Source organism: Lactobacillus sp. X-49 (assembly GCF_057063645.1).
On record NZ_JBXSQM010000011.1, the window covers coordinates 1 to 57,671 of the forward strand.

Below are 57,671 nucleotides of genomic sequence, written 5' to 3' on the forward strand. Positions count from 1 at the left end.
CTGATCATGTGATCAGCGGAACGGTTCTTAATTTAATGGCGCCACCGCTAGCTGTGTTCCTAGTTAAAGCAATTTATGATAAAGGACAAACTGAAAATATTTCACAAAGTTTTGGTTATTTTAATTTTCCTGGTTTAGCTGATATTCCGGTTATTGGACAGATTCTGTTTCAAAATACTTTTGCACCAGCATGGGTGGCAATTATTGTAACTATTATTTTATGGTGGATATTATATAAAACCCGTTTTGGATTGCGGTTGCGATCATGTGGCGAAAATCCGCAAGCTGCCGATACGGTTGGCGTTAATGTTTATGGGATGCGCTATGTTGGCGTTTTAACTTCTGGACTTTTAGGGGGAATCGGCGGTGCTGTCTTTGCCGAAGCTATTTCTGGTAATTTTTCGATTTCCACCATTGTTGGGCAGGGCTTTATGGCCTTGGCTGCGATGATTTTTGGTAAATGGAATCCACTTGGAGCAATGTTAGCTTCCTTATTTTTTGGGTTTGCCCAAAGTATCAGTATTATTGGCAATCAATTACCTTTGTTCAATCATATCCCATCGGTCTACATGCAGATTGCACCGTATGCAATCACTATAATTATTTTAGTGCTTTTCTTTGGAAAATCAGTTGCACCAGCAGCTGATGGACAAAATTATATTAAATCGAAATAGGAAGAAAAATAAAGCAAATTTATTTTAATCATGATAGTAATATTGATGATCTAGTATCATATTTATTGCTATTACAAGCGCCAAATATTAAGTTGCTTGGCGTTAGCGCGGATTGATGCTGATGGTTACATTGATCCGGCGGTAGAAGTTTGCCGAAAGATGACCGATCGTTTTAATTTACGTGGCGATGAGCTGAAAGTAGCTAAGTCAACTTCTCGCGCTGTCAACCAGTTTCCAGAAGTATGGTGGACAGCATCATATTCCTTTAACTACTTACCAATGTTGAATGATACTATAGGATGGATACACAAGAAGCGATTGAACCGGCTCATTTAGATATGATCACTAAGATTAAGTAATCTAGCGTGTGCTATTGAAATTGCACCAGATATTGAGAATAAAATTGCTCAGCTCTATTAGAAGCGAGGTTCACTGGACGGTCACAGCAATGTGGTTCAGGTTAATGCCGATGGAACACAAGAGTGGAATGCTTTTTGGGATCCATTTGTGGTTGCACGTGTTTTGAAATCGAAAATTTCAATGCAAATAGTTGGTCTATGACAGAGAGTGTAATTGTGGGTCGAATAAAAAATTCCTAATGGTAGAGAGATTACTTTAGCACTTAAGGCTAACCCAAAATTGTTTTTTAAAAATTTTGATGAATTATTAATGCAGGCAAGTAATGAAAAGTGTTAAAATAATTTCTCTTTGTTTTTAAATGTTTTAGATAGAATTAATTACTAGTTGATTATTAATAATATACGTTATCAAATAATAAATACGGATATTATCTAATTTGTGTCTATTTATTTATTAACTTAAATACGTTAATTAAATATTTGATATGCCTTAATAATACTGGGATATAGGCTTAGGCTATATTAGCCTTTTTAACTTGGCAATAAAAAGTTATTTCGATAATTATATATTCTTTTTTTTTTTTTTAATATATAATCTTTACGTTTTCGCTGGTAGGTATATTATAAACTTAAGCGCATTTAGTAATAGCTTTTAATAGCTATTTATGACCATTTTTTAATTATATATTTTTTGTTTCATATTTTTATAATCAAAATTTTCTATCATAAACAAATAACTATAGGCATTCTACTAACTGCGTTATTCAAAATGCCAGTGCAATGTTGATACCACTATTTTAATATAGATAAATGGTTTGTTAACTTTTACAGCAGTGATACTTTTTGCTTGTTCATTTTACTACTGCGAATTTAGCGATTAATTTGGTGAAAACAAAGCATGGCTTTTGAAGTTTTCCCTCAGAATTAAAGTTAATTTTGGGGGTTTAATTGCCAATATTTGAAATGTTGGATAAGAAGAATAACTTTTGTAAGATAAGAAGTGCTGGTGGAGGGTGGTGTCATGGTATTGTTGCTCTTGCATACCCATTGTAACATTGTTAAGTCGAGAGTAAAGACTTTGAAGTTATTCCTGAAGAGCAAGGTAATACCATACTAAACTACTTTGATTTAGCTTATCGGAAAAATTCAACCCATATCATTAAGATAACCTTGCAAAACTGTTCGAAAAACGATCACGGAAAGCTTAGTTTAGCATCTTTTTATTTTAAATAACCAAAAGTTAGAAATCTTTCCAATTTCAGCAAGATCTAGTTTTAACTAGATCTTTTTAATTGGCATACTTAAATAAAAATGGAAATATATCTTTAAGTATCTAGAAAACTATAAAAATTTTTTAATTAAATGACTATCTATAATTTAATCATACAAATACTCCATAACTAGATAATCTAATTATGGAGTATTTAATTTAAATCTTATCTGGTGTCTGTAGAAAATTAGGCGAGTGCATCCCAAGCGGGAAGATCGGTTGCAGGACCTTCTGTCAAAGCTAATTGCTCAGGAGTTAAATATTTTTTATGAACAGCTACCTCATAAACATATTCTTTAAACCATTCATTATTCATGACAAAAAATCCTTTATCACCATTTTTTTCACCCCATGAATTTTCAACTTTCCATTGACGAATCTGTCCTTGCTCTTCATCTACACCTACAAAAGCCATTGCATGAGTAAATGCACCAGCACCGGTACGTAGCCGATCTGCTTTTGACATTTTAAGGTTAACTCCAAATAAATCGCTCAGTTGATATAATTCGCTATCTAAAATTCCTTGTTTACGGTCGCTTTGTTCACCAACGTCATTGCCAAACCAGACTGCTTCGCCATCTTTTAATTGTTTGACTGTGGCTGTTTCAAGGTATTCAATGGGTACATTCAATAAACGAATTTGACATGTTTCCTCAATATTGCGTTCATCAGGTATACTATAAAGTTTATTGTACTCATGGTTGGGAGCATTAGTTAATACGACATAATCATCGAAGTTAACTTCTGCTAAATATTTATGTAAAAATTCTAATGGAGTTAGGTCCTTATCTAAATGATAATTTTGGTTATCATCACGGTATTCTAAATCAAATTTCTTTGGTGGTTCACCAATTGCAACTGCAGTCATATGATAGACTTCGTTTAAAAATTGTTCACGGACTTGATTAATTTCCTCAACCGTACCGGTTTGTTTTAATTTACGTAAGACAAGAGCATCCTTTTTAAGTTTATCACCCAATGCTTTTCCTAAACCAGCAGTGTTATTGGCATTGAAACTTTCTGGCATAGCATAAGAAGGCACAACGCCATATTTTTCTATTAGTGCAGTTGCCATGTGAAAGTGTCCGCCATCCTGACCGGCACTATCTAGATATGCTCTAACAATGCGTGAATCAAGCGGCTGATCAGCAGTAGCGAGGATATTATTATAAAAAATATTAGCTCTTTCGATTTTATCCCAGAAAAAATTATAACTTTGTGAAAAAGTAAAATTTTTACAATGATGCTTTTTACCAAATGCGTGCCGTAAAATGTTTAATGTGGCAAACTCCCAGCAACGTCCTGATTGACGCTGGTTAGTTACGTTGTCGGTATCTAGCTCGGTGGAAAAGACCCGAGTCAAATTCCTTGATACTTGATTGTTATATGCTGCTGCCAAAACACCACTTTTTTGAACAGCGCGAGCAATAACTTGATTATGTTCGTCGTTATTAAAATTGTGTGTAAATTGTTCTAATTCGTGCACTGTAACTTGATGTCGCATAAATAAAACTCCTTTTAATTAATTTTTAAATTAATTAATATTTTAATCTAAAATAAAAGTGAGTTCAACACTTGAACTCACTTCAGAGAATTATTTGTATTGACAACTTCGCTAGAACTTCTTGCATTAATTCATAAGTTAATCAATTTGAATTGAATTATCACTCTTGTCGGCGCTTTGCTTAGGTAAGGTGATAGTCAATACACCATTATCATACTTTGCATGAATCTCATTTGCAACTACGTTTGGTAATCTGAAACTACGTGAAATGTGCCCCTCACTTCTCTCGCGGTGGATGATGCTACCGTTTTTATCAGTTGAGTCATTGAATGACTTTCTTGTTCCCGATACGCTTAAAACACCATTAGAGTAATTTAGATTAATATCATTTTTATTCATTCCTGGCATGTCAATTTTAATTACATAGTCATGGTTATTTTCAACCACGTCTGATTGCATTAACTTTGCCACTTCGCTACCATCAAAAAATTTTCTTGGAAGATCAAACCAATCGTTCATTGCATCGAATAAATCATTGTGCCGATTCATCATTTCGTTTGCCATAGTAAAAACTTCCTTTCAAAAATTAGTTTAAACTGTAAGAAGTACTTTCTTTTCTTCCTTACAATGATTATTATAGTATGCAGTTTGATAAAATGGAAATATTTAGCACTCTTAATTTGCGAGTGCTAATTTAAAAAGCTAACTGGACTGAGTTTTTCCAAAAACGGAGAGGGAATATTTTGGTTTATTATCAAAAAATGACGCCTGAAGGATATCATCAAATTGAAGCTGAAATCAACCGGTTAAAGAAAGAACGGCCACGACGGATTAAAATTTTGCAAGAAGCGCGATCACTTGGCGATTTATCAGAAAACACTGAGTATACAGAAGCCAAGCGTGAACTTGGACATTTACAAGGCAGATTACGTTACCTTGATAAACAACTCAAGTATGCGGAAGTTGTTGAAAAAAAAGATGACGGCAAGGTTGATTTGGGTAAAACAGTTCTTTTAAAATTTGATGACGGTGAAACAGAAGAGTATCAAATTGTTGGTCGCATGCAAGCAGATATTGAAAAAGGCAAACTAGCTTATGATTCTCCCTTAGGTCAGGCAATTATGAAAAAAGGGGTTCAAACTAAGGTAAGAGTAGCTGCCCCAGATGGTGAATATCAAGTAATCATTACTAAAATTGATTAAATTTTTTCTTGCTTAATCGAACTTACGTTTGTATAATTGTTTCAAAAGCAAACTTACGTTCGCGAAAAGGAGCAGAATCAATGTATGATTATCGTTATGAACCACACCACGTGATTTTTATGATTGATAATAAATCATTTTTCGCAAGTTGCGAAGCACTTGCATTAGGATTAAATCCAATGCGAGCAGTATTAGCGGTTGTATCACATCGTCCCAATCTTAACTATGGCTCAGGACTGATTATGGCGGCTTCTCCCTTAGCTAAGAAAAAATATGGATTGACGAATGTTATGCGAGTACGTGACCTTCCTTCAAAAAAAGTGGCTCCCGATTTAATATTGGTTGAACCACATATGAATCTTTATATTAAACGTAGCATGCAGATACTAGATATTTTTCGGAAATATGCGGCCGACGAAGATATTCATGTATATTCAATTGATGAAAGCATGGTCGATATGACCAAGTCATGGCAATTATTTGGTGATGATCCTTACCTGGTAGCGCGAAAAATACAAGTAGAAATTAAGAATAGTTTAGGTCTTTATACTACCTGCGGTATAGGAGAAAATCCATTACTGGCTAAATTAGCTATGGATATTTCAGCTAAACACCGATATTCAATGATTGACTATTGGCACTATATTGATGTTCCTGATACTATTTGGAAAATTTCTAATTTAGAAGATGTTTGGGGAATTGGTAAAAAAACCGCTCAGCATTTGCAACGAATGGGGATTAAGAACATGTATGATCTAGCACATACTAATCCAACGATTTTAACAAATGAATTTGGCATAATTGGTGCTCAATTGTTTGCTACGAGTTGGGGTGTTGATCGCAGTATTATTAGTGAAAAGTCTTCTCCAGAATCCCCAAGTTATGGTAATTCTCAAATTTTAAATTATGATTATACGATTCAACGAGAAATAGAAATTGTTTTGCGTGAAATCGTTGAACAGGTGGCAGCAAGATTACGTGCGTATAATTTTCAAGCAAAATGTTTAAGTTTATATGTAGGCTTTTCCCGTTCTTATCATGGTAAAAGCAAGGGATTTAATGTTCAGCAAAAGATAACTCCAACTAACGATGATCAGTTTTTAAATTGTGCACTGATAAATCTTTTTCGAAAAAATTGGCATGGTGAACCTGTCAGGCTTTTAAGCGTGAGTTGCAGCCATTTAACCTCAGCTAATTATGAGCAGATGACATTCTTACTGACGCCAAGTCAGCAGATTAAGAAAAGTATGATAAATAAAACTATTGATTCAATTCATCAAAAATACGGATTTACAAGTCTAGTTAAGGCCTCAAGTTTATTACATGGTGCAACGGCAATTAAGCGTAGCAATTTAGTTGGTGGACATAATGGTGGCGATTTATATGAGTGATTTTGACAAAATAGTTTTGGATTTTTTTGCCAATTATCATGATCGCAAAATGAAAAAGTGGCAAGGTTTCTTTTTAAGTGATCATACTCAGGCGATAATGTGCAATCAGAGTAAGCGTAAAGTACGGTATACATTGAGAAAAGAAATGACTCAAGAAGAAATTGGTATGCAGTTATTGCGAGCGTATAGCAATCATCGCCGAGTTCATATTCAAGTAAAAATAATTGATAGTAACGATCAATTGTCGGCAGATATTACAGGGGTAGTTGAAGGTTATAATGCAGAAGTAATCATTGTAGACGGTCAACAAGTTAAATTAGATGATATTAATAATATTAAAGTGGAATAGAAAAACTAACTGCCAATTCATAAACTCTGTGTTTTTTGCTATAATATAGGACTTAGAAGGCATAAAACTAGATAGGAGTAATTTTTGTGAATACACCAGCTTCAAGAGAAGGGAATTTGATTCGCTATATATTTTATATCATTGGCTACCTAATGGTTGCTGGTGTTATTAAACTAGTGGCTATGAATTCGCCACTTCATCTTTGGGATCTGATTTTATTTGGCTTAGTATCATTAATGATTTTGTTGTTTTTTACTTATCGATTTAATCGTGAACAGCGGTACTTCGATCGGGAATTTTCGGGAAGCTGGCTTAATAATTTTAGCTTGACCATTATCTTAACAATCGTTGTGACCGCTCTAAGAATCTTTGTTTCGTGGCTACAATCATATGCAAGACTTAGGCTATACGGTTTTCAAACGATTTATTTACGGCATGAATCGGTATCAAATTATTGGTTTATGTTAGTTGCTCTAGGAGTTGTTTTGCCAATTTTGCAAGAGTTTTTAATCACTGGCTTTTTATTTAATTATACTTTTCGACGTAATACATTAATGACAGCCCTTGAAGGAATTCTAACATCCGGAATTTTATATAGTGTGCTTAATTGGCAAGCTTCACCGCTACTTTTGCTTATTAATGCACTTTTTGGTGCGATTTTTGCTTGGTCATATCTTCACACACAAACTTTGTGGATGCCGATTTACTTGGCAATTTTAAATGGGATAATCTTAATTATTATGACTTAATCAAAAAAGACAACAGCTTTTAAACTGTTGTCTTTTTTAATTAAGCGGATAGCGTGAATCGAACCCGCATCTTCAGCTTGGGAAGCTAACATTTTACCATTAAACTATACCCGCGTTACTGAGATAGTTTACCATGTTTTTAGATTAAAGCCAAGCCTTGTTTTAAAATTAGTTGATTAGCGCATATCATGTGGTGTTTGTCTGACAACTAAGTCTATTTTATGGCGATCAACAAGTGAAGTGAAGTTTTGAAATAACCATTGGCGTAATTCGCTAGACTGAATAATGAGAGGCATGCGGTTATGAATAGGAGCCATTATACTATTAGGCTTAGTTGTAACCATTGAAAAATGATCATTTTGATAAATACCCGCTATCATTGTTAATGGTTCATTAGGGTTTAGGAACCTGAAGTTTTCATGGTATCTGTGACCATTTGGGGCAGTATAAGTTTGTCTACTTGATTCAAAAAATTGCTTAGTGATAATTAAACAGCGCGACTTAGCAAAAGATTGATCCCACATTGATGGCTTTTTTTCAAAAAAATGTTCAATACGAGCATTAAAAACTACTTTTTGATGGTTAAATGGACTAGGGTAGCCCCAGGATTTAGATTTAAGTAGAAGTTGTTCATTCTGATAAAGCAAAACTGGAACTTGATTTTTAGGAAAAACATTAATATTTTCAGGTAAAGAAGTTGTTGGCTCGACTAACGGTAATTTTAAGTCATTAATTAAGTATTTTTTAATTTTTGCTAAAGTAGGTATTTGAAATTGGTGACACATTTTATCCTCCATATTTATTCATTACTTGATTTTTGATAGAATTAACTATAATTATCTCATTAAAAAGAATTTTAATTTTTAAAGAAGGCAAATTATAATGAAAAAGAAAGTTATCCTTACTGGCGACCGTCCAACAGGAAAATTACATGTAGGTCACTATATTGGCTCGTTGAAAAATCGGGTAAAGTTGCAAAATTCTGGTAAGTATCATCCTTATATTATGATTGCTGATACGCAGGCGCTTACTGATAATGCTCGTAATCCTGAAAAAATTCGTAATAGTTTAATCCAAGTTGCGCTTGATTATCTTGCAGTTGGAATTGATCCTGAGATTTCAACAATTTTTATTCAATCACAGATTCCTGCTTTATTTGAGCTCACTGCCTACTACATGGACTTAGTGACAGTTAGCCGCTTGGAACGTAATCCAACTGTGAAAAGTGAGATTAAGCAGAAAGGTTTTAATGATTCTATTCCGGTTGGATTTTTGAATTATCCTGTATCTCAAGCTGCTGACATTACTGCTTTTAAGGCGACTATTATTCCCGTGGGTGATGATCAGGAGCCGATGCTTGAACAAACTCGCGAAATTGTACGGACTTTTAATCGGGTTTATGACTGCAATGTTTTGGTCGAGCCAGAAGGTTATTTCCCTAAAAAAGGACAGGGAAGACTGCCGGGCCTAGATGGCAATGCCAAAATGTCGAAATCTTTGGATAATGCAATTTATTTATCAGATGATTCTGCCACTGTTCAAAAGAAAATCATGTCAATGTTTACCGACCCCACTCATGTTCATGTGGAAGATCCTGGTAAGATTGAGGGTAATACTGTTTTTACTTATCTTGATATTTTCGATCCAGATAAAGATAAGGTGGCAGAATTAAAGGAAGAATATCAAATGGGCGGTTTAGGTGATGTTAGGATTAAACGTTATTTAAATCAGGTAATGGAAAGGGAATTGGCTCCAATTCGTGAACGGCGTGCTCAATATGAAAAAAATTTATCTGATGTTTATGAAATGCTTGAAATGGGATCCAAAAAAGCTAATGATGTTGCAGAGCAAACCTTATCTGAAGTGCGCGATGCAATTGGATTAAACTACTTTAATAAGAGGCAAAATGATGCGTAAACGAATTCCTTGGAAACAATACTTTATGATGCAAGCATTGGTGATCGCCCAGCGATCAACTTGTGATAGAGCTCTTGTGGGGAGTGTTCTGGTTAAAGCTAATCGAATTATTGGTACGGGGTATAATGGTTCGGTTTCAGGTGAAGCACACTGTGATGACGTGGGACACCAATTTGTTGATGGACACTGCGTACGGACAATTCACTCTGAAATGAATTCACTAATTCAGTGTGCTCGCAATGGTGTTTCAACTGATAATACAGAAATTTATGTAACGCATTTTCCTTGTTATAATTGCTCCAAAGCGTTAATGCAAGCTGGTATAAAAAAAGTCAATTACTACTTTGATTATCATGATAATCCACTAGTAATTGACCTTTTGAAAGATTGTGAGGTTCCTTATGAGCAAATTAAAATTAATCGCCAGTATGTGGAACAATTGGCGCATAAACTGGAAAATGCTGAAAACTAAGATAGCATTTTTAGTATTTTTAGCAGCGATATTTTTAAATTTAACGGCATTTTCAAGTCCTAATATAAAGGATAAGAGCAATCTTTTGGAAAGGGAAACAACAAAATTAATTACTGCAAAGAATAACCGCTATTTTCAAACAAGTGAACAACCTAAAATAATTGTTGAGACAGTTAACCGAATTGACCATCTAACGCCACAAAAGTTAACCAAATCTAAGCGTTCAGTATTTATTGTTGTTGGAAGCAAAAACAACAAGCGTAACGTCCAGATATACTCTAGTAAAGACCTTCATGGTGCATTTACTGCGGATGTTCGCAGTAACATTATCCGTTCACAGTCTGATGCTTTACGTTCTAGCAATCGCCGTAAATTTAATCAGGGATTAAGGTTTGTTTTTAGGGCATGCGCAACAACAATTGATCAAAAGTATCAATATTCACTTGATAAATACGATTTAACTAATCAAGAGCGTGATCAAATTGCACATCCACGAAGAGTGGCATTGCCAATTGCATTTGCCTTAGTAATCATAATTGGTTGTTTAGTTTATTTTTTTAAAAATAATTTGCATTTGAAAAATAAATAAAAGTTGACTTATGTATCTTGTTTTGATACACTCGCAATACTGATAAGAAAAACAAATAAACTGTTAGGTGAGACTCCTATGTGAACACATGCTATCGCCCAGAAACATCCAGAGATGCCAACGAGTTAAATAGTTACCGTCGATTTAAGGCGGTAACCAGGTAGCTAGCCTAAGCTTACGTCACGTAGTGTTAAAACTGAACGACGAGTACTTCAAAGATACCTTGTTTAAAAGAGGATCCCTAACGATGCACGTAGGATCCTTTTTTAGTTTGTTTGCATTTTTTAATAGAAAAGGAGTGAGATGATGCGTAGAAAAACTACTGACGCGGCTAGCAACAAAGATCTAGAACTTGTTAAAAAGATTGCACAAGAAAGTAGATCTGAAACCTTGGCCCGACTTCATGCTAGTAGTGATGGGCTAACTAGTGAACAGGTTGTTCGAAATCGTGAGGAATATGGTTCTAATACAATTGCTTCTAACAAGCACAATTCCAAACTGCATTTCTTAACGGAGGCGTTTATCACACCATTTACATTAGTCCTATTGGTTTTAGCAGCGTTATCCTTATGTACAGACTACATTTTTGTTCCAGCTGGTCAAAAAGACTTAACCACTGTTTTAATTATGGTAATAATGATAATTATATCAGGAGTTACTAATTTTATTCAAAATGTCAGATCTTCTAACGCAGTTGACTCGCTGCTTAAGATGGTTTCAATTACAACGGATATTGTGCGTGAGGGCAAAGATCAGGAAATTGATACTAGTGAAGTAGTTGTTGGCGATGTAATTAGATTAGCTGCAGGGGATATGGTACCGGCAGATATGAAGCTTCTTACAAGCAAAGACCTCTTTTGCTCATCCAGTTCTTTAAACGGTGAATCAAATCCTATTGAAAAAATTGCAACTCGGAAACCTAAAATTGGTTCAGAACGTGATTATTTAAATTATCCTAATATTCTTTATGAGGGTACGACGATAGTCTCTGGGTCTGGATTGGGAGTTGTTTTTGCAACAGGTGAGCGGACAATGTTTGGTAAGTTGGCTCACGATATTGCTCATCAGGATGTAAAGAATACTGCTTTTGACGTTGGAATAAAAAATGTTTCTAAACTATTAATTATTATGACAGCAATTATTGCACCGCTTGTTTTTATTATTAATGGTTTAACCAAGGGCGATTGGATCAACGCACTGATTTTTTCTATTGCGACAGCAGTAGGATTAACTCCAGAAATGTTACCAGTAATTGTTACTACCAACTTGGTAAAGGGTTCAATTGAGATGTCTAAAAAGGGAACAATCGTTAAAAAGATGAACTCGATTCAGAACTTTGGTTCGGCAGATATTTTATGTACTGATAAGACTGGAACTTTGACACAGGATAAAGTTGTTTTGGAACGCCACTATGACTTAAACCTGCATGAAAATTCGCATGTTTTAGAATTAGGATATCTTAATTCATATTATCAAACCGGAATGAAAAATCTGATTGATAAAGCAATTATTGAAGCTGCAGGTGATGAATTAGATATTAATGAGATGCAACGTGACTACAATAAAATTGATGAAATTCCATTTGACTTTTCCAGAAGAAGAATGAGCGTGGTTGTGGCAAATTCAGATCGCAAACATGGTGAACATTTACTTGTTACTAAAGGTGCATCTGAAGAAATGATTGCCGTTTCGACCAAGATTGAAGTTGATGGGCAAATTTTACCGTTAACCTCCGAACGTAAGCAAAAGGTAATGGCAAAAGTTAATGACATGAACGATGATGGTCTTCGGGTAATTATGATTGCATATAAGCGTAATCCTGCTCCCGTTGGAGAATTTTCTGTTGAAGATGAAAATGATTTAATTTTGTGTGGATTCTTAGCTTTTCTTGATCCGCCGAAAGAAAGTGCTAAGGATGCATTAGCTCGCTTGAAGAGTGATGGAATTACCGTTAAAATTTTGACAGGTGATAATGAAGCAGTTACCAGAACGATTGGCCTGCAAGTTGGTTTAAGTGTTAATACGATATATTCAGGAGCGGACTTAGAAAACAAGAGTCCGGAAGAGCTAGCCAAGATGGTTGAGGAATGCAACATTTTCGTTAAGCTATCGCCAGAAGATAAAACCAAAATAATTAATCTGTTAAAGCAGAATGGTCATACTGTTGGTTATATGGGTGATGGAATCAATGACGCGCCGGCAATGAAGGCGGCAGATGTTTCAATATCTGTGGATACAGCGGTAGATATTGCTAAGGAATCTGCAGATATTATCTTGTTACACAAGGATATGAACGTTTTAGAAACTGGAGTTAGGATTGGACGAAAGGTTTTTGGCAATACTACGAAGTACATTAAGATTACTTTATCGTCTAATTTTGGCAATATCTTATCGATTTTAGTTGCCTCGTCGTTTTTACCATTCTTACCTATGTTACCATTACAATTATTAGTTCTTGACTTGCTATATGGAACAAGTTGCTTGTCTCTGCCATTTGATGAGATGTCGAATGATTATTTGAAAGAACCAAGAATTTGGTCAACCAAAAAATTACCAAAGTTCATGTTTTACTTTGGCCCGACATCATCGGTTTTTGATATTGTAACTTTTAGCTTGTTATACTTTATCATTTGTCCTCATCTAGTAGGTGGAAATTTCAATGCAATTAGTCCAAGTAATCAGGTTGCATTTATAGCTCTGTTCCACACGGGATGGTTTATTGAATCACTGTGGACACAAGAGATGGTAATTCATGCTTTACGAGATCGACACCTACCTTTTATTGGGCAACACGCTACAACAACTGTCATCGTTGCAACGTTTGGTGCTGGAATCATTGGTACTTTAATTCCATTTTCATTTCTAGCTACCAAATTGGGATTTGGTCGTATGCCACTAAGTTTTATGTGGGTAGTTTTAGGAATTTTGGTGCTATATATTCTATTAACAACGTTGATTAAGCATTACTATTTGAAAAGTGAAAAATTCTTAATTTGAGAATTATCCAATTCGATAAGTACACAAGCAAAGGGAATTCTGAAGAGAATTCCCTTTTTTGGTGGTGTAGTATAATATAATAAATTAGATGAAACTTAAGGAGAAAATGAATATGGCTGATAAAAAAACTTTTTACATTACCACCCCAATCTACTATCCGTCTGGCCGTTTAACTATCGGTAACGCTTATACAACGATTGCTGCAGATGTGATGGCACGCTATAAGCGTACGCAGGGGTTTGATACTTTCTTTTTAACTGGAACGGATGAACATGGTTTAAAAATTGAACAAAAGGCTGAAGCAAAAGGCATCAAGCCACAGAAATTTGTAGATGATATGGCTGCTACCTACCAAAAGTTATGGAAAAGTTTGGATATTTCATATGACAAATTTATTCGTACAACTGACGAGCAACATGTTAAAGGAGTTCAAAAAATCTTTGAACAACTGCTAAATCAAGGTGACATTTATCTTGGAGAATATACCGGCTGGTATTCAGTTGAGGATGAAGAATATTTCACAGAATCTCAACTGGCCGAGGTTTATAAGGATGATGTCGGTAATGTAATTGGCGGTAAAGCGCCATCTGGTCATGAGGTGCAACTAGTTAAGGAACCATCTTATTTCTTCAAAATGAGTAAATATGCAGATCGACTCTATCAATACTATCAAGATCATCCTGAATTTATTTTGCCTCATTCTCGAGAAAAAGAAATGGTCAATAATTTTATCAAACCAGGACTAGAGGACTTATCAGTAACAAGGACAACTGTTTCTTGGGGAATTCCTGTGCCAAGTGATCCTAAACATGTTGTTTACGTTTGGATCGATGCTTTGTCTAACTATATTACGGCATTGGGATATGGTTCAGATGATGATTCGCTATTCAGAAAATATTGGCCTGCAGATATTCACTTAGTTGGTAAAGAAATAGTCCGGTTCCACACAATTTACTGGCCAATTATGTTGATGGCATTAGGCTTGCCACTACCTAAGCATATTATTGGTCATGGCTGGGTATTGATGAAGGATGGTAAAATGTCCAAGTCCAAGGGTAATGCCGTTTATCCTGAATCAATTACTAGTCGATACGGCGTTGACGCATTGCGTTACTATCTAATGCGGGCACTACCGTTTGGTTCAGATGGAATATTTACTCCGGAAGATTTTGTAGAACGTGTCAATTATGATTTAGCGAATGATTTAGGTAATTTATTAAATCGAACTGTTTCGATGATTAATCAATATCAAAATGGTCTTATTACTCAAGTTGCGGGTGAACAAGATCAATTTGGAGAAGATTTAGCACAAACTGCTGCTGAAATTATTATTAATTATCATCAAGAAATGGATACACTTCATTTTACTCAGGCAATTGACGATATTTGGAAACTAGTTAGTCGTGCCAACAAGTATATAGATGAAACCACGCCATGGACTTTAAACAAGGAAGGAAAAACTGCTGAACTTGCACGGGTAATGTCTAACTTAGCAGAGAGCTTACGTATAATTGCTTTGTTAATTGCACCAATTATGACCAGGACACCTATTGAGATGTTTAAGCAATTAGGTCTTGATTGGAACGATGAAAGTCAAAAACAGCTTAATTTTGGAGCATATGATTGGAACATCAAGGTAGTTGCTAAGCCAACACCAATTTATCCAAGACTGAAACCTGAAGAAGAAATTAAATATATTAAAGATGAGATGGCTAAAGCCAAGCCTAAGAAACAAAGTCGTAGTGAAAAAGGGCAAGACAAGGAAATTACAATTGATGATTTTGATAAGGTTAAAATACAAGTGGGTAAAATTCTTGCCGTTGCACCTGTTAAGGGTTCGGATAAATTGCTCCAATTCCAACTTGATTTTGGGAACGGTCAAGAACGACAGATTTTAAGTGGGATTCGTAAATTTTATCCGAATGCTAATGAGCTTTTAGGTAAGAAAGTACTGGCAGTAACAAATTTGAAACCACGTAAAATGTTGGGTCAATTAAGTCAAGGAATGCTTTTATCAAGTGAACAAGGCGGACAAGTAAAACTTGCGATAGTAGGCGATGAGCATGAACTTGGAGCAGAATTAGGCTAATGGAAATAATTGATAACCATACGCATTTACAAGATGAGCCATTTCGAGGTAGGGAAGAATTTTACCTTGATCGCGCCCAAAAGCTAGGTGTAACAAAAGTAATTTGCGTGGGGCAGGATCCTGAATTTAATAAAAGAGCAATAGAACTAAGTCAGCGTTTTGAAAAAGTATATGCCATGGTGGGTTATTGCCCAGATGTTGCTAAAGACTATGATCAAAAAGCTGAGGATACGATAATTGAACAGTTACAAATTCCTGGCGTGGTGGCAATGGGAGAAATTGGTCTTGACTATTATTGGGATGAATCACCACGATCAAAACAACGTGAGGTTTTTGCAAGACAGATTGAAGTTGCTCATGAGATGGAAAAGCCGGTAGATATCCACACTAGGGATGCCTTTGGCGATTGCTATGAAATTTTAAAGCATAGTGATTTGGAATACGGCGCAATTTTGCATAGTTTTAATGGGGATGTTAACTGGCTAAATAAGTTTTTGGACTTAAATGTATATTTTTCTTATTCTGGTGTAGCCTCATTTACTAAGGCAGTAGAAGTTCATGCAGCGGTTAAAAAGACACCTTTGAATAGGTTGCTGCTAGAAACAGACGCGCCCTTTTTAACTCCTAAACCGTATCGTGGTCATCAAAATGAACCGGGATACGTTTACTATGTTGGTCAAGCTATTGCTCAATTAAAAGGTATTTCGATAGAAGAAGTTGCACAAATAACATATAAAAATACGATGAGGGTTTATGGTCTTAACTAAAAAAAAATTTAATGCAGTTGTGGTTGTCGAAGGAAAAGACGATACAATTCGTCTAAAGCAATTTTTCCCTGGTATTGAAACAATTGAAACAAATGGTTCGGATGTTCCGGCATCTGTTTTAGAAGAGTTGAAAGAACTAAGTAAAAAACGAGAAATAATAATTTTAACTGATCCTGATTTAAATGGTGAACGCATTCGGCGTCTTGTGACTGAAGCAGTTCCTAAGGCTAAGCAGGCTTTTATTACTCGTAAGGAAGGCGAGCCGCATAATAGAGGCAATTCATTGGGGGTTGAACATGCTTCAAGACAAGCACTAGGCAAAGCTCTAAGTGATTTACGTGAGATTCAACCACCTGCTAGTGATTTAACGCTATATGCTTATCGAAAGCTTGGCTTATCTAGTGGTCAAGGTTCACGACAATTGCGTGAAAAAGTGGGAATAATTTTGCGAATTGGTTATGGAAATGCAAAGCAATTTTATAAGCGTTTGCGTACTTTCAATGTGCCTTTAGCTCAATTGAAAGCTGCAGTCAAGGAGGCTAATAATGAATAATGAAATGCCAATTGGCTCTATGGTTAGGACGCAAGCGATCATTAATCGCTATTTTGTTCGGGCTAAGAAAAATTTAGGACAAAATTTTTTGATTGATTTAAATGCCATTCAAGGAATTGTTCAAGCAGCTGAAATTGGACAAGATGATCAGGTAATAGAAATTGGACCTGGAATTGGGTCTTTGACGGAACAACTTTTACTGGCAGGAGCTAAGGTTTTTGCTTACGAAGTTGATGATAGCTTGCCAGAAATTTTGCACAATGAGTTACCAATTAAAGTTAATGGTGTTGCTCTTAATGATCGTTTTCGGCTCTTAATGAAAGATATTTTGCAAGCTGATTTTAAACATGATCTTGAGGGCTTCTTTGATTTAAATAAGCCAATAAAAGTAGTTGCCAATTTGCCCTATTACATCACAACGCCGATAATTTTCTTTTTGAATAAAGCCATGAATTTTAGTAGTTTAACCTTAATGATGCAAAAAGAAGTGGCTGAACGGCTTCAAGCTAAACCCAATAATAAAGATTACGGTCCACTAACAATTGGTGTGCAAACTGAAATGAGTATTAAAATTGCTTTAACGGTTAAAAGCAGTTCCTTTACTCCTCAACCAAAGGTTGATTCAAGTGTAGTGATATTAAAGCCTTTAGAACAAAAAATTGCTGTGGGCGATCCAGAATATTTTAATTGGATAGTGAAAATGTGTTTTGGCCAACGACGTAAAACTTTAAATAATAATCTTAAAAATATTTTGCCAGATCCCGATAGTCGTAAGCAATTATTGGCAAAGTTGCATCTTGATCCAAGAGTTAGACCGGAACAATTGGCTATTTCTCAATTTGTTATGTTGGCACAGGCAATTAAGTCAAAAAGATAATGTTGTTACAGACTTGCTCTTAAAAAGTATTGAAAAAATGATGATAAAGTGGTAAAATTCGACTCAAAGGAGTTGTTATTAGTGCCAACATCTATTATTACCATTAAAGAAAAATTGGATTCACACCTAGGTGACCCAATTACAGTCGTTGCAAGAGCAGGACGTAAGAAAGTTACTAAAAGACGAGGGATTTTAAAAGAAACATTTCCAGCTGTGTTTGTAGTCGATTTAGACCAAGATCAAAATAATTTCAAACATGTTTCTTATAGCTACACGGATTTATTGACTAAAAATATCACTTTAAAATTTGATGATATAACTGATTAAGTTGATTAATTAGCATTTGTGGAGGTAATAACATTTTGTAAATGTTAGTGCCTTTTTTTGTGGTTCAGTGTATAGTAGTAACTGGCAAAAACCAAACATTAGGGAGGAAAATTTATGAAACGTTCAGAGAGATTGGTTGATATGACCAAGTATTTAATGGAACGACCACATGACTTGATTTCATTGCCTTTTTTTGCAAAACGCTATGATGCTGCTAAATCTTCAATTTCGGAAGATCTTGCAATTTTAAAGCATACGTTAGCTGCTAATCAAGATGGGATTTTAGAAACAGTAGCTGGTGCTGCTGGGGGTGTACGGTATATTCCATTTTGGGGGATGGAACACGCCCAACAATATTTAGAAGACTTAGCTAGTAGAATTGAGGATCCCAATAGAATTTTGGCGGGCGGATTTGTCTATCTTTCGGATATTTTAGGTAATCCACAAGATTTAGACAAAATTGGTAGACTAATAGCAACGCGTTATGCATACTCCAATATTGATGTAGTAATGACTATTGAAACCAAGGGAATAGCATTGGCACAGGCTGTCGCACGTTATTTAAATGTTCCGTTTATTATTGCTCGTAAACGTTCCAAAGTGACAGAAGGGGCGACCGTTTCGGTTAATTATATTTCTTCTTCACTTGATCGGGTATCAAAAATGGAATTACCGACTAGAGTTTTAAATAAAAATTCAAATGTTCTATTAGTAGATGATTTCATGATGGCAGGTGGAACGTTAACGGGTATGCAACAGTTAGTTAAGGAATTTAATAGTAATATTTCTGGTGTTTGTGTTTTGTGTGAAGCCGATTTTGATGATGAAAAGTTAATCGAAGATCATTTGTCATTAATAAGAATTACTTGTGTAGATAGTAAGAAGAATGTGATTTTAGCTGAACCTGGTACTCTTATATCACATACAAACTTTAACCATTTTTAGGTTACCTGATGATATGATAAAATAAAATAATAATTTAAGAATATAAAGAGGCCGGAATTAATGAAAAAGTTTGTAGTTGTATTAGCAGCCGGTAAAGGTACACGAATGAAATCAAAGCTGTATAAGGTTTTGCATCAAGTTTGTGGTAAGTCGATGGTTGAACATGTGGTTGAGGCCGCACAGGCAATTGAGCCAGATAAAATAGTAACGGTTGTTGGTAATGGTGCTGAAGAAGTAAAAAAAGTATTAGCTGGTAAGTCTGAATTTGTTTTACAAAAAAAACAGTTGGGAACAGGTGATGCGGTTTTAACCGCAGAAAAGCAACTTTCAAGACAAGAAGGAGCGACACTGGTAATAACTGGAGATACACCATTATTTACTAGTGAGACTTTCCGAAAATTATTTAATTATCATCAAAATAAAGGTAATGCGGCAACAGTTTTAACAGCGCAAGCTCCTAATCCATATGGGTACGGAAGAATTATTCGTGATGAACAGGATAATGTTTTACGGATTGTTGAGCAAAAAGATGGGAATTCTGAAGAATTAAAAGTTAAAGAAATTAATACAGGCGTTTTTTGTTTTGACAATAAACAATTGTTTAAAGCTCTCAAGCAAGTAACTAATCATAATGCGCAAGGTGAATATTACCTTACTGATGTCTTAGAGATTTTGCGAAATAAAGGACAGCGAATTGGCGCATATAAAATGCACGATTTCAGTGAAAGTATTGGTGTCAATGATCGTGTTGCGTTGGCACAGGCTACCAAAATCATGCAGAGACGTATTAATAAAAAACATATGTGTAATGGGGTCACTTTTGTAGATCCTGAAACTGCATATATTGATGCTGGTGTTGAAATCGGCAGTGATACACAGATTGAGGGCAATGTTGTGATCAAAGGTAAGACAGTAATCGGCAATGATTGTTTAGTTACCTCTGGTTCAAGGATTATTGATTCAAAAGTTGGTAATGATGTAACAATTACATCGTCAACAATTGAAGGGGCTGAGATGGACGATCACAGTGATATCGGTCCCAACTCTCATTTGCGTTCACAAGCTATAATTAGGTCAGGTGCCCATATTGGCAACTTTGTAGAAATTAAAAATGCAGAAATTGGAGAAAATTCAAAAGTAGGTCATTTAACTTATGTTGGAGATGCTACACTAGGAAAAGATGTTAATGTAGGGTGTGGAACTATCTTTGCAAATTATGATGGTGTTAAAAAAGATCATACAACTGTTGGAGACCGAGCATTTATAGGTTCAGGTGCAACTTTGGTAGCGCCGGTTAATGTTGCAGATCATGCCTTTATAGCTGCTGACTCAACGATTACTAAAGATGTTGACCAATATGATTTAGCAATTGCCCGTGGGCGACAAGTAAATAAGCCAAATTACTGGCATAAATTGCCGTTAGCCAATGATCCTAATTGGAAATAAAAAGTAATTAACTAAAAAATAATACTATTAAGTCACTAATGCTTAAAAATGATAAAGATAATGTCGAAATGATTATCTGATTCTTAAGAAAAAGTAAGCTATTACAAACTTCATTTAAAAAAAGGTTGTATTAGTATACAATATTATATGATGAAATTTAAATTTTACGAGGTAGAGAAATAAATGAAATTAAGTCATAAATTAATAACTGTATCAACGGCTGCATTAATTGGGGTTAGTCCAATTTTAAGTGTAAGTCAAGTTGCTTTAGTCCAAGCTGCTAATAAGCCAGCCAAAACTAAGAAAAACTCGTCTAAAAAAGCAACCTCACAGCAAGGAAAAATCAAATTAAGTCGTAATGCTTATGTGTATGATAAAAATGGTAAGCGGTTAAAGACTTACATGGGCAGTTCTAAGAATACGGTAATTGCTAAAGGCTATACAGTTAAGTACAGTGCCAAAAAGACTATTAATAATAAAGAATATTATGATCTTGGTGGTGGTGCCTTTATCAAAGCAGCAAATGTTGGTTATGTTGATGGTAAAAAAGTTGACGGCAAAAAGGCCACAACTAAACCAACTCCAGCTTCAACTACTGCGAAGTTAAAGAGTAATGCTTACATTTACGATGCTAAAGGTAAAACTGCTAAAAAGAAGCTGAAGAAAGGTCAAGTTGTTACAGTTGATCAATTACTGTACATTGGTAGCAAATTATATTACAGAATTGGTGGACAAACTAACCAATTCATTAAAGCTGTAAATGTTGGCTCAACAACTGGTGCGAAATTAAAGCCAAGTAATAAGAAACCGTCAAAAAACGATAATGACCGGACACCTAGTGATAATCAGAATGATGCAACTGTTATTACCTTGAGTAAGAATGCTTATGTTTATGATGGTAAAGGTAATTCCGGTGATCAGCTAATTAAAAAGGGTCAAAAGGTTCAAGTTGATAAGTTGCAATATATTGATGGTAAGCTTTACTATCACATTAGTGATGCTAAATACCCAGGTGACGATCAATGGATTAAGAAAAGTAACGTTGGCGTCATAACAGGTAAGCAATTATCACCTTCAAATGAGAATAAACCAGAAGATAATCAAACTGGTACGATCGCAACGTTGGGTAACGATGCCAATGTTTATAACAATAAGGGTATTTTACAATCAACCAAAACATTTGCTAAAGGTCACACAGCTCGTGTAACTGAATTGCGTTACATTTGGGTTGAGAGTGAAAATAAAGCTGAATTATTCTACAAGTTACAAAGTGACAAGAATGGTTATCTGAAAGCAAGCGACATTAGCAGTATAAGTGGTGACAAGTTAGTTCCAGTGAATACAGAAGAAAGTGCTAAAGATGAAACTGTGATGGCAACTGCAACTGACAAAAAGCCATTACAAGATGCTTTAGCTGAAGTAGCTAGTGTTAGAAGCAGTGATGCTTACAAATTATCAGCTAAAACTTTGCGTGATGCATATGATAATGCAGTAACTTCTGGTACACAGGTTAATAATGCTAGTTCAACCATTGCAAATGTTAAGAATGAAATTAACAAGATTACCAAGGCTAAAGCTGCATTAAACGGTAAAAAGATAGTAGTTAATGATTTAAAGAATTTGACAATGGATGAAGCCAACCAGATTGTTCAAGTGGTAGCAACTGCAAATGGTGTAGCTGCAAGCACGGTTCAATTTAGTAATAATAATACTGTTTTAACTATTGTTGGTAGTAATGGTTTCCAGCAAACCTTAAATATTGCAGATTACGCTACTACAAACAAATAACTGACTAAAATTATATATATAAAGGTAGATAAAATGTTGATTTTATCTACCTTTTTTGTATATACCATTTAACGCTTACATAATTATGATATACTAACAAAGTAAAGAGTAGGAGGGAAATTATGAATGCTTTAATTAATTGGTTAAATAAACACGTTGTTCCAATTGCTGCTAAGATTGGTTCGATTCGCTGGTTAATTGCTTTACGTGATGCTTTTATTGCGATGATGCCATTGATGCTAGCAGGCTCAGTAGCAAATGTTATAAATTCTTTGGTTAGAGATTTACCAAATCAATTTGGCTGGACAAGCTTTGTTAATTCAATGCAATGGCTAATTGGAATTAATGCAATGGTTTGGACAGGCTCAACTGCTATTTTGGGGTTGTTATTTTCATTTACATTTGGTTACCAGTTATGTGTTCAATATAAGGTAGAACCAATTACGGGTGGACTAGTTACCTTAGGAACTTTCATTATGGGCTTACCCCAAAACTTTGTTTTGGTTTTGAAGAATACACTTTCTCAAGGTGATACGAAGGCTTTAACTGATGCGGGCGCCGTTATTACAGGTAAAAATGTAACTTCATGGGGTTATTTTAACTTTAGTAAATACTTTGGAGCAGCTGGTTTCTTTACAGTAATGATTATGGGTGCTATTTCGGTAACTATATATATCTGGTTGATGAAGAAAAATATCACAATAAAAATGCCTGATACAGTTCCGCCAGCAGTAGCTAAAGCTTTTACTGGAATTATTCCTGCAACTGCCGGTTTATATGTAGTTGGTATTATTAATTATCTATTTAGTCTTAACCAAACAACGGTAATTGACTTTATTTCTAAGACAATACAGGATCCATTAATGAAAGTTAGTCAAGGTTACTGGTCTGTTTTGCTAATAACATTCTTGGTCCAGTTATTCTGGTTCTTTGGTATTCATGGAAGTAACGTGTTGGCACCAGTTATTGAAAGTATTTGGACGACAGCTTTAATCGCTAACATGAATGCTGCCCATAAAGGACAAACTTTACCATATTTGTGGACAAGATCTGATTTTGATCTTTATGTGTGGATCGGTGGTGCTGGTTCTACATTACTATTAATTCTTGCAATTTTAGCTTTTTCAACACGTGAAGATCAGCGTGCAGTGGCTAAATTATCCTTAGTACCAGGAATTTTTAATATTAATGAACCAATAATGTTTGGAATGCCAATCGTCTTGGATCCAATCTATTTCATACCGTTTATAATTGCACCATTAATTATGGTTTCAACATCATATGCGGCATTGAGTTTGGGGTTAGTTTCACGAGTTAGAACGCAAATTGTTTGGTCGATGCCGCCTATTCTTAATGCATTTGTTGGTACAATGGATTGGCGATCAGTTGTTTTGCAACTAATCAACATGGTAATTGGTTTCTTGATTTATGTACCATTTGTTAAGGCTGCTAATAATGTCAAGCCTCAAACAGAAGCTTAATTAGGGAGTTATAACAATGAAACAATTAGGAATTTCACTTTATCCTGAGCAGAGTACCTTTGAACAAGATAAAACATATATAGATTTAGCTAAAAAATATGGTTACCAACGTATTTTTTCGTCACTTTTACAATTAAAGAGTGCTAGCGGTATTGATTTACTAGCCCGTCTTAAAGAAGATGTCACTTATGCTAATCAACTAGGATTTAAAACAATTGTTGATATCAACCCAGTTTTGTTTAAGGAATTAAAGATTGATTATCATGATTTGAAGTTTTTTCATGAACTAGGAGTTTGGGGGCTTCGTCTAGATGAAGGCTTCAGTGGTTTAGAAGAAGCAGCAATGACTCATAATCCTTATGGATTAAAAATAGAATTGAATATAAGTCGTGGTACCAATTATTTAGATAGTATCATGTCATATGATCCTGAAATTGATAATTTAATTGGTTGTCACAATTTTTATCCACAGGAATATACAGGGTTAAGTGAAGCTGTTTTTATAGAATATTCTCAAAAATATCGTGATTATGGCTTGCATACAGCTGCGTTTATTTCTTCAAAGCAAGCAAAATTTGGTCCTTGGCCAGTTCATGAAGGCTTGCCGACGATGGAAAGTGATCGAAAGAGAAATATTTTCAGTCAGGTAACTCATCTGCGTTTAAGTAAAATGATTGATGATATTATCATTGGTAATGCATTTGCTAGTGAAGAAGAATTAGCAAGTGCAGCAGAAGCTTTTAATAGTCCATTTCCGATGTTAGGGATTAAATTTGAACAGGATGTTCTACCAATTGAAAGAACAATCTGTTTGAAAAAGCCCCATTTGTATCGTGGAGATGCGTCAGAATATTTGTTGCGTGATACCGAGCCTAGAGTTGTTTATTCAGATAAAGAGGTTGCAGCACAAGCTGAAGTCAAAACAACTTTTGACTATGGTGATATTGTTGTTGTTAATGAGAAGTACCCTCGTTATAAAGGGGAAATGCAAGTTGTGTTGAAGCCATTTGAAAATGATGGTCGACGTAACTTGGTTGGTCGAATAATAGATGACGATTTAGATCTATTGGATGAAATTAATCCGTGGAGCACATTTATTTTACATGATGTTAATTAATGATTTAGGAGTCGCAAGATTGATCTTGCGACTCTTTTATTACTATGATTATAAATTAAAATAACATTTTGTATTAAATTAAAAATCATGTTGAAACTTTATTTGAGAGCGTTATAATAAAAGCAAATCTATGAATGTAATAACAGTAAGGAGTAAATGAGATGTAATAACAACTTATTTACCTATTGTGTTAAGCTAGTTATTTTAATTGACAAATTTTTTAAATAAATAATTTTAATAATTGAGAGGAAAACAATGTCAGGCGATAATTTACTGTTAGTAATGGATGTTCAAGAAAAGCCAATGCGATTTTTGAGTGGTAAGACCAAACTTATAAAGCGAATCAATCGGATTATTAAGCTATTTGAAGAAAAAAATGAACCTGTTTTTTATATTAAACAAGAAAATTGTGGCGCTCTTTGTTCACAATTAGAGGTTAAACAGACTTCACCAGTGTTTACCAAAAAAGATCAGGATGCATTCACCCAACCTAGTTTAGCTGAAAAGGTTCAGCAACTTCATCCGCAAAATTTGGTTGTAATTGGATTAATGAGCCATGCTTGTATTCAAGCTACAGTTAAAGATGCATTAGACCGTAATTATTCAGTAATTTTAATTGGCGATGCTCATGATTCACTAATTAAACCGATGCGTCATCATTATAATCAAGTATTAACGAAGCTAGGTGCCCATCGCTTGTCAACGGAAGAATTTTTACAAGTTGAATAATGAAAGTAAGTTATCGTTCAAAACAGATTGTTTAAAAGAATATTCTGTCTTTTAAAACAGTCTGTTTTTATATTATTGAGTAATTACAAGTTCACGTTGATTTGGCAATAAAAAATAACTAAGTGGTTACATAAAAGTTAGAAAGAGAGAGGAAATCTATGTTTGGGTTTGCTATGTAAATTTATCGGATAAGAGTAATAATTCAAACTAAGAAATAATAGTGTGAAGTTATGGAAATCAAAAATTTAATAACTGAAATGCAGAATAAGGCAACAACTCATATTGATATGATGTCAACTATCGAAATGGTCAAAATAATTAACCAAGAAGATCAAAAAGTTGCTCTTGCTGTCAGTACTCAGGAGCACAAAATAGCTTATGCTATCGATGAAGCTGCCAAACACTATTCACAAGGAGGTAGGTTAATCTATGTGGGTGCAGGTACAAGTGGACGGTTGGGAGTTCTAGATGCTGCAGAATTAGTACCTACATATGGTATTAAGCCTGAACGTGCAGTTGGCATAATTGCTGGAGGCAAACAAGCATTGTTTCAAGCCGTTGAAGGAGCAGAAGATTCTCCGAAACTGGGATATACCGATCTACGCAAAATAAACTTAAATAAGCGTGACACTGTATTAGGGCTCGCTGCTAGTGGTAGAACTCCATATGTGATAGGGTGTCTAGATTATGCCAATCAAGTTGGTGCATTAACCGTTTCTATTGCTTGTGTTTCGAATTCTAATATTAGTAAGCATGCTGAAATTGGAATTGAAGCAGTAGTTGGTCCTGAAGTAATCACTGGCTCAACAAGAATGAAAGCTGGTACGGCACAAAAAATGATTTTGAATATGATCTCAACTGGAGTGATGATTAAGCAAGGTAAGGTTTATCAAAATGTCATGATTAATGTGCAACCAACTAATCAAAAATTGCTTGACCGCGCATGTCGAATTATTAATGCAGTTACTGGGAGCACAACTAAGGATGCAGCAACAATTCTAGCACAAGCCGATAATAATGTTGCTTTAGCAATTGTAATGATTAAGACGGGTAAAGATAAAAAAGCGGCTGCTGAACTCTTAAATACTTGTCATGGTAATATTAGTCAAGTATTAAGAGAAGACTAACTTAATTTGTAATCTTATAAATTTTAGTTCAATATAAGAAAGTTTTAGACATATAAAATAAAATTGCTAATTTATCTTGTTTTAAAGGCTTGAATATAGCAGTGTAAAGTTGAATAATAAATACAGGAGTAACTTTTTCAAACAACTTTTGCTAAAATAATAAGTTGTTAACAAATATTATACGGAGGAAATTATGTCTTATAAAGACAATATGATGTTGTTTGCCCTTAATTCGAATTTGCCACTTGCTGAGAAAATAGCTGAACGCGTTGGGGTAGCGCTAAGTAAGTCAAGTGTTCAACGTTTTAGTGACGGTGAAATTCAAATTAATATTGATGAGTCGGTTCGAGGTAAGGACGTTTATTTAATTCAATCATTGAGTGTTCCTGTTAATGATAATCTCATGGAACTTTTGATCATGATTGATGCAGTTCGCCGTGCGAGTGCTCAGACAATTAATATTGTAATTCCATATTATGGCTATGCCCGTCAGGATCGTAAAACTAGACCACGTGAACCAATCACAGCTAAATTAGTAGCTGATATGCTTCAAGAAGCTGGTGCAACAAGAGTCTTGTCACTCGATTTGCATGCACCACAAATTCAAGGCTTTTTTGATATACCAGTAGATAATCTTATGGGTGCGCCTTTACTTGCAGACTACTTTTTGTGTAATCATTTGGAAAAAGATGCTGTTGTGGTTTCACCAGATCATGGTGGTGTAACTCGTGCTAGAAAATTGGCTGAATTTTTAGGTACTTCAATTGCGATTGTAGATAAACGGAGGCCACGAGCTAATGTTGCTGAGGTAATGAACATTATCGGTGATGTTAAAGGCAAACGGGCAATCATTATTGATGATATGATTGACACTGCGGGAACCATCACCTTGGCGGCACAAGCTTTAATTGATGCTGGTGCAACAGAAGTTTATGCTAGTGCTACTCATGCGGTCTTGTCAGGACCGGCAATTGAAAGATTAAACGCATCACCAATTAAAAATCTTGTATTAACCGATTCGATCAACCAACCAGAAGAAAAGAAATTGGATAAAACTTTGCTTGTATCAGTTGGTTCCTTGATGGGGGATGCCATTAAGTGTATTCAGAAGAATGAGCCACTTAGTCCATTGTTTAATACACGTTATCAAGAAAATAAGCATTAATATTTTTTAATTAGGTAAAGTAAAAAGAATCTGGGAGATAAGTTCCGGATTCTTTTTCTCTATTTCTTGGGTTTTCTTAAATAACGTAAGGTACCATTTTTAATGTAGCGTTGAAATTGCTGATATAACGGATCAAAAATTTGTGGTTCGGCACTATTTGACATCATGATTTTAGGAAAGAAAAAACGCTCATCGCCTTGTAAAGTTCCATTAAGTGCGCGAACAAGGGGGCTTAATTGTGATAGTTCAATTAATTGCCCATCATCTTGCATGATTTCAATTTGACTATTAGCGTTTTTACCAGTTGGCTTATAGGCGTCATATGGTTCATCAAAAGCCGAGTTAGTGTCTGTGTAATAGGTGGGATCAAATCCGGCTTGTTTAATCAAGTCTTTGAGCTTGGGAAGCAGGTTTTTGGTTTCAGCATCAATACATACGCTAGATAATGGCTTTCTGAATAAATAACGATTCGCAAGATCAGCTAAAATTGGATCAGTAGATTCAGTCCACATTGAAAAATTAGTTTCCATCACACCATCGTCAAGTTTAAGATAGTCATTTAATGACCAGTTATCTGCCAAGAAATTTGCTAACTCGGGCGTTACTTGTAGCACACCTTGTTGATATACTATTTTTGCTCTTTCAAGTAGATGTTGCAAAATAACTTCCATAGACCGACCCACACGGTGAAAGTAAACTTGTTGATACATCTGATAACGAGACACGATATAATCCTCTGCTGCATGCATTCCTGACATTGTAAAACAGATTCCACCACTATAAGGTCGGATTTCCTGCAAAATTCGTGATAGATCAAATTCGCCGTAAGTGACACCGGTAAAATAGGCATCGCGTTTTAAATAATCCATCCGGTCGGCATCAGCTTGACTGGAAATTAATTTTACAACTTGTGGATTAGGATAGGTTTTGGCAATTACACTTGCGACTAGTTCAGGAAAGTTAGGAGCAACTTGACGCAATACTTGGTTAACTTCGGTATGGGGATCAGTAATAATTTTTTGACCAATTTTCTCATGATCTGTTCCAAAAAGATGTTCAAAAGTGTGCGAGTATGGGCCGTGACCAATGTCATGAAGTAATCCGGCACATTCAACTAGTAAACGATTATTGTCATCCCAAAGTCCGTCACTAGGAGTTTTAGTGGGATATTTTTCGGCAAAAATGTTGCAAATTCGTCGTGTTAGTTCATAAACACCAGCATTGTGTTCAAACCTAGTATGTGTTGCTCCTGGAAAAACATAGGCAATCGGGCCAAGTTGCTTAATGCGACGCATGCGTTGGAATTCTTTAGTGGTCAATAGATCTAGGATCACTTGATCTTCAATATGAATGTAATCGTGAACGGGGTCACGTAAAACAACTTCTTTCGTTAATTTGTTACTTTTAAAATTTGGCATATCCATCCTCAGGTTTTGTATTTAAATCAATATTATAGTATATACATAGATTATAACAAAATTAATGAAAGAAAGTTAAAATGATAGAAATAGCAAATTATTGATTATTTTATAATCAGGGTTAATACTGTTCTTGTTGAACCACAAGAGTTTGGCTTTTATACAATTAGAATTATGTAAGTGGCATTAAGATGGATAAGTTATATTAGTTTAACTAAAATAGATCTGAAATTAATATGACTTTTCACCTAATTTTCGTAATTTCTCCAGCATTAAAAACGCGTACGCCACTTTCAGTTTGCAAGACTAAATTCGCCATTGGAGTTAAGTCTATAACTTTTCCGTAAATAATTTGCTTTCCTAATTGAATCATTACATTATTGTTTAATAAAGCTAAATGCTTTTTATACTTAGGTAAAAAATTGTTCTGAGTAAAATTGGGGCAAAAGTCTAAAAGCTTATGAACCAGATTAGCAATTAAGCTACAACTAATTGCTATACTAGGTTCTTTTTCTAATAAATTTGAGGCAAAAGGTAATTCTTGGTTTAAACCAGATTGAAATAGATTACAGCCAATGCCAATAATTGCAATCTGGGGTTGAGTACTTTCTACTAAAATGCCTGCTACTTTTTTATTATGATACAAAAGATCGTTTACCCATTTTAATTCTGTTTGTAATTGAAAAACATCCTTAATTGCTTCGTGTAATTGCCATGCAACTCCAGTTGTTAATAAACCTTGATTTTGCCAATTTAATTGTGGCACTTCAATAATTAATGATAGATAAATTCCGCCAGGTTTTGAGATAAACTGGCGATTTTTTTTACCATAACCAGCTGTTTGCATATCACTCCCAATTAAAAAAGGTAAGCAATATTTTTTCTCATTTAGCATATTTTTAGCGAAAAAATTGGTTGATGATAGACTAGTATACCATCTAATTTGTAAAGGTAGATCACCTAATAATTTTTTAAGTAATTTTTGCTTTTCAGAAACAGTTATTGGTTTTTGATTCATAAAGATTCACACAGTCATAAAAATAAAAACTTTGATAATCAAATCAATTTAAAAATGATATCTTACTTTATTTTTAATCATTTAATTAAAAAAGTCCATAATTAAACATATTAATGTTGACATTTGATGTTAAATACCATATTATACTTTCGTAATTTAGTTTGAGTATTAAAATAATTAAAGGGGGGATGTTAAGCAGCCAAAAGCAAATTTAAAGTAGCCTTAAAATTGAATACATCAGCTTTATCTTTTCAAATAACGTATAAATATAGATAATATTAGTAAGATTATTATTTATCAATACGTTAAGTACATAGTGAGAGGTGATGTTATTGGAAACAGATTTGAAGCGGATTAATAATCTGCTAACTAAAGTTTATACCGATATCATGAGAGTTGAAGAGCGTGAGCTACGCAAAAGTGATTTCAAGGATATCTCAATTAGAGAACTGCATGCGATTGATGTGATTTCAATGTATGATCATAAAACAAGTTCACAAGTTGCAAAAGAATTGATGGTTACGGCAGGTTCTGTAACGACAATGGTCAATAAATTGGTTCGTAAAGGATATGTTATCCGAATTAATGGTGAAGATGATCACCGAATTATTCGTTTGGGGTTGACTAATCGTGGCAGATTAGTTTACCGGGCACATGATTCTTTTCACCGGCACATGGTAAAGAAGTTTATTGAGGGATTTGATGATGAGCAGATTGCAATCATCGAACACGCCTTGCTAAACTTGCGTGCTTTTCTTGAATTTCCGCCAAGTATTAATAATAAAAAGGAGCATTAGCTGGATGGGTTTAAAAATTATGCAGACTGCTCATTATGTTCCACCCAAAGTGGTAACTAATGACAATTTAGCTGCTATGATGGATACTTCAGATGAGTGGATCTCGTCACGAACTCATATTAAGCAGCGTCATATTGCACAAAACGAGCAAACCTCTGATTTGGCCATTAAGGTAGCGAAAAGATTGCTACAAAAAGCCCACATTTCATCTGATCAACTAGATTTTATCATTGTAGCTACGATGTCACCGGATTATCTAACACCTTCAACTGCTGCAATTGTTCAGGGAAGAATACATGCTGATCATGCATTTGCATTTGATATTAATGTGGCGTGTTCAGGTTTTATTTATGCTTTATCAATTGCCGATAAACTATTAGCAGGATCATATCAGCGAGGAATTGTAATTGGAGCGGAAGTTTTATCAAAATTAGTTGATTGGCATGAACGCTCGACAGCTATCTTATTTGGTGATGGTTGCGGGGGTGTATTAGTTGAATCTAATAAGTTAATACATGGAGTAATGGCAGAAGACTTAACCTGTTTTGGCGAAAAAAGTCAAGTCTTAACTGCAGGATATAATCCACTAAATTCCCCATTCAATGATGATAAGACTAGTGTTCATCGAAAATACTTTGAAATGGATGGACGTGAAGTTTACCGTTTTGCGACGCATGAAGTTCCTAAGTCAATTAAGCGGGTTTTGGCAAAAGCAAATTGGAAGAGTGAGCAAGTAGATTGGTATCTACTGCATCAGGCAAATGGTCGGATTGTAACTACAATTGCGCAACGGTTAGAAGAAGATGAAACCAAGTTTTTAAGTAATGTTGCTAAGTTTGGTAATACGTCGGCGGCCAGTATTGCAATTTTGTTAGATGAAGCTGTTTCAACAGGAAAAATACAAACAGGTCAAAAATTAATTTTAAGTGGCTTTGGTGGCGGATTAACCGTAGCAAGTATTGCGCTTATTTTTTAAGATACAACAAAGGAAAAATAGTAATGTCAGAACAAGAAATATTTAATAAAGTAAAACAAATTATCGTTGATCAAACGGGTGAAGATGATGAAATGGTTACGCCAGACGCTAACATTAAAGATGATCTGAATGCCGACAGTTTAGATGTTTTTGAAGTAATTAATGAGTTAGAAGATGAATTTGACATTAAGATTGAGAATGAAGAAGGAATCAAAACTGTACAAGATTTAGTTGACTTTGTAAAGAAGCAACTTGCAGCGAAAGAGGATTAAATAATGAAATTAAGCCCATTAATGAAAGATTTGGGTCTTAAATACCCAATTTTTCAAGGTGGAATGGCATGGGTTGCTGATGGAAAATTAGCAGCAGCAGTTTCAAACGCGGGTGGTCTAGGAATTATTGGTGCAGGTAATGCTCCAGGTGAAATTGTTGAAGCAGAAATCAATATTGCGAAGTCGCTTACACCAAAAGCATTTGGCGTGAATGTGATGTTACTATCACCATATGCTGCTGATGTGGTCAATGTAATTTTGGCCAATAAGGATAGTATTGCTGTTGTAACAACTGGTGCAGGTAACCCTTCTAAATATATTAAACAATTTAAGGATGCCAATATTAAGGTAATTCCTGTGGTTGGTTCGGTTGCCCTTGCTAGAATGATGGAGCGTGTTGGTGCGGATGCTGTTGTGGCCGAAGGTATGGAATCTGGTGGTCACATTGGCAAATTAACAACGATGGCTTTAGTGCCACAAGTGGTTGATAACGTTGATATTCCGGTAATTGCCGCTGGCGGAATAGGTGACGGTCGTGGAATGGCTGCAACTTTTATGCTGGGAGCACAAGGAATTCAGATGGGAACTCGGTTTTTAGTTGCAACGGAATCTAAAATTCATCCGAATTACAAACAAGCTGTTATTCGTGCAAAGGACGCTAGTACAACAGTCACTGGTGACTTTGCAGGACACCCTTCCCGGGTTTTAAAAAACAAAATGGCCAAAAAGTATCTTGAATTAGAAAAAGAAGAAGCACTAAAGGCTCAACCCGATTTTGCTAAGCTGGAGCAAATGGGTAGTGGTAGTTTACAACGTGCTGTTTTAAACGGAGACAAAGATACAGGTTCTTTTATGGCTGGTGAAATTGCTGGAATGGTCAAAAAAGAACAGCCGGCTGCTGAAATTTTAGCTGAGGTTTATACAGAGGCTGATAAGCTATTAAATGGTGAGCGGTTAAGTAAATGATCGGTCTATTATTTAGTGGTCAAGGTGCCCAGAAAACTGGTCTTACCCAAGATATGTATGATTTTTTGCCAAATTATCGAAAAACAATTGATACAGCAGCAACCAAGTTGAATTTAGATTTACCAGCACTATTATTTGACGAAAGTAAACAAACCGAATTAGCCCAAACCAAGTATGCCCAACCGGCAATAATGACGATTAGTTATGGAATATATCAAATTTTGCAAGAAAATATAGCTTTTACAAAATTCGGTTTAGGCCTAAGCTTGGGTGAATATAGTGCATTAGCAGCTAGTAATTATCTTACTTTTGAATCGGCTTTACACTTAATCAAAAAGCGTGGCGAGTTGATGCAAATAGTAAGTGAGCAGACACCAAGTGCAATGATAGCAGTAATGAAAAGTTCACAATCTGATGTTCAAACTATTATTGAACAAGTTAAGTGCTATGGACAGATTAGTATTGCAAATATTAATCTACCCAATCAAATAGTTGTTGGTGGCGAAATGGCCGCAGTTAATGTTGCTCAAGAGCATTTAACCGCAAAGGGAATGCATGTAATACCGTTGAAAGTTAGTGGGGCTTTTCATACACCATTAATGCAACCAGTTCAAGCGGAGTTACAAGAAAAGTTAAGTAAAGTTGCGTGGCGTCAGGGACAATTTCCTGTTTACAGCACAACCACCCAAAAAGTATTTACCCCTTCCAATTTGACTAGCAATTTGACTAATCAATTGGTTTCAACAACTTATTTTGCTAAAACACTTTCTGAGCATACTGAAAATTTGCATGCGGTAGTTGAAATTGGTCCTGGTCGAACATTGATATCCTTTGCACGCAAAATGATTGCTGGCATCAAAACTTATCGCACAGACAGCCTGGACGAGTTGCAAAAAACGGTTTCTGCATTGGAGAAGATTGACTAATGGAATTAAAAGATAAGGTTGTATTAGTAACAGGTAGTTCACAGGGAATTGGATTAGAAATTGCAAAAGCTTTCGCTACTTATAAGACTAAAATTGTTTTAAATGCACGTCATAAAGTGGGCTCATCAATATTAAAAGAGTTTGAGACAATGGGTGTCGATGTTATTGACGTTAGTGCCGATGTGTCTGAACCAGAATCAGTTAAGAATATGATTACAAAAATTTTAGATTGTTTTGGTCAAATTGATGTAGTTGTAAACAATGCTGGAATTACAAGAGACGGTTTATTAAATCGAATGACTGAGGAAGATTTTGAAAGCGTAATTAATACAAATTTGTTTGGGACATATAACGTTATACGACAAGCTTTACGTCCAATGTATAAAAAGCGAAGTGGATGTTTTATTAATATGGCAAGTATCGTAGGCATGACTGGGAATGTTGGCCAGGCTAATTATGCTGCCAGTAAAGCGGGAATTATTGGGCTAACAAAATCAGTAGCAAAAGAAGTTGCAATGCGTAATTTACGTTGTAATGCAATTGCTCCGGGAATGATTGCTACTCAAATGACTCAGAGTTTAAGTAATAAAATTCAAGACCAGCTTGTATCGCGAATCCCTCTTAAGCGGCTAGGTGATCCAAAAGAAGTGGCTAACACTGCGGTTTTTTTAGCACAAAATGAATATATTACTGGTCAAACGATCGTGGTTGATGGCGGTTTAGCAATTCAATAAGGAGAAGGGCAATGACAAGAGTAGTAATTACAGGTATGGGGGTTTTGACACCTATCGGTAATGATGTTGCCAGTTTTCAGCAAGGATTAAATAATAATAAAATTGGCTTTAAACCAATTACCTATTTTGATGCTAGTGAAACAGGTGTCACATTAGCAGGTCAGCTAGATAATTTTGATCCTTTAAAATATTTGACCAAAAAAGATTCTCGGCGTATGGATGCTTTTACGCAATATGCAATGTATGCGACTGCGCAAGCTATTGAACAGGCAGAAATTAATGAGCAAAATACTGAAAGTGAGCGCTTAGGTGTTATTTGGAGTTCGGGAATTGGTGGCTTGACAACTATTCAGGAGCAAGTTATCAAATGGCATGATAAGGGGCTCGATCGTGTGTCTCCAATGTTTATTCCTACTGCAATTGCTAATATGGCTGCCGGAAATATTTCAATCAGATATCACGCCCAAGGAATAAGCACAACTATTGTGACAGCTTGCGCCTCAAGTACGAATGCAATTGGTGAAGCTTTTCGTCAAATTAAAGATGGCTATGCAGACGTAATGATTACTGGCGGATCTGAAGCCGCCATTAATGAAAGTGGTATTGCCGGCTTTGCAGCTATATCAACATTATCAAAAACAACTAATCCGCAACAAGCTAGTATCCCTTTTGATGAAAATCGGGCTGGCTTTGTAATGGGTGAAGGTGCAGGAACGCTAGTCTTAGAATCTTTAGAACATGCTCAAAGTCGAGGGGCGAGAATTTTAGGTGAAATTGTTGGTTATGGAGTTAGTTCTGATGCATACCACATTACTTCTCCTGATCCTAGCGGTATGCAGGCGGCTAGAGCAATGAGTTTAGCTCTGGCAGAAGCGAAAATTGTCCCAGCTCAAGTTGGCTATGTTAACGCTCATGGGACAAGTACCCACGCTAATGATGCAGCTGAAGCTAAGGCAATTAACACGGTTTTTGGTATGAAAAGTTCAGTTCTTGTTTCTAGTACTAAAAGCATGACGGGACATTTACTTGGTGCTGCGGGTGCAGTAGAAGCAATTGCAACTATTTTGGCTATGGAATCAGGCAAATTGCCAGTTAATGTTGGACTTACTAAGCAAGATGCCGATTGTCCAATCAACTTAGTCAAAAATAGTAATTGCAATAAGTCGATTAAATATGCTATTAGTAACTCTTTTGGCTTTGGTGGACATAACGCAGTTTTAGCAATGAAAAAATGGAGCGATTAAATGACTTTTGAAGAAATTCAACGAATAATTACTTATGTCAATGAAAGTGATATTACAAAATTCGATTTAGATTTCGAAGGTGGGCATATCCAGATTGATAAAACGCAACAGAGTGCGCTTGATAATATTAATGCATCACAAATACCCGCATCTGATTCCCATGTAACGGATGCACTTGCACCAATAATTGCTGAGAAAATTCCTCCTACCGATGATAAAGTTACAACGGTAAAAGCACCATTAGTGGGAATTGTTTATTTACAATCTGGTCCTGATGCAGCTCAATATAAAAAGCCAGGAGATCATGTTCAAAAAGGTGATGTTGTTTGTTTGATTGAAGCCATGAAGATGATGACTGAAATCAAAAGTGAAGTTAGTGGTACTGTAGCTGAAATCCTAGTTTCAAATGAAGAAGTAGTTGAGTTTGACCAACCATTGCTAACGATTAAAACGGAATAATAGAGGAAATAATGAAAGAACATGAAAAGCCGTGTGCATTAGACAGTGTACAAATTCAAGCAATTTTACCGCATCGCTATCCAATGCTTTTAATTGATCAAGTAATAGATTATGAGCCGGGTGTATATGCAATCGCAGAAAAAAGCACGACAATTAATGAAGGATACTTTCAAGGGCATTTTCCTTCAAATCCAGTGATGCCAGGAGTATTGATTACTGAAGCTTTGGCACAAACTGGTGCACTCGCCTTGTTGACGATGCCTGAACACAAAGGGAAGACTGTATATTTTGGTGGAATCAAAAATGCGAGGTTTAAGCAGATGGTTAAACCTGGTGATAGGTTACGCTTAGAAGTCAAATTGGAAAAATTACGTGGTAATGCAGGTATAGGTAATGCTAAAGCTATAGTAAAAGATAAACTAGCATGTACAGCAGAACTCATATTTGCGATAAAGTAAGGTGCGCTTGAAATGTTCAGTAAAGTATTAATAGCTAATCGTGGAGAAATTGCTGTGCGGGTTATTCGAGCACTGCGTGAAATGGGGATAACTTCAGTTGCTGTTTATTCAACGGTTGATAAAAATGCACAACATGTAAAAGAAGCAGATGAAGCAGTTTGTATAGGGGAAGCGCAACCGGCCAAATCATACCTAAATATGCAAAATCTCGTTAGTGCAGCACTTTTAACAGGTTGCCAAGCAATTCATCCAGGCTATGGATTCTTGTCTGAGAGTTCAGAATTTGCTCAAATGTGCGAAGAATGCCACTTAACTTTTATCGGTCCTAAATCTGAGACAATTTCATTAATGGGGAATAAAGCTAATGCTCGAGAAGCAATGCAAAAAAATCATATCCCCGTTATTCCAGGTAGTAAGGGCTATGTTAGTAGTGTTGATGAGGCTCGCACTATTGCAGAGAAAGTTGGTTTTCCTGTTATGCTTAAGGCTGTTGCAGGTGGTGGCGGTAAAGGGATTAGAAAGGTAAAAACTTCAGAAAAGTTAGCAGTGGCATTTAATCAAGCACAAGAAGAGGCAAAGCTTTCTTTTGGTGATGACAGAATGTATCTTGAAAAAATCATATCCCCAGCAAAGCATATTGAAGTACAAATTATTGCCGATAAAATAGGTAATGTCGTAGCTTTACCAGAACGTGACTGTTCCATGCAACGTAATCAGCAAAAGGTGATTGAGGAAACTCCTTGTTCTCAGATTAATGAACAAGAAAGGCAATATTTGCAAACAGTCACGATTAACGCAATCAAGGCAATTAAATATCAAAATGTTGGAACAATCGAATTTTTGATGGATCCCGATCACCACTTTTATTTTATGGAAATGAATACGCGTATTCAGGTTGAACATTCAATTACTGAGGAAGTTGCCCAAATTGACTTGATTAAAGAGCAAATTAAGATAGCGGCGGGTGAAAAATTGAGTATTGATCAAGACGAAATTACAATCCATGGTGTAGCAATTGAGGCTCGGATTAATGCTGAAAATCCTGTAAAAAATTTTCGTCCGCAAGCTGGTAAAATTGAACAGATGGCACTTCCTGGTGGCTTAGGTATCCGAATTGAGAGTGGTGTTAATAGCGGTGATGCTGTTTCACCATTTTATGATTCAATGATTATTAAAATTATAGCTCATGCGCAAAATCGCCCCCTAGTCATCAAAAGACTAATTGGTGCACTGAGAGAATTTGATATTCAAGGATTACAAACAAATCGCAATTTCTTAGTCGCTTTGCTCCAAGAGCCCAGCTTTATGAAGGGTACTTATCTGACCACTTATATTGATCAAGAATTTTTGCCTAAATTCATTAAAAAACAAGGAGTAGTAAATAATGGCAATTAAATTCTCAAAACACCCACACAGCGCCCTAAAAAATTACCATATTAATGTACCACAAGGAATTTTTCGTAGTTGTCCGAAGTGTAATGAAAAATTTTATTTTCATCGTGCTGGAAAATATCAGGTTTGCCCATACTGTGGCTATGGTTTTAGAGTAACAGCCAAAGCGCGCTTAAAAATGTTAACTAGCGAATTTAGTGAGTGGGATCCTGATTTGGTAACAAGTAATCCCCTTAACTTTCCTAACTACCAAGACAAAATTCAGAAAATGCAAAGTCAAACTAAGCTTAAGGATGCTGTTTTAACTGGTCAGGCTAATTTGGGTGGTTATCAAACTGCTTTAGGAATTATGGATCCATTCTTTATCATGGGGAGTTTAGGGACTGCAACTGGGGAACGTATTACGCGTTTATTTGAAAAAGCAACTGAAAAAAATTTGCCGGTTATTTTATTTACGGCTTCAGGTGGGGCAAGGATGCAGGAGGGAATTGATTCTTTAATGCAGATGGCCAAAATTTCTGTAGCAGTAAATGAGCATCGCTTAAAAAAACTTCTGTATATCGTGGTTGTTATGGATCCAACAACTGGTGGGGTAACTGCAAGTTTTGCTTCGCAAGCGGATGTTATTTTAGCAGAGCCCAAGGCTCTTGTTGGATTTGCGGGACGACGTGTAATTGAGCAGACAATCAATAAAAAATTACCTTCAGATTTTCAAACTGTTGAGAATACTTATCAACATGGATTTATTGATGCGATTGTGCCAAGGGATGAGCAGGTCGCAAAATTGAGTCAGCTGTTAAAAATATTTTCAGCTAATAAATGGGAGGCATGTAACGATGCCAAATAAAGAAATTAAACATATCATGGATGGTGCGCGTAGTGATAGTAAAACTAATATGCGTCAATTGGTCAATGAATTGTTTTCTGATTTTTTTGAAATGCACGGCGATCGCGTTAACGGTGATGATGCAGCAATTATTGCAGGCTTTGGAATTCTCGAAGGTAAAAGTATTGCAGTTGTTGTTACTAATAAAGGACAAGAATTAAAAGAACGAATGGCGACTAACTTTGGTAGTCCATTACCTCAAGGATATAGAAAAGCCTTGCGAATCATGAAAACAGCTGAAAGTATGAATTTGCCGATTATAACCTTAATAAATACCCCAGGAGCATATCCGGGAGCGGATGCAGAAATAAATGGTCAGGGGCAAGTCTTGGCTCAGAGTATAAGTAATATGCTCGAATTAAAAGTTCCCATCCTTACTGTAATTATTGGAGAAGCAGGATCTGGTGGTGCTTTAGCATTGGCATGTAGTGATGAAATATGGATGTTAGAGCACAGCATGTATACTGTATTATCACCTGAAGGGTTTGCCTCAATAATGTGGAAGGATGCCAAACGAGCTCAAGATGCAGCTGAAATAATGCATATTGAACCAGAGTGGCTTAAGCAGCAGGGCATCGTTGAACGGATTTTGCCAGAAAAAGTTTTAGCTAACGAAGCAATACAATTAAAAGCAATGCTTGCTCAGAGATTGAAGGAATTTAATGGTTTGTCAGTTGATGAGTTGTTAAATCAACGTCAAGCTAGATTTCGCAAGTTTTAATTCATGAAGTTGGAGACACAAAAATAGCAAATGTTGATAATATCTGGCTAAAAATCCTAGTTTACTTTATAATAAGATTAATAGAGCAAGTGTTGCTACTGTCCGGATTAGCTAATCTTCATGGTTAGCTTTTTTACTTGTTAAACCACGTAAAAAATGAGTGACATAACTAATGATAGCTCATGAGGGAGAAATTAGACCAGTAATGACAAGAGTTAAAATCAACTTCACTAGTAAAATTGTTCAAGAAAAGGAAAGTGAAACTTTTAAAAAATCTGGAATTGGAGATATACAAAAGCAAGGAGAAATTACTAGAATTTCTTATTTGGAAGATGATGTGGTCCCAGTTAAAATTTTAATTAAGCAGGACGATGTGATTATCAAACGTGGTAATGATCGAGATAATTATTCACAGCTACATTTTGTACTTGGCAAAGAAAAAGAATGTCGTTACGTTGCACAAGGTTATCAGATGGATTTAAAAAGTACTACAAATTTACTTAAATTTTTTTCAAAAAAAGATGGCTCGCGAGAACTTCGCATTGAATATGACCTCTTTAGTGGGCTATACTTAGTAGGAAACTATACTGTCACGTTGATTTTTACTTAAACGCCTAGTAAAATAAAAAGGATTGTTAAGAGAGAGGAATGCAATTGTGGGATTAAACGACTTTAAAGACAAAAATCGCAATGAATTATCAATGATTGAAGTTGCTCGCGCAATTTTGGAAGATAACAATAAGAGAATGGCTTTTGCTGATATTGTTAATGCTGTACAAAAGTTTTTGGGTGTGAGTGATGAAGAAATTAGGGAACGTTTGCCTCAATTTTATACAGATATGAACACCAATGGTGAATTTATTTCAATGGGTGAAAATGTCTGGGCACTTCGCTCATGGTTTCCCTATGAATCAGTTGATGAAGAAGTTAATCATCCTGAAGATGAGGATGAAGAAGATACACGTACTCATCATAAGAAAGTCAATGCCTTTTTGGCAAGCGCTACTGGCAGCGATGATATTATTGACTATGATAATGATGATCCTGAGGATGAAGACTTAGATGTAACACCAGCAGATGATGACGATGATTTTGCTGCTGATGACGATGAAGAAGACTTTGTTCCAGACGAAGAAGATGAGGACTTGCCAGATGGTATTGAGGGGCAGTTATCGGAATTAAATGATGACGATGATGAAGAGGATGAATAATTTTCTGTAATTTAAGTAAATTTTCAATCTTTATATAAAGCGGGATTATTTTCCGCTTTTTTGATGATTTATATTGTAGCTCTTATATTTTTATATTGATTGCTGACTACAAAAACTAGTAAGATTTAGCATTTGACAAGCAGTAAGACAAGTAAAAATTAACAGAAAATGGTTAAGAATAATCTGGGGCTTTGCTAAATGTAAAAATTAGGTTAGTTGAAGAGCGAATTAGCTGTAAGACAAATTATTTTCTTGACTTAAGTAGTTAAAATGGATAATATTTTATTTGGGCACGTTGTGTGCGATTATGCTCCCGTAAGGGAGCTTTTTTTATTTTTGGTTAATTTTTATTTTGCGAAAAGGAGTTTGGCTAATGACAAAATATATTTTCGTTACTGGTGGTGTTGTTTCTTCACTAGGGAAAGGAATTACCGCTTCAAGTCTAGGACGGTTATTAAAAAATCGTGGGCTCAAGGTAACAATGCAAAAGTTTGATCCATATATTAATATCGATCCTGGTACCATGAATCCTTATCAACATGGTGAAGTTTTTGTGACTGATGATGGTACGGAAGCCGACCTTGATTTAGGCCACTATGAACGAATGGTTGACGTACGAACTAGCAAGTATTCTAATGTTACTACCGGTAAAATTTATAAGGAAGTTTTAGAAAAAGAGCGTCGGGGAGATTATCACGGTGCGACTGTTCAAGTAATTCCGCATATTACTGATATGATCAAACAAAAAATTATGCGTGCTGGCTTGACTACTGATTCAGATGTTGTGATTTCTGAAATTGGTGGTACCGTTGGGGATATTGAATCGACCCCTTTTATGGAAGCCATTAGACAGATGCGACGCGAAGTTGGTGAAGAGAATGTGATGTATATTCATTGTACTTTAGTACCATATTTGCATGCAGCTCAAGAAATGAAAACTAAACCAACACAGCATTCAGTTGCTGAACTCCGTAGTATTGGTATTCAACCTAATATGTTAGTACTGCGTGCAGAAATGCCGATTGATCAAGAACATAAAGACAAGATTTCTAACTTTACCGATGTACCTGTTGATCGAATTATTGAATCAATTGATGCACCTTCTTTATTCGATTTGCCACTCGCTTTTAAAGAGCAGGGAATGGATCAAAAAGTCTGCGATTTTCTTCATATTGAAAGTCCGAAAAAAGAAGCCGATATGGAAGAATGGAAACGTTTGGATGAACGGGCTAAGAATTTAAAGTATTCAACTAAAATAACCTTAGTTGGTAAATATGTTGAACTAGAGGATGCTTATATTTCAGTCACTGATGCCTTAAAACATGCAGGTTATTCTTTTAATACAAATGTTGAAATTCAAAAAGTTCAAGCTGAAGATATTACAGAAGATAATATCGCTAACTTTATGGAAAATTCTGATGGCTTAATTGTTCCTGGAGGATTTGGAACACGTGGGCTTGAAGGAATGATTACGGCGATTAAGTATGCACGTGAAAATGATATTCCATTTCTTGGTGTTTGTTTGGGAATGCAAATGGCAACTGTCGAATTTGCTCGGAATGTTTTAGGATACCAAGATGCTAACTCTACTGAAGCAAATCCTGATACAACCCATAATGTGATTGATATCATGGCAGATAAACGTGATGAAGAGAATATTGGTGGTACTTTAAGATTGGGATTATATCCGACTGCATTAAAACCTGGAACTAAAACTGCTGCGGCTTATGATAATCAAGAGGTAATTCAAGAACGTCACCGTCACCGGTTTGAATTTAATAATCAATATCGTGAAGAATTTGAAAAAGCTGGTATGACTTTTGCTGGTGTGTCTCCTGATAATCATTTAGTTGAAGTAATTGAATTATCAAAGAATAAGTTTTTTGTTGCGGCTCAATATCATCCCGAATTTTTGAGTAGACCACAAAGACCCGAAGGTCTTTACAAAGCTTTCATTGGTGCTGCTTGTGGTTTACCAGAAGAAGAACTTTAATATGAGAATTTGAATAATACAAAAAACTGATATTTAAACGGGAATGACGGAGGTCTTCCCTTGTTTTTTCTAGCAAATTCCTTTAACATAATTATGATTAAACGAAATAGAAAAGGATTTTTTCGCCAATGAAGCAAATGATAATTCATGGTGGAAAGCCCCTACAGGGTGATGTCTGGATTGGCGGTGCTAAAAATTCAACCGTTGCTTTAATTCCAGCATCAATTTTGTCGCATACACCGGTAACTTTGGAAGGTGTCCCAAGAATTGCCGATGTTGACAACTTAATGGATTTGTTGAGCGAAATGGATGTTGAAAGTGATTTTCACCAAACAACCTTACATATTAACCCCAAAAACATTAAGATGAGCCCATTACCAAGCGGTAAGATTAAAAGTTTGCGCGCTTCCTATTATTTTATGGGTGCGCTTCTTGGGCGTTTTGGCAAGGCTGTAGTGGGCTTTCCAGGCGGGGATGATATAGGTCCCCGTCCAATCGATCAGCATATTAAGGGGTTTGAAGCTCTAGGTGCATGTGTAAAAAATGAAAATGATCAAATAATAATTACTGCTCCAGCTGGCGGTCTTCAAGGTGCAACGATACACTTAGAAATGCCATCTGTTGGTGCAACAATGAATATTATTATGGCATCGGTTACAGCTCATGGTCAAACAATAATTGATAATGCTGCTAAAGAGCCAGAAATAATTGATTTGGCTACTTTTTTAAACAATATGGGTGCAATTATTCGAGGTGCAGGAACTGATTCAATTAGGATCGAGGGTGTCGAACATCTTGAAGCAAAGACCCCCCATACAATTATTCCTGATCGAATTGAAGCTGGCACGTATATTTCACTTGCTGGTTGCATTGGCAATGGTGTATGCATTCATAATATTATTGAAGAACACCTTGATTCTTATCTAGCAAAGGTAGAGGAAATGGGTGTAGTTATTGATGCTGATGAGGATTCACTGTTTGTTTATCCAGCTGGTGATTTGAAAATGGCTCAGATTAAAACCGATGCTTACCCAGGATTTGCGACGGATTTGCAGCAACCAGTAACGCCACTTTTGTTAACCGCAAAAACAGGTGAAGGGATAATAATTGATCGAATTTATCCTAAACGTGTTGGTCATATTGAACAATTACGCAAAATGGGCGCAAACATTAGTGTTGAAGACAATGTTATCTTAATTCATCCCACAACAGAACTTCATGGGGAAACTGTTTCTGCAGGTGAAATTCGTGCAGGAGCTTGTTTAATGATTGCTGGGCTTATGGCTAAAGGAAAAACTGTGATTAATAATGCGGGTAATATACTGCGTGGCTACGACAGAGTACAAGAAAAACTTCGTTTATTAGGCGCTGATGTCACTATTCAAGATGTTCTAGACTAAAATTAACCAATAAAAGAGACGTTGAGTAAGAAACTCAACGTTTTTTGTATACATTTTTTCTTTAAATTTAATCCTAATATTAGATTGCTGGCATTAAGATGTCTATACATAAATTGAAATTTATCAATATTTGTATCCAGTATTTATTTGTGTATATTTTTTTAATACTTGTCTACAATATCAAGCAATTCTAGTGTGATTTATTTTAAAGAGATTTATTAGATTGGAGCAGATTTGAAAAGGTGGTAAACTTCAACATAATGTCTACTAGATAGTTTTATTTAGAAATGGATAGAGGTATAAAACTTGGAAATAATTGATTTGAAGAAGTATTTGACACCTAATGAAATAGAAAAGCAAAGTAATGTAATTACTGTTAGCCTATATTCTGACCAAATAATTGAAAGATCGGGCTTTTACAATACGATTTTTAAAAGAAATGTTGGTCAATTGCGTAAGAGAGTGTTTACGATATCCAAAACTGAAAATGTGATAGAGGTAATTACATCATTAATTCCACAAATAATTCTTGATTCTGAAGATACTAAGGACGTTGAAAAATGGGTTGATCAAAAAGAACAGGTTGAAAAAATTGATAATGATATTATGCTTACTTGGCCCAGTAATGAGGAAAAAAATTTGCTTTTAAATAATAAAAGTCAATCCCAACTGCAGGTGTTACTACGAAAAGCTCTTTTTTTAAATGACAAACAAAAAATAATTAGATATGAAGAAACTGCAATGTTACCGGGAAATTTTAGTTTACAGAAGAGGTAAAGTATGAACAAATTTTTATATCAAGAAGCAAAAAAACAAATCATTAATTTAATTTCAAATGGCACATTTAAGCCTAATTCAAAAATTTACAATGAACGACTTTTAGCCGGTAAACTTGGTTTTTCTAGATCAACTATCAAGAATGCTATTAATTCGCTAGTTGAGGATAATATCTTAGAAAAAAGACGTGGAGATGGTACATATTTAATCAAGGGTGCCTTAAGTAACTCTTTTGAAATTGGAGATAATTCTCCCAATTCTTTTACACAGATAATGAAAATAAATAAAAGGCAGGCGGTGAACCGTGTTGAATCATTTAAGCTTATCTATGATGATGAAGAATTAGCACAGGTATTTAACGATGGCAATAGTGACTTTTACGAATTATACCGAACGAGGTTAGTAGGTAAAACTGTTATTGCGGTTCAAAAATCTTATATACCGTTTAGAAAATTTGAAGATGCACATCGTTATGATTTTAGTAAGATGTCGCTGTACGACTATATGGATCATCAAAATCATAAACCAGTTAGCTTTCAGACCAAAATTGAAGCTCGACCTATCATTGATAATGAGTTTGTTGAAGAAAATATTCTGTTAGACAAGTCGAAATACGTTTACCTCTTATTTTTAGAATATCGGGGATTCACTGATAAAAAAGAAATGGTTGAATACACCAAGTCATGGTACAATCCTGAATTTATTAGTTATAAAATTAGTATAAATCGATAAATGGTCGTATAATTGGTCGCTAAAAAGGAACTGTTTTATAAAAAGGTTCCTTTTTATGTTGCTCAAAATAGTGTTAAGCGTTAAATTAAGTTAAACAAAGAAATGAAAGGAAGGAAAAAGTCATGGAAATAGTTTTGGCAAGCCATTCTGATTTGGCTAAGGGAATGTATGATACGGCTTCTCTTATTATGGGTAAGCAAAATAATCTTCATTATCTAACAGCCTATTTATATGATGAGTTTAACTTTAAGGACCAATTGTCAAAAATAATAGAACCAATTTTTGATCAGCAAATAGTATTTGTTTCTGACGTAATTGGTGGCTCAGTTAATAATGAATTAATGTTGTTTACAGCAAAGAAGCCAAATTATGTTCTTGTTTCAGGAATGAATTTACCCTTCGTATTAGAATTAATTAATTTTGCATCTAATTTTACTGGGAGTATCGAAGCAATACAAAAAAAGCTTTCAGAATTGATTGATATCGGTAGGCAAGGATTAAACATTGTTGAATACAGTGACAATGGAGAAGAAGACGAGTTTTAAAGGAAAGGAATATTCAATTTATGATAGCGATGACAAGAATTGATTATCGTTTGTTGCATGGTCAGGTTGCATTTGCATGGACAAATAACTTATCTGCTAATGCAATTTTGATTGCTAATGATAAAGTTGCTAAAGATGTATTTCGAAAAAAGACATTTCAATTAGCCAAACCTGATAATGCCAAATTGATTTTTAAAACGATTGATGATTCGGCAAGAGCAATTGCCAGTGGAGTGACTGATAAATATCGAGTTTTTGTAGTTGTAGAGACAATTCATGATGCTTATCGACTTGCTAAACAGGTGCCAGATATAAAAATAATAGACTTAGGATTATCGAGTGAAAAAGATGATTCAACTAATATTGCTAAATCAGTTTATGTTACGAACGCGGAAATTAAACAACTTACTGAACTTGAGAAAAGTGGCATTAAAGTTTTGGTAAAACAGGCTCCTGGAGATCCTGATACTGAGTTTTCTACTTTGGTTAAATGGTGAGAAGCAAAATGGTTTTACAAATTATTGGAATATTTTTAGTTTCGTTAATTGCTAATATGCAGGACTTTTTAGGATCTTCATTCATTGGTAGACCAATAGTTACCTGTTTGTTTATTGGTCTGATTTTTGGTAATGTGCAACAAGGGCTGATAATTGGAGCTACGCTTGAATTAGCTTTTTTAGGTTTGATGGGTGTAGGTGCAACAGTTCCACCTGACGAAATAATCGGTGGAATTTTAGCTACTGCTTTGGCCTTGAAAAATGGCTATGGTGTTAGTGTTGCACTTACCTTGGTTTTACCAATCGCCACACTAGGATTGTTGATCAAGAATTTGCTTTACGTCGGGATTTTCCCAGTAATGGCACATAAGGCTGATGCTTATGCAGAAAAGGGGGAAGCTATCAAAGCAGGTAATATGCATCTATGGGCTTCGTTCACGAGAATTATTATGATGGCTTTGGTTACTACTGTTTCATTTGCACTTGGCAGTAACTTAGTTAACAGCTTTGTAAAACTGATACCAAAGTTTTTGATTGATGGAATTACTGTAACAACTGAAATTTTGCCTGCTGTTGGTTTTGCGATGCTAATCAACATGACCTTTTCGAAAAAAGTTGCTCCGTTCTTTTTTATAGGCTTTGTTTGTGCTGCTTACCTAAAGCTTGATATGATTGCCGCATCAATAATTGGTGCAATTTTTGCCGGAATAATGTACTTGATCACTAAAGAAATTCATGACAATTATCAAAATAACTCAAATCAAAATGCGGGGGTTCAAGAAGATGACTTTTAATGAAGATAAAACTAGTGAAAATAGGTTAACCAAGAAAGATCTAATCGGAATTTTTTGGCGGAGTATGCCAATGGAAGCCTCTTTTAATTACGAGCGAATGATGAGCATGGGTTTTGCGTATACGATGAGTGGCATTATCAGTAAGCTATACGATCGAAAAGAAGATAGAAAAAATGCAATCAAACGTCATCTGGAATTCTTTAACTGTACTTCTGCAACTTCGCCATTTATTGCGGGTGTCCTTGCTTCAATGGAGGAAAAGAATGCCAATGACCCGAAATTTGATCCAAGTTCAATAAATACGATGAAAACGGGGTTGATGGGACCACTATCGGGAATTGGTGATTCTATTTTTTGGGGAAGCCTAAGAATCATTGCTAGTGGAATTGGAATTTCATTGGCACAAAAAGGTAGTATTTTGGGTCCAATCCTGTTTGTCCTGATTTATAACATTCCCAACTTGCTCGTGCGTTATTATGGCACCATGTGGGGATATAAGTTGGGCACTACTTTTGTAGATAAAATGACCTCAGGACTTATGAACTCGATCACCTATGCAATCAATATTTTAGGCAACACAGTCATCGGAGCGATGGTTGCGTCAATGGTGGTAATCAATATACCGGTGCAGATTAGTAGTGGGAAAAACCCTGAGACAATTCAGTCATTGCTTAATTCAATCATGCCGGATCTAATGCCATTGGCTATTACCTTTTTTATCTCTTGGCTATTGAAGAAAAAACATGTCAAAATATTGTGGATTTTATTCACTATTTTATTAATCAGCATTTTAGGAACATTTTGCGGTTTTTTAAAACCATAAAACTTGAAAGGAAAAACGAATGTATTTTGAAAGAAACGAATTTTTAAATAATTATAATAGTGCGGTTGACGAATTAGACAGTGTCGATCAGATTTTAAGCGAACTACGAAAGAAAAAAATAAGCAATATATTTTTTACTGGTTGTGGTGGTTCATATACTAAGTTTGTAAATCTACGTCCATTGATGTTCAAAAAACTTCCTGTACCTTTTATGATTGCAACACCGGATGAACTGATCGATTTATATCATAATGATATTACAGAAAACAGTTTTATTGTAGCCGGAACAAAAACAGGTAAAACAAAAGAACTAGTTACTGCTCTTGACCAAATTAGAACTGAATTTCCCAACTGCACAATTATTAGTTTTATTGGGGATGAAGATAGTTATCTCGAAAAAGAGCAAGTAATTAATAATCGAATCAAATCAGTTGATACCGATGCTAATCTGCTTGAGTTAGGATGGTTTCTCCTCAACTTTGCTGAAGAAAAGCCTAAAAACAAGTTAAAAAAACAAAAAGAACAGTTAAAGCAAATGGGTTTAAAAATAGCTGATGGTATTGAGTCAATGGTACCGAAAGCATTAAACCATGTTAATAATACTGATATTGATAAAATGCAAATGTGGATTGGATCTGGTAACGTATGGGGTGAAGTTTGTTGCTTTACTAACTACTTAATGGAGGAAATTCAACATATTAAGGCTCAAGCAATTAATTCTGGCGAATTTTTTCATGGACCATTTGAAATCATTGATTATCAGCAAAATGTTGGTGTGGTAGTCAATAGTGAAGCAAATCGAAAAGAAGATATGCGAGTAGTCAATTTTGTTCAGAAATTTGCTAATGATCCATTGATTGTCGACGTTAATAATTTTGGTTTAAAGGATTTTGATGATGAGTTAAAAGACTTTGTTGAAGCGTATGCATTAAATCACTATTTTGATACATTGTTTAAGATGTATTCAATTAAAACAGGTAGATCTGCCCAAACAAGAAGATATTATAGATTACTTAATTATTAACATTAAAGTATTTATCACTTATTTAAAAGAGCTATATTTTGCAATGAAGAGCAAATATAGCTTTTTTGTTTTTTGTAAGTAAATAGTTGTTTCAATTTTTTGATTTTAAAATAAAAAAGGTATTGACACAATTTATGAAAGCGATTACTATATCTTTGGTACCAAAAAACAATAATCTATCATTTGGATTTGAAAAAAAAGTTGACTTTATTGTCTATGCAGCTATTTTCTATTCGTAAAAAATACACCAAGTTAAAAAAAAGAACCAATAAATAAAATGGAATATAAAGAAAGAAGTGCTGCCGTTCAAGCACAGGAGTATCTTCAAGATTTAATTAGCTTTAAGCCTGATATCAAGGTTTTGCCATCTCAAAGAGAGATTGCTGATAAATTAAGAATTAGTCGGAATGCGGTTTTGCATTCATTAGATAAATTAAAAAGTGAAGATTTAATTTCGTCTAAAGAAAGGACGGGAATAGTAAAAAATACCAAAGTTGACATTAATATGCTCGGCATGAAATCAATGTCAAGTGAATTAAATGATGATTCGGTAGCAATAGTACATTTATTAACTACAATAATCGCTTTACCCATTAATTTGCAGAATTTTTTTGGTTTAGAGACTAATAAATTAATCAAAATAGAGCGTATGCGCATGAGAAAAAGTAAGCCAATTACTTACGAGATTGTCTATTTTGATCAGGCAAAATTTGCAGACTTAATCCAAGTTGATTTTACTAACATATCTTTGTATAAATTATTGCAGAAGAAGTACGGAATTAAGCCCACTTATGGTAAAGAAAATATTACTTGTTGCCTAGCTGATAAAAAAATCAGTAAAATACTAAAAATACAGAAAAACATGCCCCTTTATAAGGTTGATAGTTTTAATTATTTAGATAATGATGAGCCACTTGAAACCACTACACAATATTTGATTGGTAGTTATTTTAAATATCATTTTAATGCAAACAATATTTATGATTATCGAGAGGATTAATATTGCTTTTTAAGGAAATTTATACTGATTTAAAATTAATGATAAGTAAAAGTGATTATCCACCAGGAAGTAGTTTACCCACTGAAGCTGAACTACAACATCGTTATAAAGTTAGTAGGATAACAGTTCGGAAAGCTGTTGATCAACTGGTAGCCGAAAACAAGGTGATTAGAAAAAAAGGAAGCGGATTGTTTGTAGCTCCAGTAATTTCTAAGCAAAATATTTTAGAGATGACCGGTGTTATTAAACCATCATATATTGGCTCTTCAGATATGATAAAATTCAAAGATAGTTATTTAAGATTAGTTGGCTACTATTACGCAAATATTTTTCATATTAGTTCTAATGAACTTTTATACTACATTTCATTTATTACTGTAATAAATGATCGGCTAACGTGGGAAAAACTATTGCTCCCTTTGGTGTTATTTCCTGGGTTTGATCCAAGTTGTTTAAAAGTAATGTCGATTATTGAGGCAGTTGGTTCAGGAAAACTGAGACCAGCAAATTTGTTGCAAGAATTACAGCTTATTAAAGCAACCGATGAGATTGCTAAGCAGCTTAAAATTAAGAAGCAGGGTCCTATTTTTAAAACTACCAATCTTTTTTCAACTAAACGTGGCAAAATTGTAGCTGTTGAGTACAGGTTACAGGATGCTTTAACTACAAAGTACTCAATCGATTTTTAATTAGTGGAGGAATAATAAATAATGATTAAGCTTGTAAGAGTCGACCACCGACTAGTTCATGGTCAAGTTGCAGTTTCATGGTTTAATAGTCTAGATGTAAACACAATTTTTGTGGTAAATGATGATGTTGCTAAAGATGATTTTCGAAAGTCTGCTATTCGATTAGCTAAACCTGACAATTCAAAGTTAGTAATGAAGTCGGTTGATGATAGTATCAAAGCAATTAATTCGGGGGTAACTGATAAGTACAAAATTCTTATCGTGGTTGAATCTGTAGCAGATGCTTTTAAATTAATCGAAGGAACCAAAAGTAAGATTAAGTCATTAAATTTGGGTGGAACCAAGCCGAGACCAGGAACTAAAAACTATTCCAAAACTATTAACTTAACTTCTGAAGAAGCCGATCAGCTTGCAAAACTAGAAGATAGTGGAGTGGACGTTTGGATTCAACAAGTCCCAAGTGACGATAGACAAAAATTTAATAAGTAAAAATTGGGGGCTAAGTTATGAATGTTTATTTAACGGCAATTATTTTAGCTTTGATTGCAATGTTAGGAAATGGTGAGTACTTTCTAGGTTCATCGATGTTATCAAGACCGCTTGTTACCTGTACTTTGACCGGCTTGGTGCTTGGAAACCTGCAACAAGGAATTATTATGGGAGCAACTTTGGAACTTGCTTTTGTTGGTTCATTTTCAATTGGTGCAGCGATTCCTCCCGAAATTATTTCTGGTAGTGTTTTAGGAACGGCCTTTGCTATTGGTGCAGGAAAAAGTACAGCAGTTGCCCTAACACTTGGTATTCCAATTGCCTCATTAGTTTTAGTTATTAAAAACTTGTGTTTTATCTTTATTTTGCCATATTTTGTTCACCGCGCTGATCACTATGCAGAACTTAGTGATGGTAGCGGAGTCAGTCGAATGAATGTACTTGGAGGCTTTTTCTCAGTTAACTTACCAATTGGTCTTGTAGTTGGAATTTCTTATATTTTGGGCAGTCCTGTAATTAAAGTAATTCTAAATGCTATTCCCCAGTTTATTATTAATGGGTTAGGAATAGCGACGGGATTACTTCCAGCTTATGGGTTTGCTCTTTTGATGAAGATGATGATCAATAAGAAAAACGCAACCTTTTTTATTATTGGGTTTGCATTAGCAGTTTACCTCAAGATTTCTGTTACAGGAGTAGCCATTTTTGGTGCTTGTTTAGCTCTAATCTTAACTGGTTATTCCGCATTTAATGGTAAGCCAATTGTAAACATGACCACAAATAATAACAAAACAAGTGTAGAAGATGGAGGCATTGACTATGAAGATGAAGAATTCTAAGTTACTCACGAAAAGGGACTTAATGAAAACCTTTTGGCGTTCATTTACAATGGAATGGGCGTGGAACTATGAGAGACAAATGAATTTAGGCTATGCTTATTCAATGGTTCCAGCGCTACGCAAAATTTATGGTAATAATAAAGAAAAGCTTAAGGCTGCTTATCAGCGTCACCTCGAGTTTTATAATGTTACTCCTTGGCTGAGTACTTTTCCATTAGGAATATCGATTGCAATGGAGGAACAGAATGAGCTTGATCCTGAATTTGATGATGCATCAATCAATAACATAAAAGTTGCATTAATGGGACCTTTGAGTGGTATCGGTGATTCGTTTTTTTGGGGTACTTTGCGTGTAATTGCAACTGGTATTGGTACTTCACTAGCGATGCAAGGAAATATACTAGGACCAATTTTGTTTTTGCTAATTTTTAATATTCCTGCTCTTTTAACACGGTATTACGGCTTATTTATTGGCTACAACGTTGGTTCATCTTTTATCGATAAAATTCAAAAAACAGGTCTAATGGATAAATTAACCTACGGTGCATCAGTTTTAGGCTTAGCTGTAGTAGGTGCAATGGTAGCGTCAATGGTTACTTTAAAGATGCCGTTGAAAATTGGTAGTGGCGCCGAAGCAACAACTGTCCAAAAAATTTGTGATGGTATTGTACCAGGGATTTTGCCGCTGTTATTTACTTTATTTATCTTTTGGCTAGACCGAAAAGGTTGGAAGTCACAATATATTTTACTATTGATTGCGGCTATCGGTATTTTTGGTGCTTGGTCTGGTTTATTAGGCTAATATTTTAAGGAGTATATTGGTGAAAAATATAGAAGATTATGTCAACTTAGAGCCTGAATATTATCAAAATGTTTTAGATAATTATCAAAGCCTCTTTGGTAATCAATTTTCTAAAGGCGAGTTGGATAATATTGATAATGTTGTAATATACGCAACGGGATCGAGCTCAAACGCTGCATACGGTGCCTTACCTTTTATGAGTAAAGTATTGGAAATGCCTGTTCAGATTGAAGAACCATCTATTTCCGAGAATTATCTGTTGAATGTTAAGCAAAATACCCTGTGTATCGCTATTTCACAGGGGGGACATAGTTATTCAGTGGTTAAACTTGTTGAACGATTGCAAGACGCAGGGCATAAAGTATTTACACTAACAAGTGAGTTTGATAGCCCAGTTGCTAAGGTTGGTCAAAACATTCTGAGGATGGGAATGCCAGTTGAAGAAATGCCTTATGTTAGTGCAGGTTATAGCGTTGAAATTTTGGATCTATTATTGTTTGCACTAACAATTGCTAAAGCGACTAGAAAAATTACGGTTGAGGATTATCAGCAATATTTTAAAGAAATTTCGAAAATCGTGCAGAAGATGCCTAATGTTATTGAATGTGCAAGTAAATGGGTTGATCAGCATTTAAATGAGTTTGCTGTTGCTAAGCGATTGATATTCATTGGATATGGTTCGGCCTATGGTATAAGCCGCGAAGGAGAAACTAAGATTACTGAAGCTGTGCGAATCAGTTCATGGGGAAAAGAATTAGAGGAGTATATGCATGGACCGTATTTAGGATTAATGCCTGACGACTTCATAATTTGCCTAGAGCCTAACGGAAAATTACAAAAGCGTGCAGACTTGCTGAAACAGTTTTTAAATAAGCATGTTGATTACGTATATTCAATTTATGCAGATGATGCTAAAAATAAAAAAAGTCATGATTTAAGTCTCAAAGTCAAAACTGACGAGTTATTGGTTGCGTTATTTATGACCGTTCCAATACATTTATTGGCCTATCGGTTGTCAAAAATAAAGGGCAATGATTTACAACATTCAGCTTACTCGGATTTTGATGAAATTACGGCGTCGAAAATATAAGTTTTAGTTAATAACAGTTAAAGTTTAAAGAAAGAGAAAAAATGCGTAAATTTAATAAGCAAAAATTAATTGATAGTATGAATGGTGCTCTTAATTTGAGAAGTAAAATTAACGAAATAGTTGATCCATTGTTTGAAAAGGGTATTTCAAATATTTGCTGGCTGGGAATTGGTGGGACCTATGCATCTGGAATGCAGGCCAACATTCATATGAAAGAAAAAAGTGCTTTAGAAACTTTTTACCAAAATGCTGCTGAATATTTGGTTACTGGTAACAAGCGTATTACTGATAAAACATTAGTAATTATTTCATCAGTCACTGGAAATACGAAAGAAATGGTTGAAGCTGTTAAGAAGTTAAATGAAGTTGGTGCTACTATTTTGGGTTTCATGGATGATCCAAAGGCAAAACTTGCTTCCAGTTTGACATATTGTATCTCTTACCCCGAAAATGAACAATTAAAATTTTTTATGGTAGGAGATCGCTTAATGTATTTGAATGGTGAATTTTCTGATTACAATGAATTTTACCAAGAGATGGATGATCATTTTGCAGAAGATATTGCTGAAATTGGTGTAAAAGCTGATAACTTTGCAAAAGAATTCGCTGAAAAGCACCATGATGACAAAATTCATTACTTTGTTGGTGCAGGAAACCAATGGGGAGCAACGTACTCATATGCAATGTGCTACTGGGAAGAACAACATTGGATTAGAACTCGTGCTATTGAAGCTGCTGAATTTTTCCATGGTATGTTTGAAGTGGTTGATCGTGATACCCCTGTTACTGTGTATGTAGAAGAAGATTCTCAGCGCCCACTTAGTGAACGAGTAGCCAACTTTTTACCAGAAATTTGTGGAAATTACACGATCATTGATTCTAAGGATTATGATTTGCTTGGCTTCTCTGAAAAATATCGGGGAGCTTTATCACCATTTGTTTTCCATGCAATTAATAACCGAATTGATGTTCATATTGAACACATTAATCGACACCCAATGGACATTCGACGTTACTATCGTGCTTTAGATTATTAATGTTAGGTGGTTTTGAGTTAATGACAGGAGTTTTAATTTGTACACACGGAAATTCTGCAACAGAATTACTCAAGTCTGCAGAAATGATTTGTGGAAAACAGGATAATTGTCAAACTGTTAAGTTTGAAATGGGTGAAGAACTAGACGACTTGCTAAATGATTTAGATCAAAAAATTGGCTTACTTTCTAATTCTATTATTTGTTTAACCGATTTAAAAGGGGGAACCCCCTTTAACATGCTGATTAAGTTAGTAGAAAAATATCCTAATATGGAAATTATAACAGGAGTCAATATTCCAATGTTACTAGAACTTTTCATTAACCGGAGTCAAGTATCTTCTTCAAAATTAATCGATATGATAGTTGAGGCAGGTAAAACAGGAATTTATCGTTACTGTAAAGATTCATCACTTGTTGAAGATGAAGAATTTTAATTAAAATCAGAAGCAAATATTTAGAAACTAAATTTACAAAAATTGACGAGTAAATTATTTCTAACAACTGTTATAGTAGGTAAGTAACTATGTTCCTGCAATTCCTTAGTAAATTGGCTAATAAAACCGCATTTAAGTAGTAAAAATTGCATGTAAGCAAGACGGGCTATAGTAAATGCAAAGGATTATAAATAAAACCACATTCAAAAACGGTAAGTTGTTTTAACTTACCGCTTTTATTTTTAAATTTAATCTAATAAATCGAACTTCAAGTTCATTAAGCAATGACCTTCATTGACCATATTGCCAAGTAATTCAATGGTATTATTGTAAACTTGATCAGCCATCTTTTGATTGGCGGCAGTTAATAATTCTGTAGCCGTTTCGCCTGTAAGATTTTTTGCCTTAGCATCCGTTTCGTGTTGAATGAAATGGCATTCAGCTAATGATTTTTGTTCAAAATCAGTTTCAAGTTCACCGTATACTTTAAAGTTAGTATCGCCAAGTTGAGCAGTTAACTTGTTAAGCCAGAAGATTTTCTTCAAATCAAATTTTGATCCGGTCTTAAATGAAGCTGGTGTGTCATTAATGTTGGTATAGAATGGCACCATACTGTTAAAAGTATTTGGTCCAAAGCAAAGCCACTGCACACCGGCTAATTCTTCAGAAACATCATTTCTTACTTGCAAAATATGAGTTTCAAAGTTCCGGTTCAAACCAATTGGCCGGAAAGCTTTCTTTTGTTCTGGTGTACCTTGATCACCATACACATCATATGGTGTATCTTGGTAATGTGAGCTTTCAACCCACTTAATGTCTTCAATACTAATTTTACGATTAGCATGGCAAATAAATGGTTGATCTTGATCGCTTGGTGTGCCACCAAATTCTGGATCAAAATAATTATGTACATACCACGCACGAGGATTGTTATAATGAGCATCTTTGATAGTCGAGCTGCCAAAGATATGCCGCATGTTATAACCTTCACGATCAGGATTTAAGTGGTAGGCGGCAATTAGATCTTCTAACTGCTCATCGGCCATAAAGCCTTCTTCACCAAAATGAAATTCATCAATATTTAAGCGGTTAGGAGCAACTACGTAAGCATCGTCAGGAATTCGGCGGGCAATCCAGTGGTGACCACCAATTGTTTCAAGGTACCAGATTTCATCGTGGTCAGCAAAAGCCATGCCATTCATTTCATAGGTACCATATTTTTCAAGTAAATAACCAACTCGTTTAACTCCATCGACAGCCTTGTGTAAGTAAGGCAAAGTCAAAGTAACAAAGTCTTCTTCGCCTAAGCCACCTTTACGTAGTAAAGGATCAATTCCTTGGATA

General features: G+C 35.2%; 59 protein-coding genes, 1 tRNA gene, 1 pseudogene and 1 riboswitch (1 of these 62 running past the window's edge). Of the genes and pseudogenes, 54 read left to right on the top strand and 7 right to left on the bottom strand.

The window, feature by feature from the left end; translation table 11 throughout:
* On the top strand, positions 1 to 674 hold a 674-nt coding region (locus tag ACYIAQ_RS06155; RefSeq protein ID WP_483562979.1), incomplete at its 5' end, for an ABC transporter permease.
* Between the two features lie 8 nt (positions 675 to 682).
* Positions 683 to 1,232 (top strand): annotated as a pseudogene (locus ACYIAQ_RS06160) (nucleoside hydrolase); the annotation flags it as partial.
* A gap of 1,258 nt (positions 1,233 to 2,490) precedes the next feature.
* On the opposite strand, the gene ACYIAQ_RS06165 reads toward ACYIAQ_RS06160, so the two are convergent.
* Positions 2,491 to 3,807, bottom strand: coding sequence for a C1 family peptidase (locus ACYIAQ_RS06165; protein ID WP_483562980.1), 1,317 nt, complete (start codon positions 3,805 to 3,807; stop codon positions 2,491 to 2,493).
* Between the two features lie 138 nt (positions 3,808 to 3,945).
* Positions 3,946 to 4,371 (bottom strand): Hsp20/alpha crystallin family protein, encoded by a 426-nt coding sequence (locus ACYIAQ_RS06170; protein WP_122018985.1) that lies wholly within the window; start codon positions 4,369 to 4,371, stop codon positions 3,946 to 3,948.
* Positions 4,372 to 4,550: 179 nt separating this feature from the next.
* On the opposite strand from ACYIAQ_RS06170, the gene greA reads away from it, so the two are divergent.
* The 4 genes from greA to ACYIAQ_RS06190 all read left to right on the top strand — a co-directional run bounded on the left by greA (position 4,551) and on the right by ACYIAQ_RS06190 (position 7,498).
* Positions 4,551 to 5,009: a transcription elongation factor GreA gene (gene greA, locus ACYIAQ_RS06175; protein WP_483562981.1), complete on the top strand. Its 459-nt coding sequence runs from the start codon at positions 4,551 to 4,553 to the stop codon at positions 5,007 to 5,009.
* An 80-nt stretch (positions 5,010 to 5,089) separates the two neighbouring features.
* Positions 5,090 to 6,400: a Y-family DNA polymerase gene (locus tag ACYIAQ_RS06180; protein ID WP_483562982.1), complete on the top strand. Its 1,311-nt coding sequence runs from the start codon at positions 5,090 to 5,092 to the stop codon at positions 6,398 to 6,400.
* Positions 6,393 to 6,749 (top strand): hypothetical protein, encoded by a 357-nt coding sequence (locus tag ACYIAQ_RS06185; protein WP_483562983.1) that lies wholly within the window; start codon positions 6,393 to 6,395, stop codon positions 6,747 to 6,749. The genes ACYIAQ_RS06180 and ACYIAQ_RS06185 overlap by 8 nt, the downstream gene beginning before the upstream one ends.
* An 86-nt stretch (positions 6,750 to 6,835) precedes the next feature.
* On the top strand, positions 6,836 to 7,498 hold the full coding sequence (locus tag ACYIAQ_RS06190; protein ID WP_122018977.1) for a CPBP family intramembrane glutamic endopeptidase: 663 nt from the start codon (positions 6,836 to 6,838) through the stop codon (positions 7,496 to 7,498).
* Between the two features lie 43 nt (positions 7,499 to 7,541).
* Here the strand turns inward: ACYIAQ_RS06190 and ACYIAQ_RS06195 are convergent.
* Together ACYIAQ_RS06195 and ACYIAQ_RS06200 are read right to left on the bottom strand one after the other, a co-directional pair.
* Positions 7,542 to 7,612: transfer RNA gene (locus ACYIAQ_RS06195), tRNA-Gly, on the bottom strand.
* Positions 7,613 to 7,674: 62 nt separating this feature from the next.
* Positions 7,675 to 8,283, bottom strand: a complete 609-nt coding sequence (locus ACYIAQ_RS06200; RefSeq protein ID WP_483562984.1) for an SOS response-associated peptidase family protein — start codon at positions 8,281 to 8,283, stop codon at positions 7,675 to 7,677.
* 97 nt (positions 8,284 to 8,380) lie between these two features.
* On the opposite strand from ACYIAQ_RS06200, the gene trpS reads away from it, so the two are divergent.
* The 17 genes from trpS to ACYIAQ_RS06285 all read left to right on the top strand — a co-directional run bounded on the left by trpS (position 8,381) and on the right by ACYIAQ_RS06285 (position 27,884).
* Complete coding sequence (gene trpS / locus ACYIAQ_RS06205; RefSeq protein WP_483562985.1) at positions 8,381 to 9,415, top strand: tryptophan--tRNA ligase; 1,035 nt, start codon at positions 8,381 to 8,383, stop codon at positions 9,413 to 9,415.
* Complete coding sequence (locus ACYIAQ_RS06210) at positions 9,408 to 9,887, top strand: deoxycytidylate deaminase (protein ID WP_122018971.1); 480 nt, start codon at positions 9,408 to 9,410, stop codon at positions 9,885 to 9,887. Before trpS ends, ACYIAQ_RS06210 begins: the two co-directional genes overlap by 8 nt.
* Entirely contained in the window at positions 9,874 to 10,476 is a 603-nt protein-coding gene (locus ACYIAQ_RS06215; protein WP_122018969.1) for a TPM domain-containing protein, read from the top strand. The genes ACYIAQ_RS06210 and ACYIAQ_RS06215 overlap by 14 nt, the downstream gene beginning before the upstream one ends.
* Before the next feature lie 52 nt (positions 10,477 to 10,528).
* Positions 10,529 to 10,692: riboswitch (M-box (ykoK) riboswitch) on the top strand.
* An 87-nt stretch (positions 10,693 to 10,779) separates the two neighbouring features.
* Entirely contained in the window at positions 10,780 to 13,473 is a 2,694-nt protein-coding gene (mgtA, locus tag ACYIAQ_RS06220) for a magnesium-translocating P-type ATPase (protein WP_483562986.1), read from the top strand.
* A 112-nt stretch (positions 13,474 to 13,585) separates the two neighbouring features.
* Positions 13,586 to 15,562 (top strand): methionine--tRNA ligase, encoded by a 1,977-nt coding sequence (metG, locus tag ACYIAQ_RS06225; RefSeq protein WP_483562987.1) that lies wholly within the window; start codon positions 13,586 to 13,588, stop codon positions 15,560 to 15,562.
* Complete coding sequence (locus tag ACYIAQ_RS06230; protein WP_483562988.1) at positions 15,562 to 16,329, top strand: TatD family hydrolase; 768 nt, start codon at positions 15,562 to 15,564, stop codon at positions 16,327 to 16,329. The genes metG and ACYIAQ_RS06230 overlap by 1 nt, the downstream gene beginning before the upstream one ends.
* Positions 16,316 to 16,882: a ribonuclease M5 gene (rnmV, locus tag ACYIAQ_RS06235; RefSeq protein WP_122018964.1), complete on the top strand. Its 567-nt coding sequence runs from the start codon at positions 16,316 to 16,318 to the stop codon at positions 16,880 to 16,882. Before ACYIAQ_RS06230 ends, rnmV begins: the two co-directional genes overlap by 14 nt.
* Positions 16,875 to 17,759, top strand: coding sequence for a 16S rRNA (adenine(1518)-N(6)/adenine(1519)-N(6))-dimethyltransferase RsmA (gene rsmA / locus ACYIAQ_RS06240; protein WP_483562989.1), 885 nt, complete (start codon positions 16,875 to 16,877; stop codon positions 17,757 to 17,759). Before rnmV ends, rsmA begins: the two co-directional genes overlap by 8 nt.
* Positions 17,760 to 17,840: 81 nt before the next feature.
* Complete coding sequence (locus ACYIAQ_RS06245) at positions 17,841 to 18,086, top strand: Veg family protein (protein WP_122018960.1); 246 nt, start codon at positions 17,841 to 17,843, stop codon at positions 18,084 to 18,086.
* Between the two features lie 114 nt (positions 18,087 to 18,200).
* Positions 18,201 to 19,031 (top strand): pur operon repressor, encoded by an 831-nt coding sequence (gene purR / locus ACYIAQ_RS06250; protein ID WP_483562990.1) that lies wholly within the window; start codon positions 18,201 to 18,203, stop codon positions 19,029 to 19,031.
* 60 nt (positions 19,032 to 19,091) lie between these two features.
* Positions 19,092 to 20,477 carry a bifunctional UDP-N-acetylglucosamine diphosphorylase/glucosamine-1-phosphate N-acetyltransferase GlmU gene (glmU, locus tag ACYIAQ_RS06255; protein ID WP_483562991.1) on the top strand — a complete coding sequence of 462 codons (1,386 nt, stop codon included), beginning with the start codon at positions 19,092 to 19,094 and terminating at the stop codon, positions 20,475 to 20,477.
* A gap of 183 nt (positions 20,478 to 20,660) precedes the next feature.
* On the top strand, positions 20,661 to 22,265 hold the full coding sequence (locus tag ACYIAQ_RS06260) for an SLAP domain-containing protein (RefSeq protein WP_483562992.1): 1,605 nt from the start codon (positions 20,661 to 20,663) through the stop codon (positions 22,263 to 22,265).
* 122 nt (positions 22,266 to 22,387) lie between these two features.
* Positions 22,388 to 23,746: a PTS sugar transporter subunit IIC gene (locus ACYIAQ_RS06265; protein ID WP_483562993.1), complete on the top strand. Its 1,359-nt coding sequence runs from the start codon at positions 22,388 to 22,390 to the stop codon at positions 23,744 to 23,746.
* 16 nt (positions 23,747 to 23,762) lie between these two features.
* Positions 23,763 to 24,863: a DUF871 domain-containing protein gene (locus ACYIAQ_RS06270; RefSeq protein WP_483562994.1), complete on the top strand. Its 1,101-nt coding sequence runs from the start codon at positions 23,763 to 23,765 to the stop codon at positions 24,861 to 24,863.
* Positions 24,864 to 25,118: 255 nt separating this feature from the next.
* A complete protein-coding gene (locus tag ACYIAQ_RS06275; RefSeq protein ID WP_483562995.1) occupies positions 25,119 to 25,592 on the top strand; it encodes a cysteine hydrolase family protein in 474 nt (157 codons plus the stop codon).
* Positions 25,593 to 25,822: 230 nt separating this feature from the next.
* The gene (gene murQ / locus ACYIAQ_RS06280; RefSeq protein WP_483562996.1) at positions 25,823 to 26,719 is read left to right on the top strand and encodes an N-acetylmuramic acid 6-phosphate etherase; all 897 of its coding nucleotides are present in this window, start codon (positions 25,823 to 25,825) and stop codon (positions 26,717 to 26,719) included.
* 193 nt (positions 26,720 to 26,912) lie between these two features.
* Entirely contained in the window at positions 26,913 to 27,884 is a 972-nt protein-coding gene (locus tag ACYIAQ_RS06285; RefSeq protein ID WP_122018948.1) for a ribose-phosphate diphosphokinase, read from the top strand.
* Between the two features lie 59 nt (positions 27,885 to 27,943).
* On the opposite strand, the gene ACYIAQ_RS06290 is transcribed toward ACYIAQ_RS06285, so the two are convergent.
* Both ACYIAQ_RS06290 and ACYIAQ_RS06295 read right to left on the bottom strand, forming a co-directional pair.
* Complete coding sequence (locus ACYIAQ_RS06290) at positions 27,944 to 29,302, bottom strand: HD domain-containing protein (protein WP_483562997.1); 1,359 nt, start codon at positions 29,300 to 29,302, stop codon at positions 27,944 to 27,946.
* Positions 29,303 to 29,546: 244 nt separating this feature from the next.
* Complete coding sequence (locus tag ACYIAQ_RS06295) at positions 29,547 to 30,320, bottom strand: biotin--[acetyl-CoA-carboxylase] ligase (RefSeq protein WP_483562998.1); 774 nt, start codon at positions 30,318 to 30,320, stop codon at positions 29,547 to 29,549.
* A 332-nt stretch (positions 30,321 to 30,652) separates the two neighbouring features.
* On the opposite strand from ACYIAQ_RS06295, the gene ACYIAQ_RS06300 reads away from it, so the two are divergent.
* From ACYIAQ_RS06300 to ACYIAQ_RS06450, 31 genes are all read left to right on the top strand, one after another.
* A complete protein-coding gene (locus ACYIAQ_RS06300; protein WP_483562999.1) occupies positions 30,653 to 31,117 on the top strand; it encodes a MarR family winged helix-turn-helix transcriptional regulator in 465 nt (154 codons plus the stop codon).
* Positions 31,118 to 31,121: 4 nt separating this feature from the next.
* Entirely contained in the window at positions 31,122 to 32,093 is a 972-nt protein-coding gene (locus ACYIAQ_RS06305; protein WP_483563000.1) for a beta-ketoacyl-ACP synthase III, read from the top strand.
* A gap of 23 nt (positions 32,094 to 32,116) precedes the next feature.
* Positions 32,117 to 32,365 (top strand): acyl carrier protein, encoded by a 249-nt coding sequence (gene acpP / locus ACYIAQ_RS06310; protein ID WP_483563001.1) that lies wholly within the window; start codon positions 32,117 to 32,119, stop codon positions 32,363 to 32,365.
* A gap of 3 nt (positions 32,366 to 32,368) precedes the next feature.
* Entirely contained in the window at positions 32,369 to 33,331 is a 963-nt protein-coding gene (fabK, locus tag ACYIAQ_RS06315) for an enoyl-[acyl-carrier-protein] reductase FabK (protein WP_483563002.1), read from the top strand.
* Positions 33,328 to 34,257: an ACP S-malonyltransferase gene (locus tag ACYIAQ_RS06320; protein ID WP_483563003.1), complete on the top strand. Its 930-nt coding sequence runs from the start codon at positions 33,328 to 33,330 to the stop codon at positions 34,255 to 34,257. The genes fabK and ACYIAQ_RS06320 overlap by 4 nt, the downstream gene beginning before the upstream one ends.
* Positions 34,257 to 34,991 (top strand): 3-oxoacyl-[acyl-carrier-protein] reductase, encoded by a 735-nt coding sequence (fabG, locus tag ACYIAQ_RS06325; protein ID WP_483563004.1) that lies wholly within the window; start codon positions 34,257 to 34,259, stop codon positions 34,989 to 34,991. Before ACYIAQ_RS06320 ends, fabG begins: the two co-directional genes overlap by 1 nt.
* An 11-nt stretch (positions 34,992 to 35,002) precedes the next feature.
* Positions 35,003 to 36,235 (top strand): beta-ketoacyl-ACP synthase II, encoded by a 1,233-nt coding sequence (fabF, locus tag ACYIAQ_RS06330; protein WP_483563005.1) that lies wholly within the window; start codon positions 35,003 to 35,005, stop codon positions 36,233 to 36,235.
* A complete protein-coding gene (gene accB, locus ACYIAQ_RS06335) occupies positions 36,236 to 36,694 on the top strand; it encodes an acetyl-CoA carboxylase biotin carboxyl carrier protein (RefSeq protein ID WP_483563006.1) in 459 nt (152 codons plus the stop codon). It abuts the gene before it with no gap.
* Between the two features lie 11 nt (positions 36,695 to 36,705).
* Positions 36,706 to 37,152: a 3-hydroxyacyl-ACP dehydratase FabZ gene (gene fabZ / locus ACYIAQ_RS06340; RefSeq protein WP_483563007.1), complete on the top strand. Its 447-nt coding sequence runs from the start codon at positions 36,706 to 36,708 to the stop codon at positions 37,150 to 37,152.
* A 12-nt stretch (positions 37,153 to 37,164) separates the two neighbouring features.
* Positions 37,165 to 38,547: an acetyl-CoA carboxylase biotin carboxylase subunit gene (locus tag ACYIAQ_RS06345; protein ID WP_483563008.1), complete on the top strand. Its 1,383-nt coding sequence runs from the start codon at positions 37,165 to 37,167 to the stop codon at positions 38,545 to 38,547.
* Positions 38,537 to 39,391: an acetyl-CoA carboxylase carboxyltransferase subunit beta gene (locus ACYIAQ_RS06350; RefSeq protein WP_483563009.1), complete on the top strand. Its 855-nt coding sequence runs from the start codon at positions 38,537 to 38,539 to the stop codon at positions 39,389 to 39,391. Before ACYIAQ_RS06345 ends, ACYIAQ_RS06350 begins: the two co-directional genes overlap by 11 nt.
* Positions 39,381 to 40,151: a carboxyltransferase subunit alpha gene (gene accA / locus ACYIAQ_RS06355; RefSeq protein WP_483563010.1), complete on the top strand. Its 771-nt coding sequence runs from the start codon at positions 39,381 to 39,383 to the stop codon at positions 40,149 to 40,151. Before ACYIAQ_RS06350 ends, accA begins: the two co-directional genes overlap by 11 nt.
* A gap of 205 nt (positions 40,152 to 40,356) precedes the next feature.
* Positions 40,357 to 40,761, top strand: coding sequence for a YwiB family protein (locus ACYIAQ_RS06360; RefSeq protein ID WP_122018944.1), 405 nt, complete (start codon positions 40,357 to 40,359; stop codon positions 40,759 to 40,761).
* A gap of 46 nt (positions 40,762 to 40,807) precedes the next feature.
* Positions 40,808 to 41,362: a DNA-directed RNA polymerase subunit delta gene (rpoE, locus tag ACYIAQ_RS06365; RefSeq protein WP_483563011.1), complete on the top strand. Its 555-nt coding sequence runs from the start codon at positions 40,808 to 40,810 to the stop codon at positions 41,360 to 41,362.
* A gap of 373 nt (positions 41,363 to 41,735) precedes the next feature.
* A complete protein-coding gene (locus ACYIAQ_RS06370) occupies positions 41,736 to 43,355 on the top strand; it encodes a CTP synthase (protein WP_483563012.1) in 1,620 nt (539 codons plus the stop codon).
* A gap of 128 nt (positions 43,356 to 43,483) precedes the next feature.
* The gene (locus ACYIAQ_RS06375) at positions 43,484 to 44,755 is read left to right on the top strand and encodes a UDP-N-acetylglucosamine 1-carboxyvinyltransferase (RefSeq protein ID WP_483563014.1); all 1,272 of its coding nucleotides are present in this window, start codon (positions 43,484 to 43,486) and stop codon (positions 44,753 to 44,755) included.
* 306 nt (positions 44,756 to 45,061) lie between these two features.
* Positions 45,062 to 45,532: a hypothetical protein gene (locus ACYIAQ_RS06380; protein ID WP_483563015.1), complete on the top strand. Its 471-nt coding sequence runs from the start codon at positions 45,062 to 45,064 to the stop codon at positions 45,530 to 45,532.
* A gap of 3 nt (positions 45,533 to 45,535) precedes the next feature.
* Positions 45,536 to 46,264 carry a GntR family transcriptional regulator gene (locus ACYIAQ_RS06385; RefSeq protein ID WP_483563016.1) on the top strand — a complete coding sequence of 243 codons (729 nt, stop codon included), beginning with the start codon at positions 45,536 to 45,538 and terminating at the stop codon, positions 46,262 to 46,264.
* Positions 46,265 to 46,386: 122 nt separating this feature from the next.
* Complete coding sequence (locus tag ACYIAQ_RS06390; protein ID WP_483563017.1) at positions 46,387 to 46,809, top strand: PTS sugar transporter subunit IIA; 423 nt, start codon at positions 46,387 to 46,389, stop codon at positions 46,807 to 46,809.
* A 20-nt stretch (positions 46,810 to 46,829) separates the two neighbouring features.
* Positions 46,830 to 47,306, top strand: coding sequence for a PTS sugar transporter subunit IIB (locus ACYIAQ_RS06395; protein ID WP_483563018.1), 477 nt, complete (start codon positions 46,830 to 46,832; stop codon positions 47,304 to 47,306).
* Between the two features lie 8 nt (positions 47,307 to 47,314).
* Entirely contained in the window at positions 47,315 to 48,100 is a 786-nt protein-coding gene (locus ACYIAQ_RS06400; protein WP_483563019.1) for a PTS mannose/fructose/sorbose/N-acetylgalactosamine transporter subunit IIC, read from the top strand.
* A complete protein-coding gene (locus tag ACYIAQ_RS06405) occupies positions 48,090 to 48,923 on the top strand; it encodes a PTS system mannose/fructose/sorbose family transporter subunit IID (RefSeq protein ID WP_483563020.1) in 834 nt (277 codons plus the stop codon). Before ACYIAQ_RS06400 ends, ACYIAQ_RS06405 begins: the two co-directional genes overlap by 11 nt.
* 19 nt (positions 48,924 to 48,942) lie before the next feature.
* Complete coding sequence (locus ACYIAQ_RS06410) at positions 48,943 to 49,947, top strand: SIS domain-containing protein (RefSeq protein WP_483563021.1); 1,005 nt, start codon at positions 48,943 to 48,945, stop codon at positions 49,945 to 49,947.
* Between the two features lie 277 nt (positions 49,948 to 50,224).
* A complete protein-coding gene (locus ACYIAQ_RS06415) occupies positions 50,225 to 50,947 on the top strand; it encodes a GntR family transcriptional regulator (protein ID WP_483563022.1) in 723 nt (240 codons plus the stop codon).
* A 2-nt stretch (positions 50,948 to 50,949) separates the two neighbouring features.
* Positions 50,950 to 51,636: a GntR family transcriptional regulator gene (locus ACYIAQ_RS06420; protein WP_483563023.1), complete on the top strand. Its 687-nt coding sequence runs from the start codon at positions 50,950 to 50,952 to the stop codon at positions 51,634 to 51,636.
* Between the two features lie 21 nt (positions 51,637 to 51,657).
* Entirely contained in the window at positions 51,658 to 52,125 is a 468-nt protein-coding gene (locus ACYIAQ_RS06425) for a PTS sugar transporter subunit IIB (protein ID WP_483563024.1), read from the top strand.
* A gap of 17 nt (positions 52,126 to 52,142) precedes the next feature.
* Positions 52,143 to 52,964: a PTS mannose/fructose/sorbose/N-acetylgalactosamine transporter subunit IIC gene (locus ACYIAQ_RS06430; RefSeq protein WP_483563025.1), complete on the top strand. Its 822-nt coding sequence runs from the start codon at positions 52,143 to 52,145 to the stop codon at positions 52,962 to 52,964.
* On the top strand, positions 52,945 to 53,766 hold the full coding sequence (locus tag ACYIAQ_RS06435) for a PTS system mannose/fructose/sorbose family transporter subunit IID (RefSeq protein ID WP_122018924.1): 822 nt from the start codon (positions 52,945 to 52,947) through the stop codon (positions 53,764 to 53,766). The genes ACYIAQ_RS06430 and ACYIAQ_RS06435 overlap by 20 nt, the downstream gene beginning before the upstream one ends.
* Before the next feature lie 19 nt (positions 53,767 to 53,785).
* Complete coding sequence (locus ACYIAQ_RS06440) at positions 53,786 to 54,856, top strand: SIS domain-containing protein (protein ID WP_483563026.1); 1,071 nt, start codon at positions 53,786 to 53,788, stop codon at positions 54,854 to 54,856.
* Between the two features lie 41 nt (positions 54,857 to 54,897).
* Complete coding sequence (locus ACYIAQ_RS06445; RefSeq protein WP_483563027.1) at positions 54,898 to 55,893, top strand: SIS domain-containing protein; 996 nt, start codon at positions 54,898 to 54,900, stop codon at positions 55,891 to 55,893.
* 20 nt (positions 55,894 to 55,913) lie between these two features.
* Positions 55,914 to 56,327 (top strand): PTS sugar transporter subunit IIA, encoded by a 414-nt coding sequence (locus tag ACYIAQ_RS06450; protein WP_483563028.1) that lies wholly within the window; start codon positions 55,914 to 55,916, stop codon positions 56,325 to 56,327.
* Between the two features lie 248 nt (positions 56,328 to 56,575).
* Here the strand turns inward: ACYIAQ_RS06450 and ACYIAQ_RS06455 are convergent, their stop codons facing one another.
* Positions 56,576 to 57,671, bottom strand: partial view of a C69 family dipeptidase gene (locus ACYIAQ_RS06455; RefSeq protein WP_483563029.1) — the 3' portion only. 320 nt of this gene lie beyond the right edge of the window; 1,096 of the gene's 1,416 nt are visible here — the last part of the coding sequence; its start codon lies off the right edge, out of view; it ends in the stop codon at positions 56,576 to 56,578.

What these genes read in the sequence shown, in the direction of transcription:
- rsmA (WP_483562989.1), top strand. Translation starts at nt 16,875, where the DNA reads ATGAATAATGAAATGCCAATTGGCTCTATGGTTAGGACGCAAGCGATC.
- ACYIAQ_RS06360 (WP_122018944.1), top strand. Translation starts at nt 40,357, where the DNA reads ATGACAAGAGTTAAAATCAACTTCACTAGTAAAATTGTTCAAGAAAAG.
- ACYIAQ_RS06180 (WP_483562982.1), top strand. Translation starts at nt 5,090, where the DNA reads ATGTATGATTATCGTTATGAACCACACCACGTGATTTTTATGATTGAT.
- ACYIAQ_RS06395 (WP_483563018.1), top strand. Translation starts at nt 46,830, where the DNA reads ATGATAGCGATGACAAGAATTGATTATCGTTTGTTGCATGGTCAGGTT.
- trpS (WP_483562985.1), top strand. Translation starts at nt 8,381, where the DNA reads ATGAAAAAGAAAGTTATCCTTACTGGCGACCGTCCAACAGGAAAATTA.
- acpP (WP_483563001.1), top strand. Translation starts at nt 32,117, where the DNA reads ATGTCAGAACAAGAAATATTTAATAAAGTAAAACAAATTATCGTTGAT.
- ACYIAQ_RS06170 (WP_122018985.1), bottom strand. Translation starts at nt 4,371, where the DNA reads ATGGCAAACGAAATGATGAATCGGCACAATGATTTATTCGATGCAATG.
- ACYIAQ_RS06275 (WP_483562995.1), top strand. Translation starts at nt 25,119, where the DNA reads ATGTCAGGCGATAATTTACTGTTAGTAATGGATGTTCAAGAAAAGCCA.
- ACYIAQ_RS06430 (WP_483563025.1), top strand. Translation starts at nt 52,143, where the DNA reads ATGAATGTTTATTTAACGGCAATTATTTTAGCTTTGATTGCAATGTTA.
- fabF (WP_483563005.1), top strand. Translation starts at nt 35,003, where the DNA reads ATGACAAGAGTAGTAATTACAGGTATGGGGGTTTTGACACCTATCGGT.
- ACYIAQ_RS06165 (WP_483562980.1), bottom strand. Translation starts at nt 3,807, where the DNA reads ATGCGACATCAAGTTACAGTGCACGAATTAGAACAATTTACACACAAT.
- ACYIAQ_RS06185 (WP_483562983.1), top strand. Translation starts at nt 6,393, where the DNA reads ATGAGTGATTTTGACAAAATAGTTTTGGATTTTTTTGCCAATTATCAT.
- ACYIAQ_RS06375 (WP_483563014.1), top strand. Translation starts at nt 43,484, where the DNA reads ATGAAGCAAATGATAATTCATGGTGGAAAGCCCCTACAGGGTGATGTC.
- ACYIAQ_RS06390 (WP_483563017.1), top strand. Translation starts at nt 46,387, where the DNA reads ATGGAAATAGTTTTGGCAAGCCATTCTGATTTGGCTAAGGGAATGTAT.
- ACYIAQ_RS06345 (WP_483563008.1), top strand. Translation starts at nt 37,165, where the DNA reads ATGTTCAGTAAAGTATTAATAGCTAATCGTGGAGAAATTGCTGTGCGG.
- metG (WP_483562987.1), top strand. Translation starts at nt 13,586, where the DNA reads ATGGCTGATAAAAAAACTTTTTACATTACCACCCCAATCTACTATCCG.
- ACYIAQ_RS06445 (WP_483563027.1), top strand. Translation starts at nt 54,898, where the DNA reads ATGCGTAAATTTAATAAGCAAAAATTAATTGATAGTATGAATGGTGCT.
- ACYIAQ_RS06230 (WP_483562988.1), top strand. Translation starts at nt 15,562, where the DNA reads ATGGAAATAATTGATAACCATACGCATTTACAAGATGAGCCATTTCGA.
- rnmV (WP_122018964.1), top strand. Translation starts at nt 16,316, where the DNA reads ATGGTCTTAACTAAAAAAAAATTTAATGCAGTTGTGGTTGTCGAAGGA.
- ACYIAQ_RS06200 (WP_483562984.1), bottom strand. Translation starts at nt 8,283, where the DNA reads ATGTGTCACCAATTTCAAATACCTACTTTAGCAAAAATTAAAAAATAC.
- ACYIAQ_RS06295 (WP_483562998.1), bottom strand. Translation starts at nt 30,320, where the DNA reads ATGAATCAAAAACCAATAACTGTTTCTGAAAAGCAAAAATTACTTAAA.
- mgtA (WP_483562986.1), top strand. Translation starts at nt 10,780, where the DNA reads ATGATGCGTAGAAAAACTACTGACGCGGCTAGCAACAAAGATCTAGAA.
- murQ (WP_483562996.1), top strand. Translation starts at nt 25,823, where the DNA reads ATGGAAATCAAAAATTTAATAACTGAAATGCAGAATAAGGCAACAACT.
- ACYIAQ_RS06285 (WP_122018948.1), top strand. Translation starts at nt 26,913, where the DNA reads ATGTCTTATAAAGACAATATGATGTTGTTTGCCCTTAATTCGAATTTG.
- ACYIAQ_RS06320 (WP_483563003.1), top strand. Translation starts at nt 33,328, where the DNA reads ATGATCGGTCTATTATTTAGTGGTCAAGGTGCCCAGAAAACTGGTCTT.
- ACYIAQ_RS06410 (WP_483563021.1), top strand. Translation starts at nt 48,943, where the DNA reads ATGTATTTTGAAAGAAACGAATTTTTAAATAATTATAATAGTGCGGTT.
- glmU (WP_483562991.1), top strand. Translation starts at nt 19,092, where the DNA reads ATGAAAAAGTTTGTAGTTGTATTAGCAGCCGGTAAAGGTACACGAATG.
- ACYIAQ_RS06350 (WP_483563009.1), top strand. Translation starts at nt 38,537, where the DNA reads ATGGCAATTAAATTCTCAAAACACCCACACAGCGCCCTAAAAAATTAC.
- ACYIAQ_RS06435 (WP_122018924.1), top strand. Translation starts at nt 52,945, where the DNA reads ATGAAGATGAAGAATTCTAAGTTACTCACGAAAAGGGACTTAATGAAA.
- ACYIAQ_RS06210 (WP_122018971.1), top strand. Translation starts at nt 9,408, where the DNA reads ATGCGTAAACGAATTCCTTGGAAACAATACTTTATGATGCAAGCATTG.
- ACYIAQ_RS06415 (WP_483563022.1), top strand. Translation starts at nt 50,225, where the DNA reads ATGGAATATAAAGAAAGAAGTGCTGCCGTTCAAGCACAGGAGTATCTT.
- ACYIAQ_RS06425 (WP_483563024.1), top strand. Translation starts at nt 51,658, where the DNA reads ATGATTAAGCTTGTAAGAGTCGACCACCGACTAGTTCATGGTCAAGTT.
- ACYIAQ_RS06270 (WP_483562994.1), top strand. Translation starts at nt 23,763, where the DNA reads ATGAAACAATTAGGAATTTCACTTTATCCTGAGCAGAGTACCTTTGAA.
- fabG (WP_483563004.1), top strand. Translation starts at nt 34,257, where the DNA reads ATGGAATTAAAAGATAAGGTTGTATTAGTAACAGGTAGTTCACAGGGA.
- accA (WP_483563010.1), top strand. Translation starts at nt 39,381, where the DNA reads ATGCCAAATAAAGAAATTAAACATATCATGGATGGTGCGCGTAGTGAT.
- ACYIAQ_RS06260 (WP_483562992.1), top strand. Translation starts at nt 20,661, where the DNA reads ATGAAATTAAGTCATAAATTAATAACTGTATCAACGGCTGCATTAATT.
- fabK (WP_483563002.1), top strand. Translation starts at nt 32,369, where the DNA reads ATGAAATTAAGCCCATTAATGAAAGATTTGGGTCTTAAATACCCAATT.
- ACYIAQ_RS06405 (WP_483563020.1), top strand. Translation starts at nt 48,090, where the DNA reads ATGACTTTTAATGAAGATAAAACTAGTGAAAATAGGTTAACCAAGAAA.
- ACYIAQ_RS06400 (WP_483563019.1), top strand. Translation starts at nt 47,315, where the DNA reads ATGGTTTTACAAATTATTGGAATATTTTTAGTTTCGTTAATTGCTAAT.
- ACYIAQ_RS06290 (WP_483562997.1), bottom strand. Translation starts at nt 29,302, where the DNA reads ATGCCAAATTTTAAAAGTAACAAATTAACGAAAGAAGTTGTTTTACGT.
- accB (WP_483563006.1), top strand. Translation starts at nt 36,236, where the DNA reads ATGACTTTTGAAGAAATTCAACGAATAATTACTTATGTCAATGAAAGT.
- fabZ (WP_483563007.1), top strand. Translation starts at nt 36,706, where the DNA reads ATGAAAGAACATGAAAAGCCGTGTGCATTAGACAGTGTACAAATTCAA.
- purR (WP_483562990.1), top strand. Translation starts at nt 18,201, where the DNA reads ATGAAACGTTCAGAGAGATTGGTTGATATGACCAAGTATTTAATGGAA.
- ACYIAQ_RS06450 (WP_483563028.1), top strand. Translation starts at nt 55,914, where the DNA reads ATGACAGGAGTTTTAATTTGTACACACGGAAATTCTGCAACAGAATTA.
- ACYIAQ_RS06305 (WP_483563000.1), top strand. Translation starts at nt 31,122, where the DNA reads ATGGGTTTAAAAATTATGCAGACTGCTCATTATGTTCCACCCAAAGTG.
- ACYIAQ_RS06385 (WP_483563016.1), top strand. Translation starts at nt 45,536, where the DNA reads ATGAACAAATTTTTATATCAAGAAGCAAAAAAACAAATCATTAATTTA.
- ACYIAQ_RS06370 (WP_483563012.1), top strand. Translation starts at nt 41,736, where the DNA reads ATGACAAAATATATTTTCGTTACTGGTGGTGTTGTTTCTTCACTAGGG.
- ACYIAQ_RS06215 (WP_122018969.1), top strand. Translation starts at nt 9,874, where the DNA reads ATGCTGAAAACTAAGATAGCATTTTTAGTATTTTTAGCAGCGATATTT.
- ACYIAQ_RS06265 (WP_483562993.1), top strand. Translation starts at nt 22,388, where the DNA reads ATGAATGCTTTAATTAATTGGTTAAATAAACACGTTGTTCCAATTGCT.